Source organism: Bordetella tumbae (assembly GCF_054780995.1).
This window is the reverse complement of the sequence record NZ_BAAGVG010000008.1, coordinates 1-57,258: the sequence shown is the minus strand read 5'-3', so window position 1 is coordinate 57,258 and position 57,258 is coordinate 1. Positions and strand designations below refer to the sequence as shown.

General features: G+C 58.7%; 52 protein-coding genes (1 of these 52 only partly in view). 30 read left to right on the top strand and 22 right to left on the bottom strand.

Translation table 11 applies throughout. The annotated features are described in order from the left end of the window. The 9 genes from ACYVI2_RS06205 to greB all read left to right on the top strand — a co-directional run. A protein-coding gene (locus ACYVI2_RS06205) for a cysteine hydrolase family protein (RefSeq protein WP_415820351.1) crosses the window boundary here: on the top strand, positions 1-659 show its 3' portion. It extends 199 nt beyond the left edge of the window; only the last 659 of its 858 coding nucleotides appear in the window; the start codon falls outside the window, past its left edge; it ends in the stop codon at positions 657-659. 30 nt (positions 660-689) lie between these two features. After that, positions 690-1,889 (top strand): nicotinate phosphoribosyltransferase, encoded by a 1,200-nt coding sequence (gene pncB / locus ACYVI2_RS06200; protein WP_415820352.1) that lies wholly within the window; start codon positions 690-692, stop codon positions 1,887-1,889. A gap of 28 nt (positions 1,890-1,917) precedes the next feature. Continuing rightward, complete coding sequence (locus tag ACYVI2_RS06195) at positions 1,918-3,639, top strand: NAD+ synthase (protein WP_415820353.1); 1,722 nt, start codon at positions 1,918-1,920, stop codon at positions 3,637-3,639. A gap of 91 nt (positions 3,640-3,730) precedes the next feature. Further along, positions 3,731-4,753 (top strand): NUDIX domain-containing protein, encoded by a 1,023-nt coding sequence (locus ACYVI2_RS06190; RefSeq protein WP_415820354.1) that lies wholly within the window; start codon positions 3,731-3,733, stop codon positions 4,751-4,753. A gap of 105 nt (positions 4,754-4,858) precedes the next feature. After that, the gene (locus ACYVI2_RS06185; RefSeq protein WP_415820355.1) at positions 4,859-5,392 is read left to right on the top strand and encodes a cysteine hydrolase family protein; all 534 of its coding nucleotides are present in this window, start codon (positions 4,859-4,861) and stop codon (positions 5,390-5,392) included. Positions 5,393-5,416: 24 nt separating this feature from the next. Further along, positions 5,417-5,809, top strand: coding sequence for a PH domain-containing protein (locus ACYVI2_RS06180; protein ID WP_415820356.1), 393 nt, complete (start codon positions 5,417-5,419; stop codon positions 5,807-5,809). Positions 5,810-5,873: 64 nt separating this feature from the next. Then, the gene (locus tag ACYVI2_RS06175; protein WP_415820357.1) at positions 5,874-6,620 is read left to right on the top strand and encodes a metallophosphoesterase family protein; all 747 of its coding nucleotides are present in this window, start codon (positions 5,874-5,876) and stop codon (positions 6,618-6,620) included. 58 nt (positions 6,621-6,678) lie between these two features. Then, positions 6,679-7,524 (top strand): 3',5'-nucleoside bisphosphate phosphatase, encoded by an 846-nt coding sequence (locus ACYVI2_RS06170; protein WP_415820358.1) that lies wholly within the window; start codon positions 6,679-6,681, stop codon positions 7,522-7,524. Between the two features lie 6 nt (positions 7,525-7,530). Continuing rightward, the gene (gene greB, locus ACYVI2_RS06165; protein WP_415820359.1) at positions 7,531-8,082 is read left to right on the top strand and encodes a transcription elongation factor GreB; all 552 of its coding nucleotides are present in this window, start codon (positions 7,531-7,533) and stop codon (positions 8,080-8,082) included. Between the two features lie 35 nt (positions 8,083-8,117). On the opposite strand, the gene ACYVI2_RS06160 is transcribed toward greB, so the two are convergent. The 4 genes from ACYVI2_RS06160 to ACYVI2_RS06145 form a co-directional block, all read right to left on the bottom strand. Further along, positions 8,118-8,531, bottom strand: coding sequence for a barstar family protein (locus ACYVI2_RS06160; RefSeq protein ID WP_415820360.1), 414 nt, complete (start codon positions 8,529-8,531; stop codon positions 8,118-8,120). 140 nt (positions 8,532-8,671) lie between these two features. Next, complete coding sequence (locus ACYVI2_RS06155) at positions 8,672-9,700, bottom strand: DctP family TRAP transporter solute-binding subunit (protein WP_415820361.1); 1,029 nt, start codon at positions 9,698-9,700, stop codon at positions 8,672-8,674. A gap of 62 nt (positions 9,701-9,762) precedes the next feature. Beyond that, a complete protein-coding gene (locus ACYVI2_RS06150; protein ID WP_460490277.1) occupies positions 9,763-11,061 on the bottom strand; it encodes a TRAP transporter large permease in 1,299 nt (432 codons plus the stop codon). Continuing rightward, the gene (locus ACYVI2_RS06145) at positions 11,058-11,597 is read right to left on the bottom strand and encodes a TRAP transporter small permease (protein ID WP_415820363.1); all 540 of its coding nucleotides are present in this window, start codon (positions 11,595-11,597) and stop codon (positions 11,058-11,060) included. Before ACYVI2_RS06145 ends, ACYVI2_RS06150 begins: the two co-directional genes overlap by 4 nt. Before the next feature lie 417 nt (positions 11,598-12,014). Here ACYVI2_RS06145 and purL point away from each other — a divergent pair, with 417 nt between their 5' ends. Next, the gene (gene purL, locus ACYVI2_RS06140) at positions 12,015-16,088 is read left to right on the top strand and encodes a phosphoribosylformylglycinamidine synthase (protein WP_415820364.1); all 4,074 of its coding nucleotides are present in this window, start codon (positions 12,015-12,017) and stop codon (positions 16,086-16,088) included. Positions 16,089-16,547: 459 nt separating this feature from the next. On the opposite strand, the gene ACYVI2_RS06135 is transcribed toward purL, so the two are convergent. Continuing rightward, positions 16,548-17,744 carry an ABC transporter substrate-binding protein gene (locus ACYVI2_RS06135; protein WP_415820365.1) on the bottom strand — a complete coding sequence of 399 codons (1,197 nt, stop codon included), beginning with the start codon at positions 17,742-17,744 and terminating at the stop codon, positions 16,548-16,550. Between the two features lie 257 nt (positions 17,745-18,001). Here ACYVI2_RS06135 and ACYVI2_RS06130 point away from each other — a divergent pair, with 257 nt between their 5' ends. From ACYVI2_RS06130 to ACYVI2_RS06100, 7 genes are all read left to right on the top strand, one after another. Next, positions 18,002-19,342, top strand: coding sequence for an aromatic ring-hydroxylating dioxygenase subunit alpha (locus tag ACYVI2_RS06130; RefSeq protein WP_415820366.1), 1,341 nt, complete (start codon positions 18,002-18,004; stop codon positions 19,340-19,342). Beyond that, the gene (locus ACYVI2_RS06125; RefSeq protein ID WP_415820367.1) at positions 19,329-19,865 is read left to right on the top strand and encodes an aromatic-ring-hydroxylating dioxygenase subunit beta; all 537 of its coding nucleotides are present in this window, start codon (positions 19,329-19,331) and stop codon (positions 19,863-19,865) included. The genes ACYVI2_RS06130 and ACYVI2_RS06125 overlap by 14 nt, the downstream gene beginning before the upstream one ends. Continuing rightward, positions 19,862-20,464 carry a cysteine hydrolase family protein gene (locus ACYVI2_RS06120; RefSeq protein ID WP_415820368.1) on the top strand — a complete coding sequence of 201 codons (603 nt, stop codon included), beginning with the start codon at positions 19,862-19,864 and terminating at the stop codon, positions 20,462-20,464. Before ACYVI2_RS06125 ends, ACYVI2_RS06120 begins: the two co-directional genes overlap by 4 nt. Positions 20,465-20,466: 2 nt before the next feature. Further along, positions 20,467-21,330, top strand: coding sequence for an SDR family oxidoreductase (locus tag ACYVI2_RS06115; RefSeq protein ID WP_415820369.1), 864 nt, complete (start codon positions 20,467-20,469; stop codon positions 21,328-21,330). A gap of 84 nt (positions 21,331-21,414) precedes the next feature. Beyond that, a complete protein-coding gene (locus ACYVI2_RS06110) occupies positions 21,415-22,593 on the top strand; it encodes an AraC family transcriptional regulator (RefSeq protein ID WP_415820370.1) in 1,179 nt (392 codons plus the stop codon). Between the two features lie 147 nt (positions 22,594-22,740). Next, positions 22,741-24,336: a phytoene desaturase family protein gene (locus tag ACYVI2_RS06105; RefSeq protein WP_415820371.1), complete on the top strand. Its 1,596-nt coding sequence runs from the start codon at positions 22,741-22,743 to the stop codon at positions 24,334-24,336. Between the two features lie 84 nt (positions 24,337-24,420). After that, positions 24,421-25,203 (top strand): cyclase family protein, encoded by a 783-nt coding sequence (locus ACYVI2_RS06100; protein WP_415820372.1) that lies wholly within the window; start codon positions 24,421-24,423, stop codon positions 25,201-25,203. A 69-nt stretch (positions 25,204-25,272) separates the two neighbouring features. Here ACYVI2_RS06100 and ACYVI2_RS06095 read toward each other — a convergent pair whose 3' ends face one another. Continuing rightward, a complete protein-coding gene (locus ACYVI2_RS06095) occupies positions 25,273-26,205 on the bottom strand; it encodes a LysR family transcriptional regulator (RefSeq protein WP_415820373.1) in 933 nt (310 codons plus the stop codon). A gap of 114 nt (positions 26,206-26,319) precedes the next feature. On the opposite strand from ACYVI2_RS06095, the gene ACYVI2_RS06090 reads away from it, so the two are divergent. From ACYVI2_RS06090 to ACYVI2_RS06080, 3 genes are all read left to right on the top strand, one after another. Further along, entirely contained in the window at positions 26,320-27,348 is a 1,029-nt protein-coding gene (locus ACYVI2_RS06090; RefSeq protein WP_415820374.1) for a hydroxymethylglutaryl-CoA lyase, read from the top strand. A 46-nt stretch (positions 27,349-27,394) separates the two neighbouring features. Beyond that, positions 27,395-28,705: a CaiB/BaiF CoA transferase family protein gene (locus ACYVI2_RS06085; protein WP_415820376.1), complete on the top strand. Its 1,311-nt coding sequence runs from the start codon at positions 27,395-27,397 to the stop codon at positions 28,703-28,705. A gap of 105 nt (positions 28,706-28,810) precedes the next feature. Continuing rightward, entirely contained in the window at positions 28,811-29,869 is a 1,059-nt protein-coding gene (locus tag ACYVI2_RS06080) for a Bug family tripartite tricarboxylate transporter substrate binding protein (RefSeq protein WP_415820378.1), read from the top strand. A gap of 54 nt (positions 29,870-29,923) precedes the next feature. Here ACYVI2_RS06080 and ACYVI2_RS06075 read toward each other — a convergent pair whose 3' ends face one another. The 5 genes from ACYVI2_RS06075 to ACYVI2_RS06055 form a co-directional block, all read right to left on the bottom strand. Continuing rightward, on the bottom strand, positions 29,924-30,775 hold the full coding sequence (locus ACYVI2_RS06075) for an alpha/beta fold hydrolase (RefSeq protein ID WP_415820379.1): 852 nt from the start codon (positions 30,773-30,775) through the stop codon (positions 29,924-29,926). Next, positions 30,772-31,158, bottom strand: a complete 387-nt coding sequence (locus tag ACYVI2_RS06070; RefSeq protein WP_415820380.1) for a hypothetical protein — start codon at positions 31,156-31,158, stop codon at positions 30,772-30,774. Before ACYVI2_RS06070 ends, ACYVI2_RS06075 begins: the two co-directional genes overlap by 4 nt. Positions 31,159-31,202: 44 nt before the next feature. Further along, positions 31,203-31,373, bottom strand: coding sequence for a hypothetical protein (locus ACYVI2_RS06065; protein WP_415820381.1), 171 nt, complete (start codon positions 31,371-31,373; stop codon positions 31,203-31,205). A gap of 13 nt (positions 31,374-31,386) precedes the next feature. Beyond that, positions 31,387-32,601: an ABC transporter substrate-binding protein gene (locus ACYVI2_RS06060; protein WP_415820393.1), complete on the bottom strand. Its 1,215-nt coding sequence runs from the start codon at positions 32,599-32,601 to the stop codon at positions 31,387-31,389. 87 nt (positions 32,602-32,688) lie between these two features. Continuing rightward, positions 32,689-33,582 carry an NAD(P)-dependent oxidoreductase gene (locus ACYVI2_RS06055; RefSeq protein WP_415820382.1) on the bottom strand — a complete coding sequence of 298 codons (894 nt, stop codon included), beginning with the start codon at positions 33,580-33,582 and terminating at the stop codon, positions 32,689-32,691. Positions 33,583-33,847: 265 nt separating this feature from the next. Between ACYVI2_RS06055 and ACYVI2_RS06050 the strand changes: the two genes are divergently transcribed. From ACYVI2_RS06050 to ACYVI2_RS06040, 3 genes are read left to right on the top strand one after another with little or no spacing between them, the layout of a single operon-like run. Continuing rightward, positions 33,848-34,837, top strand: coding sequence for a Bug family tripartite tricarboxylate transporter substrate binding protein (locus ACYVI2_RS06050; RefSeq protein ID WP_415820383.1), 990 nt, complete (start codon positions 33,848-33,850; stop codon positions 34,835-34,837). 16 nt (positions 34,838-34,853) lie between these two features. After that, the gene (locus ACYVI2_RS06045) at positions 34,854-36,284 is read left to right on the top strand and encodes an NAD-dependent succinate-semialdehyde dehydrogenase (protein WP_415820384.1); all 1,431 of its coding nucleotides are present in this window, start codon (positions 34,854-34,856) and stop codon (positions 36,282-36,284) included. Next, complete coding sequence (locus ACYVI2_RS06040; protein WP_415820385.1) at positions 36,281-37,171, top strand: NAD(P)-dependent oxidoreductase; 891 nt, start codon at positions 36,281-36,283, stop codon at positions 37,169-37,171. The genes ACYVI2_RS06045 and ACYVI2_RS06040 overlap by 4 nt, the downstream gene beginning before the upstream one ends. On the opposite strand, the gene ACYVI2_RS06035 is transcribed toward ACYVI2_RS06040, so the two are convergent. Beyond that, positions 37,168-38,067, bottom strand: a complete 900-nt coding sequence (locus tag ACYVI2_RS06035) for a LysR family transcriptional regulator (RefSeq protein ID WP_460490279.1) — start codon at positions 38,065-38,067, stop codon at positions 37,168-37,170. The two genes, ACYVI2_RS06040 and ACYVI2_RS06035, sit on opposite strands and share 4 nt — an antisense overlap. 185 nt (positions 38,068-38,252) lie before the next feature. Here ACYVI2_RS06035 and ACYVI2_RS06030 point away from each other — a divergent pair, with 185 nt between their 5' ends. Both ACYVI2_RS06030 and ACYVI2_RS06025 read left to right on the top strand, forming a co-directional pair. Continuing rightward, positions 38,253-39,719, top strand: a complete 1,467-nt coding sequence (locus ACYVI2_RS06030; RefSeq protein WP_415820386.1) for a M20 family metallopeptidase — start codon at positions 38,253-38,255, stop codon at positions 39,717-39,719. Between the two features lie 24 nt (positions 39,720-39,743). Further along, positions 39,744-40,301 carry a DUF1415 domain-containing protein gene (locus ACYVI2_RS06025; RefSeq protein WP_415820387.1) on the top strand — a complete coding sequence of 186 codons (558 nt, stop codon included), beginning with the start codon at positions 39,744-39,746 and terminating at the stop codon, positions 40,299-40,301. Positions 40,302-40,675: 374 nt separating this feature from the next. On the opposite strand, the gene ACYVI2_RS06020 is transcribed toward ACYVI2_RS06025, so the two are convergent. The 6 genes from ACYVI2_RS06020 to ACYVI2_RS05995 form a co-directional block, all read right to left on the bottom strand. Beyond that, positions 40,676-41,644 carry a bile acid:sodium symporter family protein gene (locus tag ACYVI2_RS06020; protein ID WP_415822472.1) on the bottom strand — a complete coding sequence of 323 codons (969 nt, stop codon included), beginning with the start codon at positions 41,642-41,644 and terminating at the stop codon, positions 40,676-40,678. A 107-nt stretch (positions 41,645-41,751) separates the two neighbouring features. Beyond that, entirely contained in the window at positions 41,752-42,738 is a 987-nt protein-coding gene (locus ACYVI2_RS06015; protein WP_415822471.1) for a tripartite tricarboxylate transporter substrate binding protein, read from the bottom strand. A 249-nt stretch (positions 42,739-42,987) separates the two neighbouring features. After that, positions 42,988-44,136 (bottom strand): mandelate racemase/muconate lactonizing enzyme family protein, encoded by a 1,149-nt coding sequence (locus tag ACYVI2_RS06010; protein WP_415822470.1) that lies wholly within the window; start codon positions 44,134-44,136, stop codon positions 42,988-42,990. A 131-nt stretch (positions 44,137-44,267) separates the two neighbouring features. Then, a complete protein-coding gene (locus ACYVI2_RS06005; RefSeq protein ID WP_415822468.1) occupies positions 44,268-45,170 on the bottom strand; it encodes an NAD(P)-dependent oxidoreductase in 903 nt (300 codons plus the stop codon). A gap of 141 nt (positions 45,171-45,311) precedes the next feature. Beyond that, positions 45,312-46,772: an NAD-dependent succinate-semialdehyde dehydrogenase gene (locus tag ACYVI2_RS06000; protein WP_415822467.1), complete on the bottom strand. Its 1,461-nt coding sequence runs from the start codon at positions 46,770-46,772 to the stop codon at positions 45,312-45,314. A 27-nt stretch (positions 46,773-46,799) separates the two neighbouring features. Then, entirely contained in the window at positions 46,800-47,780 is a 981-nt protein-coding gene (locus tag ACYVI2_RS05995) for a 2-hydroxyacid dehydrogenase (RefSeq protein WP_415822465.1), read from the bottom strand. 84 nt (positions 47,781-47,864) lie between these two features. On the opposite strand from ACYVI2_RS05995, the gene ACYVI2_RS05990 reads away from it, so the two are divergent. Then, the gene (locus tag ACYVI2_RS05990) at positions 47,865-48,653 is read left to right on the top strand and encodes a FadR/GntR family transcriptional regulator (protein ID WP_415822464.1); all 789 of its coding nucleotides are present in this window, start codon (positions 47,865-47,867) and stop codon (positions 48,651-48,653) included. A 20-nt stretch (positions 48,654-48,673) separates the two neighbouring features. Here ACYVI2_RS05990 and pdxA read toward each other — a convergent pair whose 3' ends face one another. From pdxA to ACYVI2_RS05970, 4 genes are all read right to left on the bottom strand, one after another. Further along, a complete protein-coding gene (gene pdxA / locus ACYVI2_RS05985) occupies positions 48,674-49,654 on the bottom strand; it encodes a 4-hydroxythreonine-4-phosphate dehydrogenase PdxA (RefSeq protein WP_415822463.1) in 981 nt (326 codons plus the stop codon). A 160-nt stretch (positions 49,655-49,814) separates the two neighbouring features. Then, positions 49,815-51,491, bottom strand: coding sequence for a PhoH family protein (locus ACYVI2_RS05980; RefSeq protein WP_415822462.1), 1,677 nt, complete (start codon positions 51,489-51,491; stop codon positions 49,815-49,817). A 57-nt stretch (positions 51,492-51,548) separates the two neighbouring features. Next, positions 51,549-52,013: a peroxiredoxin gene (locus tag ACYVI2_RS05975; protein ID WP_415822461.1), complete on the bottom strand. Its 465-nt coding sequence runs from the start codon at positions 52,011-52,013 to the stop codon at positions 51,549-51,551. After that, entirely contained in the window at positions 52,010-52,468 is a 459-nt protein-coding gene (locus ACYVI2_RS05970; protein ID WP_415822460.1) for an Mth938-like domain-containing protein, read from the bottom strand. Before ACYVI2_RS05970 ends, ACYVI2_RS05975 begins: the two co-directional genes overlap by 4 nt. Before the next feature lie 181 nt (positions 52,469-52,649). Here ACYVI2_RS05970 and alaC point away from each other — a divergent pair, with 181 nt between their 5' ends. From alaC to ACYVI2_RS05950, 4 genes are all read left to right on the top strand, one after another. Beyond that, the gene (gene alaC, locus ACYVI2_RS05965) at positions 52,650-53,837 is read left to right on the top strand and encodes an alanine transaminase (protein WP_415822459.1); all 1,188 of its coding nucleotides are present in this window, start codon (positions 52,650-52,652) and stop codon (positions 53,835-53,837) included. Between the two features lie 115 nt (positions 53,838-53,952). Next, complete coding sequence (locus ACYVI2_RS05960) at positions 53,953-55,257, top strand: homoserine dehydrogenase (protein WP_415822473.1); 1,305 nt, start codon at positions 53,953-53,955, stop codon at positions 55,255-55,257. Further along, positions 55,254-56,663 (top strand): threonine synthase, encoded by a 1,410-nt coding sequence (gene thrC / locus ACYVI2_RS05955; protein WP_415822458.1) that lies wholly within the window; start codon positions 55,254-55,256, stop codon positions 56,661-56,663. Before ACYVI2_RS05960 ends, thrC begins: the two co-directional genes overlap by 4 nt. A 145-nt stretch (positions 56,664-56,808) precedes the next feature. Beyond that, positions 56,809-57,030 (top strand): YgdI/YgdR family lipoprotein, encoded by a 222-nt coding sequence (locus ACYVI2_RS05950; RefSeq protein WP_094821814.1) that lies wholly within the window; start codon positions 56,809-56,811, stop codon positions 57,028-57,030. Positions 57,031-57,258 lie beyond the last annotated feature (228 nt).

The following is a 57,258-nucleotide window of genomic DNA, read 5'->3' as shown; positions in this document are numbered from 1 at the left end:
ACTCTCACCCTCATGTCGCGATCGAGCGCACGACATTCTGGAAAGACCGCGACGGACAGCCAGTTGCACCCTTTACCCTGATCTCGGCGGATCGGGTCGCGGCAGGGGATTTCGTGCCGGCCAGTCAAGCGGATCTGGTGTTGCGGCAATTGCGCGCATTGGAGCATGCCGGCCGTTATCAGTTGGTGGTGTGGCCGGTGCATTGCGTGACGGGCACGTGGGGGCACAACATTCACGCCGATGTCGCCAATGCGTTGGCGAGGTGGGAATTGCAGTCTCACAGCACGCCGCGCAAGGTACTGAAGGGTGAATACCCGTGGAGCGAGCATTACGGCGCATTCGAGGCCGAGGTTCCTCTGGATGACGTGCCATCGACGCAATTCAATACCCCACTGGCTCAGCGAGTCACCGAGGAGGTCGATCTGCTCTTGGTGGCAGGCCTGGCGTCCAGCCACTGCGTGGCGGCGAGCGTCGATCAGTTATTGGGCGCGTTGCCGAGGTTGTCGCTCAAGGCAGGTTTTCAAGTCGCGCTGCTGACGGATTGCATGAGCCCTGTCGGCGGATTTGAGGCCCAGGCCGAGCAGTTTTTGCAGCGCGCGAGCGCGGCCGGCGTCCAGCTGCTGACGGCTCAACAGGTAATGGATGCGTGCATACGCTGATCGTCCAACAGTTCATTAGAGAGAATCACGATGTCCCAACACTTTCGTCCCGTCATTCAATCATTGTTGGAAACCGATCTGTACAAGTTCTCGATGCTGCAGGCATTGCTGCACAAGTACCCGACCAACACGGCGCAGTACCGGTTCGTGTGCCGCAATCAGCCGGCTTTTCCGCTGGCCGAGTTGGCCGATGATGTGAATCAGCAGCTGGACTATTTGTGCACCTTGCGCTTTTCTCCCGACGAATTGAAATACCTGGCCACGCGCAGTTATTTCAAACCCGACTTTATCGAATACCTGCGCATGTTCCAGCTGCACCGCCCGTTTATCGAGGCGCGTGCCGAGGGAGACCAACTCTCGATCATCGCCCGTGGGCCGCAGGTGCATGTCATGTTGTTCGAGATTTACGTGCTGGCGATCGTGAACGAATTGTACTTTCGCCGATTGGAAATCGAGGACCTGTCGGAAGGGCGCGCGCGGCTGCGCGACAAGGTGACGCAACTGCGGGACGCTTTGACGGATCTGAAGCTGCGGCATCCTTTTGAGTTTTTTGATTTTGGCCTGCGGCGCCGTTTCAGCGGTGCCTGGCAAGAAGAGGTCGTAGCGACCTTGGCTGCCGAATTGCCAGCCTATTTCCGTGGCACATCCAACGTGTATTTGGCCAAGAAATTCGATCTGGTGCCGATCGGCACGATGGCGCACGAGTATTTGCAGACGTTTCAGGCGGTCGGTGTGCAATTGCGTTTGTCGCAAAAGGCTGCGCTGGAGGCCTGGGTGCAGGAATATCGTGGCGACCTGGGTATTGCGCTGACGGACGTGATCGGCATGGATGCGTTCCTGGCGGATTTCGACCTGTATTTCGCCAAGCTGTTCGATGGCCTGCGTCATGATTCGGGCGACCCTGTAGTATGGGGGGAAAAGGCTTTGGCACACTACAAATCGCTGCGTATTGATGCCCATGCCAAACGCCTGACGTTTTCCGATGGGCTGGATGTGCCAAAGATGTTGTCGCTGTACGCGCATTTTGGCGATCGTTGCCAATTGGGCTTTGGGATTGGCACGAACCTGACGAATGACGTGGGGGCGACGCCTTTGAATATCGTCATGAAGTTGGTGAGTTGCAATGACCAGCCTGTGGCCAAATTAGCGGACTCGCCGGGGAAAACCTTGTGCGATGACGAGACCTTCCTCGCGTATCTGCGTCAGGTATTTAATCGCACGGCGGATTGAGCGGAATTCTTTATATAAAGGTCGAACTATGCAAAACCAATTTTCGATCACGGTAGGCCAGATCAATCCCACGGTCGGAGACATGGATGGCAACATCGCCATGATGTTGGCGGTCGCACAGCAGGCGCAAGGCGCCGGCGCGGATATGGTGGTGTTCCCGGAGCTCGCGTTGACGGGGTACACCCCTGGCGATCTGTTGGACGATCCGCTTTTTGAGCGTCGTCGCGCGGCTGCGCAGGCAACGCTCTATGAGACGAGCCGTCAAACACCGGATGTGTATTGGGTGGTCGGTCTGCCGATAAGGCGAGAGGGTACGTCTGGAAAGCCTTTTTACAACGGCCTGCAGGTGCTGTTGAACGGCGAAGTCGTACATACGCAATACAAACAATTATTGCCCACCTATGGGGTGTTCGATGAGCAGCGGCACTTTGCACCGGGACCGGATACCGCAAAAATACTGCGTCTCAGAGGGGCGACGATCGGCTTTCTGATTTGCGAGGATGCCTGGAATGATGAGGCTCAGGATTATTCAGTGAATCCCTTTCAGCGTTTGGCGGATGCAGCGCCGGATCTGGTGATTTCTATTAATGCCAGCCCCAGCAGCAAGGGAAAACGCCAAGTGCGGCATCAATTGTTTTCGAAAGCTTGCGCGCGTCACCAACTGCCTGTGTTGTATGTCGCCCAGGTAGGCGGACATGATCAACTGGTGTTCGACGGAGCCTCGTTTGCGGTGGATGCGGCGGGGACGGTGGTATTCGAGGCCGAACGGTTCGAGGTCGATTCGCCTACACTGCATTTCGATCTTGGCAGCCAGAAATTCTTCGACGCGCAAGGGAAAGTATTGCAGCCGGTACCGCGTGATGGACTGCCCGTATTGGAGTTCTATCGTCAGCAGATCGTGCTGGGCCTGCGCGACTATGCGCGTCGTTGCGGGTTCGGCAAAGTCTTGGTGGGCTCCTCTGGCGGCATAGATTCCGCGTTGACGATAGCGTTGGCTGTGGAGGCGCTCGGGCCAGAAAATGTGATCGCCATCACCATGCCGTCAGTCTATTCGAGCGAGGGCAGCGTGTCCGACTCGGTAGTGTTGTGCCGTAATCTGGGGGTGACGCTGCACGAGATTCCCATACGGGACATCGTGTCGCAGTTTTCGGCCTCGATGCAAGGCAGTACGGTGGGCGAAGCGCCGAGCGGTCTGGCGCTGGAGAACCTGCAGGCACGCGTTCGCGGCACGTTGTTGATGACGTATTCCAATCAATATGGTCCGTTGTTGCTCACGACCGGCAACAAGTCGGAGCTATCCGTCGGGTATTGCACACTGTATGGCGACACTAACGGCGGTTTGGGACTGATCGGCGATCTCTACAAGACCGAAGTCTTTGCCCTGTCGGGGCATATCAACAAGACAGCAGGCCGGGAGCTGATTCCGCAGAGCATCATCGAAAAAGCACCATCGGCGGAGTTGGCACCCGATCAAAAGGATACGGATTCGCTGCCGCCGTATGAAGTGCTGGATGAGATGCTGAAGGTCCTGATCGAGGGCTCCTTGCTCGACGCCGACGATCTGGCCGTCGCGCAGAATACCGTTGATGCATTGGTTCAGACCGAGACGGGGCGGCAGACGCTGGACAAGGTACAGCGGCTCATCGCGCGCAGTGAATACAAACGCCGCCAGGCTCCGCCTATCATTCGAGTGCGCGCCCGTGCGTTTGGGACGGGCAGGCAGGTGCCTATCACGGCGCGGCAGTATTGAGAGGCTTCGGCGTCGACTTCTGCTCCTCCCACTTTCTGAATTGGGGTGGGGAGGAGGGCCAGGCATTGTCTAGAAAATCAGGAATATTGTGATGTCTTCGACTTATCGTTATCCCGTCACCGTTGTCATCGGCCGCTGGCAGTTGCCGCACTTGGCGCATAAAGCGCTGATCCAGCACGCGTTTGACGCCGGCGAACGCGTGATGATCGTGATTGGCTCTTCATTTCGTTCGCGCAATGATAAAAACCCATTTCGTGAATTCGAACGCCGCGCCATGCTGGAAAGCATGTTGACGCAGGCGCAACGCGCACGTGTGGAGTTCGTATTCGTGCGGGACTATTACGATGACCGGCGTTGGGCGGATGTCTTGCGAGAGGAGGTACGAGCGCGTGCCTCAGGTCAACGAGTCGCTCTGGTCGGGTTCAAAAAGGATGCTTCGGGCTACTACCTCGATCTGTTTCCCGATTGGGCCTATGAGGATGCAGGCAGCATCCAACCGCTGGATGCGACACGTTTGCGCGATGTGTATTTTGGCGAAGGCTCGCTGTCCTCCAGCATTCAGGTGCTGGAACCCTATGTCGATCCCGGCGCGCTGGACTATTTGCGATCATGGGCGGCGTTGCCGGAATACGAGGTGCGGCGTGCCGAGCACCAGGCGATCAAGCGCTACAAGGCAAAGTACACGGGGCCGTATTTTCTGACGGCCGATAGCGTGCTGCAGGTGAATGATCACGTATTGCTGATCAAGCGCGGCGGTGAAATGGGCCATGGGCAGTGGGCGTTGCCGGGCGGTTTTGTCGACCCGGGAGAACAGTTCTATGACGCCGCGGTGCGCGAATTGAACGAAGAGACCCGCTTTGCCGCACTACCCGGCGTGATTAGGGCCGCTCTGAAAAGGAGTGCCGTTTTTGATCACCCGGACCGCAGTCCTCGCGGTCGTCTCATCACACAGGCTTTTCACTTTCGTTTCAGTCGGGATGAACTGCCGCAGGTACAAGGCGCCGACGACGCCAAGGAGGCCGTGTGGTGGCCCATCGAGCGCCTGTCCGAAATCGAAGCTGATCTATTCGAGGATCACGCTGTGATTCTGGACCATTTTTTTGGTTTTCGATGACCGTGCACTATAGCGTGCAATAGAAAGAACTATGATTGATCCAGTTTCAACAAAAGTCGAAACTTCTCCTTGACCAGCGGTCAGCTCCAGAATCAGGATCAGGCAATGAAGAATGCACTTCTGATTATCGACGTCCAACGTGGTTTGTTCGATCCTGAACCACGTCCCCATGAGGCTGACGTTGTGCTTGAGCGCATCAATTTCCTCACAATGCGAGCGAGGGACAAAGGTGTTCCCGTGATTTGGATACAGCACGAGGATGCTGGAGAGTTAGCGTTTCTATCTCCAGGCTGGCAATTGGCGTCGTCGTTATTGGAATTGCCGACCGACCTGAAGGTCGGAAAAAAGACCGCCGATTCGTTTTTGAACACAGATCTTGGCGGTTTGCTCTCACAACTAGGTACAGAATCAATCGTAGTCGCTGGCTACGCGTCGGAGTTTTGCGTCGATACGACGGTTCGGCGTGCGGCGGCCTTGGGATTCCCTGTTCTGATCGCTGCTGATGCACATACTACGCATGACAAGCCGCACGCGTCAGGCGAGGCTATACGGCGACATCACAATGCGACGTTGTCAGCCATTTCCAGTTTCGGTCCGCAGATTCGTGCGGTTCCATGTTCTGAAGTTGAATTCGAATAGAAGGTTGAGTAAGCGAGGTTTTCTATGAAGAAGTATCCCTCGAAAGTTGACCTGTGGCTGATAGCTTTGTTGGCGGTGGTGACTGCGCTGCTTGCCTGGGGCACGTGGCATTCCGGGCATGTACTCGCTTTTGTGGTGATGATCCTTTGGCTCGCCATTCTCGCCCTGACGATTTTTCCGTGTTACTACGTTTTGACCGACAGTCATTTGTTGGTCCGTTGCGGCATGCGGAAGTGGAAAATCTCCTATACCGATATCAAATCCGTCAGGCGCTCGCGGAGTTTTCTGGCTGGACCAGCGCTGTCGCTACAACGAGTGGAAATCCAGGTCGGGCCGTTCGACGCGATACTCCTATCACCATTGGACCGGGACAAGTTCATTGAAGATGTACAGTGGCGTGTGTTTAGACTGTCGTAGATTTTGGGTGGCGTGTCGCGCCCATATATGAATATCTATCTCGAATCACCCAATCAACCTCAAAATGAAGATTGCAGTCCTTTCTGACATCCACGGCAATATTTCCGCCTTGCAAGCTGTCCTGGAGGATATTGCACAGCAAGGAGTGGACTGTACGGTCAATCTGGGAGACATTCTTTCAGGACCGCTGCATCCTGTTGAGACGGCTGATCTGCTGATGTCACTCGACCTGCCCACCGTCCGAGGCAATCATGAGCGGCAGCTGCTGACTCATCCGGTGGAGTCAATGGGAGCTTCTGATCGGTTTACCTATGAACGTTTGGGCAAGGAACATTTAGACTGGATCAGGAGTTTGCCGCTCGATATGCAGTTGGGTGGGGATATATTGTTAGTGCACGGTTCGCCCGGCAATGATTTGCAGTACCTCATGGAGACTGTGGACGAGACAGGATTGCGGCCAGCCAGCGCAGACGAAATAACAAGCCGTCTCGATGGGGTAAACCAATCGATTATTTTTTGCGGCCACACTCATATTCCTCGATCGGTACGTCTGCCCGATGGGCGGAGGGTAATCAACCCCGGTAGCGTTGGCCTACAGGCTTACGATGATAGCCATCCGGTGCCACACGTCGTGCAGACTGGATCGCCCCAGGCGCGATATGCCATCGTTGAGCGTCAAGGTGCTGATTGGTCCGTCGACCTACGTAAAGTGCCGTACGACTATCAGACTGCCGCGGATCTGGCGCGGCGTAACGGCCGGCCGGATTGGGCCGTGGCTTTGCAAACGGGCACCCTGTCAGAATTAGGTTGAACTCTGCGGCAAGAAAGCCGGCATTGCCAGCCAGCGAGAGGGCCGTACAATAGACTTCATGTACACCACTACCCTGAACATCGATCTGCACTGCCATTCCACTGTGTCCGACGGGATTTTGCCGCCGGCCGAGGTGGCTCGCCGTGCGCACGCCAATGGCGTGGATGTCTGGGCGTTGACGGATCATGACGAGGTGGGCGGTATAGCGCAGGCCGGCGAGGCTGCACGCGAACTCGGGATGCAGTTCATCACGGGTAGCGAGGTCTCGGTCACTTGGGCTGGGCAAACGGTCCATATTGTCGGCCTGGGATTTGACCCCGAAAACCCCGCGTTGCTGGAGGGCCTGCGTAATACCCGGTCTGGCCGTTCCGAGCGGGCGCGCCGCATGGGGCAGCGTTTGGCGGACATGGGTATGCCCGGTGCCTACGAGGGGGCCATTCCCTTGGCTGGTAATCCAGACCTGGTCAGCCGCACCCACTTTGCCCGTTATTTGGTGCAAGCCGGGTATTGTCCGGATGTACAAACCGTTTTCAACAAATACCTGGGCGACGATTGCCCGGGGCATGTTCCGATGCAATGGGCGACATTGCCGGATGCCGTGAGCTGGATCACTGGCGCAGGCGGACGGGCTGTTATTGCTCATCCCGGCCGCTATAAATACTCGTTGTTGCAGTTCAATGCGCTGTTCGACGAGTTTTTGCAGCTGGGCGGCGTCGGGATCGAGGTGGTGACGGGGAGTCACACCGCTGACGAGGCGCGTCATTATGCTGGCGTTGCTCGACGCTTTGGATTTCTGGCCTCGCGGGGATCGGATTTTCATAGTGCGACAGAGAGCAAGGCGGATCTCGGTTCGTTGCCCCCATTACCCGATGATTTAAAGCCAGTCTGGCACGACTGGTTCTAGACAAGAATGAACAAGGCTTTTGTTAAAGAGTCGGATCGCGACGACGACGATGATTTGCCCGAGGCGCAGGCGCTGCCGGCAGGGACGCGCAATTACATGACGCCGGCGGGCTATGCCCGTTTGCGTGATGAGTTGGCTCACTTGATGAATGTCGAGCGCCCCTCGGTCGTGCAGGTCGTGTCGTGGGCCGCCTCGAATGGCGATCGTTCCGAGAACGGCGATTATCTATACGGCAAGAAACGCCTGCGCGAGATTGATCGCCGTATGCGTTTTTTGACTAAACGCTTGGACATCGCCGAGGTAGTCGATCCTGCTGCACAACCGAATCGCGACCAAGTTTTTTTCGGTGCAACCGTGACTTATTCGGACAAGGCGGGCGAGGATCACGTCGTCACGATTGTCGGCGTCGACGAGGCAGAGCCCCTGGCCGGGAAGATCAGCTGGATTTCCCCCGTGGCACGCGCACTGATCAAGGCGCGCGAAGGCGATACGGTTGTCTTGCGCACGCCCGGTGGCGTGGAAGAGCTGGATATTCTCGAAGTGCAGTATCCCGAATGACTTCGATCGGTATGTCAATTCTCGTGCCGCTAGATTCAGTCCGATGAGGCCGCATCTTGCCCACGCAGGGTGATGTTGGGATGGTCAGCGATGATCTGCAGCACGATATCGAAATAGGTGGCACCCGTGTCGTTTTCCAGCGCTGCCAGTTTTTTACGGATGAGTGTCAAGTTGAATTGGTCTGGATGCTTTAGTTTTTCGAGGTAATACTCACGCGTAGCTGCAATACCGAGATCTGCACGGTTTTTTTCCATATTTCGCCAGATCAATACCACCGATTCTTCACCGCGCGCCGCGCCGTAGGCGCCGTATAGCATGTCGTCCAGCGCATCCAGACTTGGCCCAAGCTGCCAGTCTTCGTCTGCCATGAACACGCGATTGATCTCTGTGTAAAACGACGGAATATCGTGAATATTGTTTCCGTCGAGGGTCAGGGTTTTGGTCGGCATGGTTGTGCGGCACGTAAGGGCGGGTTCTGGATAGAGTACAAAAAAACGGACGCCGATTCGGCGTCCGTCGTGGAGGCGGGCTCTGTTGGCCGTGCCTTCCAGTTGGCGGCCGTGGCCGCCATATCCCCTTGGGTTGCTGCTTATTTCTTGCGGGCGGCGATGGCTTTTTCGGCCATGTTGACCAGATCTTCGCCGACACGTGGTTTCCATTTGTCGTAGACCGGCTTGGTCACGGCGACAAATGCTTTGTGCTGTTCTTCGGTCAGCGACGTGACAGTCACGCCATGGCCTTCGATTTCCTTGAGTAACGATGGGTCTTCAGGGGTCACGCCTTTACGGGCGATCGCGATTTCTTTCTTGCCGGCTTCGATGGCTGCTTCGCGGACGATCTTGCGATCGGCTTCAGACCAGGATTCCCAGACTTCGCGATTGACGACAAACACCAGCGGGTCGGCAACGTAATTCCACAACGTCAGGTATTTCTGAGCGACATCGTAAAGCTTTGCGCCGGTATAAATCGATAGGGGATTCTCCTGACCATCCACCGCGCCGCTGGCCAGCGCGGGCTGCGCATCGGCCCAGCTCATTTGGGTTGGGTTCGCGCCCAGCGCGGTGAAGGTGTCGATGTAAAGCGGCGAGCCGACGACACGCAGTTTCAGGCCTTTGAGATCCTCGGGCTTGGAGATGGCGTGGCGCGAATTGCTCAACTGACGATAGCCGTTTTCACCCCAGGCGAGCGGAACGACGCCGGATTTTTCAATGACTTTGAACAGCTCGGCGCCGACATCGCCTTGTACCAGCGCGTCAATGGCGGCGTAGTCAGGCATCAGGAAGGGCAGGGAAAACAGGTTGAGCTGTTTGACCTGCGGCGACCAGTTGATGGTCGAGCCGACGGCCATGTCGATGACGCCTTGGCGGATGGCGGTGAATTCACGGGTCTGATCGCCCTGGACCAATGAGGTGCCGGGATAGACTTTGATGTTGATGCGGCCGTTGGTGCGCTCGCGCACGAGGTCCGACCAGATCACCGCGCCCTGGCCCCAAGGGAAGCTGGTGCCTACGACGATAGAGAGTTTGTATTCCGACTTGTAGTTCTGGGCGTGCGCTGGGGTCAACGCGAATGCGGCTGCCGCGCACAAGGCAGCGCCGATCAGGTTGCGTAGCTTCATGGGGTTATCTCCTCGTGTTTGTGAAATTTATGCGTTATTAATGCAACGGCTGGGTGTGATGATCAATACCCCAGTTTGTGCGGCAGCCACAGCGCCAGTTGCGGAAACACCAATACCGCGACCAGTACCAGGAACATCGCCGCCAACAGCCACAGTACCCACGGGATCGTAGATTCCATGGGTACGCGGGCAATGCGGCAAGATACCATCAGATTTACGGCCAGCGGTGGGGTGAATTGGCCCAGCGCCACTTTCAAGGTCAGGATGACGCCAAACCAGACGGGGTCCCAGCCATAGGCATCGGCGATGGGCATCAGCAGCGGTACGAAAATCAAAAAGATCGAGATCCCGTCCAGGAACATGCCCATCGTCATCAACAGCAGGATCAACAAGGACAGTACGCCCCATTCACCCAGGCCCGAATTGACGATGGCATGGGTGATCGGGTCGATGATGCTCAGGGTGGACAGCGCCCAGGCAAAGATACCGGCCAGGGCGACCACCATCATGATGACGGCCGAGAGCTCGGCAGCCTCGCGCAAGATGATGAACAAGTCGCGGACCTTGATCGTGCGATGGATGAACATGCCGACGAACAGGCCATAGAACACAGCGACGACGGCAGCCTCGGTCGGCGTGAACCAGCCCATCCGCATCCCGCCCAGAATCAGGACGGGCGCTGCCAGGCCCCAGCTGGCCTCGCGCAGGCTGGCCCACAAGGGCGGGCGGGGGAGGTGGGCTTCCTGGATGCCGAGTTTGTGTTTGCGGGACAGCCATACCGCGGGCACGATCAAGGCAATACCGGCCAAAATGCCGGGCACCATGCCGGCGGCGAACAGCGCGGGCACGGACGCGCCTGGTACCAGCACCGAATAGATGATGAATGCGATAGACGGTGGAATCAGGATATCCGTGGCGGCGCCAGCTGCGACGACCGAGGCCGAAAACGGCGCGGGATAACCCGCGCGCGACATGGCGGTGATCATGACGGCGCCGACGGCTGCCGCGCAGGCCGGGCCCGAGCCCGAAATACCGCCCAGGAACATGGCAACGGCAATGGCGATCAGCGGCAGCATGCCGGGGCCGCGTCCCACGATGGCGATGGCCAGATCGACGAGCCGGCGAGCTACGCCAGACCGGTCGAAAATCGAGCCGACCAACACAAACATGGGAATGGCCAACAAGGGATATTTGGCCAAGCCAGCGTAAAAATTCTGGGGGACGGCCAGCAGGCCAAACCACGCGACATCATGATTGGATATCGCAATGGCCAGCGTGCCTGCAACGCCCAGCGACACGCACACTGGGACGCCGATGACCATCAGGATGGCGAAGACGATAAAAAGCAGGGCGGCGATCATTGCGTTTTGCCCTGCAAGAGGCGGCGCAGTGTACCCAGCGTGCGCAGCGCAATCGCCGCCGCCATCGCCGGCAGCCAGATCGAATACCACCAGGTCGGCACGCCGATGGCGGGCGAGGTCTCCTCGTACATGTACTCGTCCAGCACCAAGCGGACAGACAATACCGTCAGCAAGATAAAGAACAACAAGACCACGGTATGCGAAATGATAGCCAGGCGCCGTTGGCGGGCGGGGGGGCCGCTATCGGCGACCGCCTCAATACGGATATGGTGGTTGCGGACAAAGGCGCTGCTGCCACCCGCCATGGTCAGCACAATCAACAGGAACACCGAAATTTCTTCAGTCCAGGCAAAGGACTGATCAGTGAAGTAGCGCACCAGCACATTGATAAAGGTGATCAGCGCGAGGATGGCCAGGACGCCGACGGCGAGCCAGTCTTCGATGGCTAGCGGGACCTTGACGTCGGGATCGGGAGTGGCGGAGATGATGGGTTCGGCAGGAGTAGCCGAGTCGACGGGAACGTCTGGGTGGGACATGGGCAGCAGCAGCTTGGAATAAGGCGGTGATCAGAAAACTGAGAAAGCGGGTAACCGGGGCAAGCGGGCAGAAAGCCAGAACGAGCAGGCCAAGCGGGCCAGGATCGCAGCATCCTACCGTTGACGGCGGCTCGCGTTAGTGCGTGTTTTCCCGTGGGTGAAGGGCTTTTGCAACATGTTGCGGTACGGAAATTGCGCGGGATTTGGGGTCAAAACGGGGCGTTTGGCTGGTCCAATTTCCAGGGAAGAGCGTCGTTTGCTGCATAGCGGCATCATGCGGCAGCGTGATTTTGAATTATTTTGTAACTCCACCCGGGGAGGGTTTCTGCCCGACTTTAGGGGGATTCGCTCGGGAAATCCCTGAAAAGGTAAAATGCTCGTTTTGCTTCTTTCCACTTTCCAAACGGCGCCCGCATCGTGTCTCTCGTCCAGCATTTGCCCGGTTCTTCTGTCCTTTCCGCCTTTCGCCGCGAGCGTCTCCTGGCACAGCTGCAAGAGGCGGGCCTGCCTGTCGCAGACGTTTCCGCCCGCTACGAACATTTCATCAATACGGATACGGCCCTGGATGACGCTCAACAGCTGCAATTGACGCAGTTGCTGGACTACGGCACGCCCGTGGCGGGCGAGGCGCCGGCCAAGAGCCTGACACTGCTGGTGATCCCCCGCCTGGGTACGATTTCCCCGTGGGCCAGCAAGGCCACCGACATCGCTCACAACTGTGGCCTGGCTGCAGTGCGGCGTATCGAGCGCGGCGTGCGTTATTTCCTGGTGCCCGAGCGCGGTTTGCTGGGCGCGAAAACGCTGGATGATGCGATGTTGGCCCGTGCGGCTGATTGCCTGCATGACCGCATGACGGAAACGGTGGTGGGCGCGGATTTCGACGGACAGGCGCTGTTTCAGGCCCTGGCGGGCAAACCCATGCGTACGGTCGCCGTACAGGCGCAGGGGCGTGATGCATTGGTTGAGGCCAATACGACACTGGGCTTGGCGCTATCCGAGGACGAGATCGATTACCTGGCACAGTCGTTCACCAGCCTGGGGCGGGATCCCACGGATGTCGAGCTGATGATGTTCGCCCAGGCCAACAGCGAACACTGCCGCCACAAGATTTTCAACGCCCAGTGGGTGATTGACGGCCAGCCGCAATCGGAAACGCTGTTCGGCATGATTCGTGCCACCCACAAGGCCCAGCCCCAGGGCACGGTCATTGCGTATTCGGATAACGCGGCCGTCATGGAAGGCGGTGCTGCGCAACGTTTCCAAGCCGGTGTGCCGTCGTCTGACGGGCAGGGCGGCGAGGCTGCCCGCTATGTGCGGCGCGATGCCACCGTGCACACCCTGATGAAGGTCGAGACGCACAATCACCCCACGGCGATTGCGCCGTTCCCAGGGGCGGCGACGGGTGCGGGTGGCGAGATCCGCGACGAGGGCGCGACTGGCCGTGGATCCAAGCCCAAAGCAGGCCTGACAGGCTTTACCGTGTCGCATTTGCGTTTTCCGGATGCCATGCAGCCGTGGGAAGCCGACCATCATGGCTTGCCCGACCGTATCGCATCGCCGCTGTCCATCATGATTGATGGCCCCATCGGCGGCGCTGCGTTCAACAACGAATTCGGCCGGCCGAACCTGCTGGGCTATTTCCGCACGTACGAGCAAACCGCAGGCGATACGCGCTGGGGCTATCACAAGCCCATCATGATCGCGGGCGGGCTGGGCAGTATCGATGCCGAGCTGACCAAGAAAGAAATCATTCCTCCTGGCGCTTTGCTGATCCAGTTGGGCGGCCCGGGCTTCCGCATCGGGATGGGCGGTGGTGCGGCCTCCAGTATCAGCATGGGCAGCAACTCCGCCGAGCTGGACTTTGATTCGGTGCAGCGTGGCAACCCGGAAATCGAGCGTCGCGCGCAAGAGGTCATCGATCGTTGCTGGCAGCAGGGTACGAATAATCCGATTCTGGCGATCCATGACGTGGGTGCGGGCGGTTTGTCGAACGCGTTCCCCGAGCTGGTCAATGATGCCGGCCGCGGTGCGGTGTTCGATTTGAAGCGTGTGCCACTGGAAGAGTCCGGTCTGTCGCCGGCGGAGATCTGGAGCAACGAGTCGCAAGAACGCTACGTGCTGTCGATCTTGCCGCAGGACCTGGAGCGTTTCGATGCGATTGCGCGTCGTGAGCGTTGCCCGTATGCGGTGGTGGGCGTGGCGACCGAAGAGCGTCAATTGCGCGTGGTCGATGGCGAAGGCCTGCCGGGTGTTGATACGGCTGCGGCCGGTGAGAGCGCGGTGGGTGTGGCCGCAGGCGATGCCAATGCGCGGCCAGTCGATGTGCCGATCGATGTGATTCTGGGCAAGCCTCCGCGCATGACGCGCGATGTGCAGCGCTTGCCTGGTGTGTCGGAGCCCCTGGACCTGGTGGGTATCGATTTGACCGAGGCCGCTTATCGCGTGCTGCGCCATCCGACGGTGGCCAACAAATCGTTCTTGATCACCATTGGCGACCGTACCGTGGGTGGGTTGTCCAGCCGTGACCAGATGGTGGGGCCGTGGCAGATCCCGGTGGCGGATTGCGCGGTTACGTTGGCGGATTACGAAGGCTTCCGTGGCGAGGCCATGGCGATGGGCGAACGCACGCCGCTGGCGGTGCTGAATGCGCCCGCATCGGGCCGTATGGCTGTTGCCGAGGCGCTGACCAACTTGGCCGCCGCCGATGTGGCGCGTCTGGAGGACATCAAGCTGTCGGCTAACTGGATGGCTGCCTGCGGTGTCGACGGTCAGGACGCTGCCTTGTACGACACGGTGTCTGCGGTCAGCGAGCTGTGCCAGGCAACAGGCCTGTCGATTCCGGTCGGCAAGGATTCCCTGTCCATGAAGACCTCATGGAATCAGGATGGTGAAAATCGCCAGGTCGTGGCGCCTGTGTCGCTGATCGTGACGGCGTTTGCGCCGGTGAGTGATGTGCGTGCCAGCCTGACGCCGCAGTTGCGTGCCGAGGTGGGCGACAGCGTGCTGATCGTGATTGATCTGGGTCGTGGCCGCCATCGCATGGGCGGCTCTATCCTGGCGCAGGCCTACAGCCAGGTTGGCGAAAGCGTGCCGGATATCGACGAGCCGCAGGATTTGCGCGCGTTCTTTGTGACGATTCGCACGTTGGCCGAGGCCGGGGTGTTGTTGGCGTATCACGACCGTTCCGACGGTGGCCTGTTTGCTACGCTGTGCGAAATGGCATTTGCCGGTCGCACCGGGATTTCGGTCAACCTGGATATGTTGACTTTTGATGCAAACTCGGCGGATTGGGGCGACTACAAGATCCGTCCCGAGCAGGTCGCGGTGCAACGTGATGAACTGACGCTCAAGGCGCTCTTTACCGAGGAAGCCGGCGCGGTGCTTCAAGTCCCCGCATCCGAGCGCGATGCGGTGATGCAGGTTCTGCGCGGCGCGGGTTTGTCGGCGCATTCGCATGTGATTGGCGGGCTGAACGATACCGATACGGTCGAGTTTTATCGTGACGGTAAAAAGATCTGGAGCGAGCCGCGTGCCGATCTGGGTCGTGCCTGGAGCGAGGTCAGCTACCAGATCATGTCGCGCCGGGATAATCCAGCTTGCGCACAGGCAGAGCTGGATACGTGGAACGATGTCAAGGATCCGGGTCTGTCGCCGCGCGTGGCATTCGACCCGCAAGAGGACGTCGCTGCGCCGTTCATCGCGACGGGCAAGCGTCCTCGTGTTGCGATTCTGCGTGAGCAGGGTTGCAATAGCCAGGTCGAAATGGCCTGGGCGTTTGATACGGCGGGCTTTGATGCGGTCGACGTGCACATGACCGATTTGCTATCGGGCCGTATTGATTTGAGCACGATGCAGGGTCTGGTGGCTGTTGGCGGTTTTAGCTATGGCGATGTGTTGGGCGCGGGTGAGGGTTGGGCGCGCACGATTCGCTTTAATAGCCGTTTGTCGGATCAGTTCGCGGCGTATTTCGGGCGTTCGGATACCTTTGGTCTGGGTGTGTGCAATGGTTGCCAGATGATGGCGGCATTGGCGCCGATGATTCCTGGTGCGGAGTTCTGGCCGCGATTCACGCGTAACCAATCGGAGAAGTACGAGGCGCGTTTGTCGCTGGTGGAGTTGGCTGCTTCGCCGTCGATTTTCTTCCAGGGAATGGAAGGAACGCGAGTGCCTGTGGCGGTGGCGCATGGCGAAGGCTATGCGGACTACAGTAAGCAAGGCGACGCGGGCAAGGTGCTGGTCGCTGCGCGGTTTATCGACAACCATGGCAAGGCGACGGAGGCTTATCCGTTTAACCCGAACGGCAGTCCAGATGGGCAGACGTCGGTGACGACGGCGGATGGGCGCTTTACTGTGATCATGCCGCACCCTGAGCGTGTGACGCGTAATGTGATGATGTCTTGGGCGCCTGAGCAATGGGGGGATGCGGATAGTGGTGGTGCTTATAGCCCTTGGATGCGGATGTTCCGTAATGCTCGGGTTTGGGTAGGATGAGCTTTACTGCTTGATGTGAAGGAAAGAGCCTGGCTTTTTAGCTGGGCTTTTTTTTGCCAGGATGACCTAAAACAGAAATGCCCTCTTTAGGGCCGCAATTCGACGGTGCAGAGTCGGTTGTTGGGCCGGTAAAGGCGGTCACGTTGGTGTTCTATTGGACGTCGAGGCTGGGCAGTGGCCGCGTGAGGGCTTCGTGGGATCGGTCGGACGCCTTCGCGTCCGACACCGCTTCGTCAACCTCGTCGCTGCGCTCCTTCGGTTTCCCTCGCTCGATCCCAAGGCGCCCTCACGCGGCCACTGCCCAGCCTCGACTCGCAGCGTCTCACAATGCACGGGTGTCCGAGTTTTGTGGACGGATTAGGCTCGATTTTCGCTTCTTGAGGTTGGTATTGATCAAGGGGGGCGAATGGTCTCGGCAATGTTCGTCCGGCTTTTGTATGTCTATATCCGAAGCGTGCTTCACGGCATCTTGCATTCGGCGGCGAAGGCGTCTGCGTGCTGGGTCAGCGTGGTGCCGACGAGTTTGTTTTGCAGTTTGCCATCCGCGGTGCGCTGGACTTGGCGCATGTAGATGTCCTGGATCGGATACTGGTTGGTGTTGAATTTGAAGCTGCCGCGGATGGATTGGAAGTCTGCGGCTTTGAGGGCTTGCCTGAAAGCGGCTTTGTCTTCCATTTTGCCGCCGACTTTGCGTACGGCGCTGTCGATGAGCATGGCGGTGTCGTAGGCTTGGGCGGCGTACATGGTGGGTGAGCGGCCATAGGATTTTTCAAAGTCGGCTACGAATTTTTTGTTGGCCGGATTATCCAGGTCGGCTGCCCATTGTGAGGCGTTGTACAGGCCTTCCATGGCGTCGCCGACGGCGCGGATGGTGTCGACGTCGGCGGAGAAACCCGGGGTGAGAATGGCCATTTGTTTGTCCATGCCGGCCGCGCCCATCTGTTTGATGAAGTTCACGCCCAGGCCGCCGGGCAAGAACAGGAATACGGCGTCGGGCTTGGTGGCGCGCAGTTGCGCCAGTTCGGCGGAAAAGTCGAGCTGACTGAGTTTGGTGTAGACCTCGTCGGCGATGGTGCCTTTGTACAGGCGTTTGAAGCCATCGAGTGATTCGCGTCCACCGGGGTAATTGGGGGCGATGAGGGCGACGCTTTTGTAGCCTTTTTCGGTGGCGAATTTGCCCATGGCGGCGGGGATGTCCTCGTTCTGCCAGGCGACGGCATAAAAGCGCGGATCGCATTTTGCGCCGGCGTAGTCTTTGGGGCCGGTGTTCACCGATAGATAGACCGTGTCGCTGCGCAGGATTTCGGGGAGTACGGGTAACAGGACGTTCGAGAATACGATGCCGGTCACCACATCGACTTTGTCGCGTTTGAGAAAGCGCTCGACCGCGCGGCGTGCGGTCTGTGGGTCTTGGTGATCGTCTTCGATTTCCAGTTCGACAGGCACGCCGCCGAGTTTGCCGCCTGCATGCTCTACGGCGAGGTTGAAGCCGTCGCGTATTTCATTGCCTAATGCGCTGCCGGGGCCGGACAACGTGGTCAGCAGGCCGATTTTGACGGCGTCTTCTGCTTGGGCGGGACAGAATGCCAGGCTGGCGATCAGGGCGGCAGCGGTCGCTGTGGCGCGCACGCGTGGAAAGGAGGCAGCTTTGCTCATGGTGTCGGGTCCAGGTTTGTGGCACTGCAATACGCTGGCGGAAGTCGCCAAGCCTCGTCCAGATTGTGCGCAAACCCGTGGCGGCGGACTATCCGATTTTGGCGGGTGTGAGCTCAGTCTTATCCGTATCGTGCAGCGAGGCGCATTTTTGCCAAACGTGGATACCGGATTGCGAACTCTGGCTATTTTGTCGATCGGGATGTCTCTAGATTGTCAGGTATCTGGTGTTAGGTCTCTGGACCTTTTGGGAGATTGCGATGACGCTTTCCAATGAAGCACTGGCCGAGTTGGTCCGGCCGGATAGCGTAAACAAGCGGGTATATACGGACCCGGACATCTTTAACCTGGAAATGAAGCGTATCTACGGCAAGGCCTGGATATATGTCGGGCACGAAAGCCAGGTGCCCAATACCGGTGACTATCACACGACGCGCATTGGCGATCAGGATGTCATCATGGTGCGCAGTACGGGCGGCGCCGTGCACGTGCTGTACAACCGATGTCCGCACAAGGGCGCAAAACTGCTGGCCGATGGGGATGGTAATACCGGCAAGTTCTTTCGTTGCCCGTACCACGCTTGGACGTACAAGCTGGATGGCAAGTCATTGGCGGTGCCGCTAAAGAATGCCATGGAGGGCACTTGCTACGATCCTGCGCATCCCGATTTTTCGATGAGAAAAGTCGCGCGGGTCGAGAGCTATCGTGGCTTTGTGTTTGCGAGTCAGTCGGCCGAGGGGCCGGATCTGCGCAGTTTTCTCGGGGGCGTGATCTCGTCGATCGACAATCTGTGCGACCGCTCGCCGGTGGGCGAGGTCGAGGTGGCAGGCGGCGTGTTCCGCGTACTGCAGCCCTCAAACTGGAAGGTGTTTTACGAGAATCTGCACGACACCATGCATGCGCGGGTGACGCACGAGTCCTCGTTTCAGGCGGCGCGCGACGAGGCTGCGGTGTTGGGCGAGATGCCGTTTGAGCTGTTGATCATGGACGGCAATGGCGAACCCTATGAGTTCTGGGAAAAGCTGGAGCTGCGTGCCTATGACAACGGTCATGGCTATATGGAGGGTATTTTCGATCCGGCCGCAGCGACGCGTGATCCTGTGTCGCGGGCGCATTTCGAATCATTGTCGTCGGTGCATGGCGAGACGCGTGCGCGTGAAATCCTGGGGATGAACCGACATAACACCATCATCTATGGCAGCGGCTCGCCGCATACCGTGTTTCAGCAGTTTCGGGTGATACGCCCGGTCGCGGTCAACCGTACGATGGTAGAAATCCAGACCTTTCGCTTGAAAGGTGCGCCGGATGGCGTGTTTGACCGAGCGCTGACCTATGCGAACGTGATCAATTCCCCCTCATCCAACGTCATGCCCGATGATGTCGAGGTCTACAAACGCTGCCAGGAGGGCAACCTGAACGACGGTGGCGATTGGGTCAGCCTGCATCGCTACATGGGTACCGACAAGGTGCTGCCGGATGGCATGGTGTCTACCAATGGCACCAGCGAGTTGCCCATGCGCAATCAGTTCAAGGCATGGCGCCAGTACATGCTGGAGACGGGATCGGAACATATCCAAGGAGCGGGCCGTGCTGTTGCTTGATCGTAATTTTGATGTGTCGGTAACGCCCGTGTCGTCCGCCGCGTTGAGCGCCGACGAAATACGCGGTGTGGAGCAGTTCTTGTTTCAGGAAGTCCAGTATCTGGATGACCGTGATTTTGAGGCGTGGCTTGCGTTGTGGGATGAGGATGGCCGGTACTGGGTTCCCCGGTTTGAACACCAGGCGAATCCCTTTGAACAGGTGTCGCTGTTCTGGGAAGACAAAATGCTGCGCGAGGTGCGGGTCAAGCGCTTGAGCAACGCCCGAAACTGGTCGCAGCAGCCGCCTACGCGATGTTCGCATCTGGTGGGCAACGTGGCGGTCAAGGGCTGGGACTCGGCAGGGCATTTGATTGTGCGTTCCAGCGTGCACCATACCGAGTGGCGCGGTGAGCAGCGGCACCTGGCAGGGGCCGTGCATCACAAGTTGGCGCGCGATGGAGAGGGAGGATGGCGCATCCGTCTCAAACGTGTCGATCTGGTGAATTGCGATAGCGTGTTCGCGAACCTCGAGGTCTTTATATGAGCCGAGTCCCGACGGCGTTGCTGGCTCTGCACTATCAGAACGAGGTATTGCATCCCGACGGGCTGATTCGTGTGGGGATTGCTGATGACGAGGTGCGCACGGCGTTGATCGAACGGGCGTCGGCGTTGTTGGCTGAGGCGCGGCGCCGCGATTGGTTGATAGTGCATGTGCGTATCGCCTTTCGGCCTGACTATGCAGATATGCCGCGCAATATGCCCATTTTTTTGCGCACCGAAGCTCTCGGCGCGGTAAAGGACGGGGAGTGGGGCGCCGAGTTTTATCCGTCACTGGTGCCGCTCAACAGCCTGCGTGAGTTTGCCTTGAGGCACACTAGCATCAGTGCGTTTCGTGGCACGGCGTTGGATCAACTGCTGAGGTCGCATGGCATTGTGCGTGTGATGGCGGCGGGAGTGGCCACGCATTCAGTGGTCGAGGGCACCGTACGCGAGGCGGCGGAGTCGGGCTACGAGGTCACCGTTGTCGCCGATGCCTGTGCCGCAGCACAGCGTGCGACGCACGAGGCTGCATTGGCGTCGATGGCGCTGATGGCGCAGGTGATTACGGTTCAAGAGCTGATCGCGTCAGCGGAAAAGGAGTGATCATGGAGCAGCAGCACATCGCGTCTGCACAAACACCTGGCAACATCCCCGCCCGCTTGGCTGGAAAAGTGGCACTGGTGACCGGCGGTACGCAAGGACTCGGGGCCGACGTGGCCCGCGAACTCGCCGCTGCGGGCGCAGAGAGAGTCTTTGTCGTGGGACGTGGCAAACAGGCAGGAGAAGAGGTGGCTGCCTCGCTGGGCGGGGCTGGCGTGGCGATAGAGGCCGATATCACGGACGACACGGCATTGGCGCGATGCGTGCGGATTGCAACCGACTATGCCGGCCGCATCGATATCCTGGTCAACTGCGCTGCCGCGTATGACGATGCGGGACTGGCGTCGACGCGTGACCAGTGGCTCAGTACCTTGAACGTGAACCTGATCTCGGCCGCCGTACTGACACAGATGGTCACACCACATATGCCGCGTGGTGGCGTCGTGATCAACATGGGCAGCATCGGCGGGAAATTCGGCGCGGCAGGGCGAGCCATATACCCCGCCTCGAAAGCTGCGCTGCTGCAGATTACCAAAAATTTCGCGGTTACCTTGGCGCCGGCGGGAATCCGGGTGTTGTCGGTCTCTCCCGCCTGGACCTGGTCGCCGATGTTGGCCCAGATGAGCCAGGGGTCTATTGAACGGGCTGATCAGGTCGGAGCAGCCCTGCATCCCTTGGGCCGTGTTGGCCGAGGCGAGGAAATCGGCAAAGCGGTGGTTTTCGCGGTCAGCGACGACGCCTCGTGGATGACGGGAACGGACCTGGCCGTCGATGGGGGATTCAGTTGCCTGGGGCCCGATCAGGGGATGTCCGCCAGACGTTGGTTCGAGACGGCGCCGCAAACAGGGACTAGGGATTTGCACGAATAGTTTAGGGCTAAACGAAGCGTTATCGTCGGATGTTTGATGGCACGTACCACGTGACTCATGACTTTATGCATCCGGGGGGAACGCATGATGGACGTCAGATGGAATCTGGATTTATCTAAGATTTATCGTGCCCCGATATTCCAGACGCGTTCGGCCCGAGATGCGCAGTACCAGCTCAGCCGGCAATTGGTCGATCATGGTTTGCGGTGGTTTCCGGGCGAGGTATCGGCCTCGTTGTATCGCCGTGAACTCAATCGCATCAGCCTGATGATTCTGCAGTATGGCACTGAGGTCGAGGTCTCGCCCTTGGCGTTCGAGGACTTTACGCTGGTGCAAATGCCGCTCAAGGGCGCGGTGCAGATCGAGTCCGCGGGTACCTGTATCCGGGTCGTTCCTGGCGAGGTCGCGGTGGTCCCGCGTGGATGCCCGGTGCGTTTGCTATGGGAGCCCGGATGTGAGCAGCTCATTCTGCGTTTGCCGGATAGCCTTTTAGCCGATGGTGGTGAAACCCCTGACGGTGCGGCGTCATTGCCGAGCACCTGTACGCCCTCCGATTATTGGCCTCGAGGGCTGGTGAGAGAGGCCCTCAGCTCGCGCAGCGGTATGGCAACTCCTCGCACGGGCGGCTCAAAGCTGAACTGGACTGACCCCGTCTACAAGATCCGAGCGGATCTGATTGATCCCTGGATCGGGATGTTGCAGCAGGCGGTGGCGTTGTTGCCGGCGGGGAATACGCACGTGCTGCATCCTGCATGGCTGAACCAGTTCGAGCAAACGCTGGCAGGGTTTGTCTACGCCCATCAGCCGACAGTGTTGAACGCTGCCGAGCGGTTCAATGATGGTGGGCCAGACGAGATGGTATCGGGATATCGCGCTGGACAATGTCCGCAACTGGATCGGCTGGAGGACTACATTCGCAGCCGGCTGTTTGCGCCGCTTTCTCTGGCAGATCTGGCGCGCGCTGCGGGCGTCACCACGCGGACGCTGAACGTAGTGTGTCATCGGCATCGTGGTGTCGCGCCGATGACGCTGGTGCGCAATCTGCGGCTGGATGCGGCCCGCCAGCGTCTGCTATCAGGCCTGCCAGTCAGCATCACCGAGGTGGCCATGGAGTATGGATTTGGGCATCTGGGCCGATTCTCTGCCTATTACCGTGAACGTTTTGGAGAACTGCCCAAGCAAACGGGGCGTGCGCTGAAAGAAGCACAATGTGCCCAGGCCCCACGCCTGGGCACACAGCGCCATGCTGCCATGCCTTCGTGAGGGCAAAACTGGATAACTCATTGCGTTTTGCGGATAGTTTGTGTGGATTGAGGACGCCATGATTGAGGGCATCAGGCCTGCCGTCATCGCCGACGGTAATGCCTCTTTCAGCCTTGGCACACAGGCCGGGTATTTTCGGAATCTCTGATGGCGCAATCCTCTGATCCCGTATTCGACGTCATCGTCGTAGGCAGCGGCATGAATTCCCTGGTGTGCACGGCGCTGCTCGCGCGCCGCGGCCGCAAAGTACTGATGCTGGAGCGCGAGGCGCAATTAGGCGGTTGCATCCGGACCGATGAGTTGACCTTGCCAGGCTTTCACCATGACACGCTGTCGACCGCCCAGCCTCTGTTCATGGTGGGGCCGGCGTACGCTGCGCTGGGAAAGGCACTGCACGAGGCCGGCCTGGAATACTGCAACACATCGCAGCCGACGGCGGTATTGTTGCCGGATGGCCGGCATCTGACGTTGTCGACATCGCACGAGCAAAATCGGGCGGCATTCGAGCAAGCGCATGCCGGTGACGGGCAGGCATATGCAGCGGCGCTGGCCAATGTGCAAGCAAACGCACCGCTGGTCTTTGGCTTGCTCGGCAATGAATTGTGGCGCTGGCAGACGCTGCGCACCGTGGCGGGGACAGCGTGGAAGCAGGGGCCACGTCATCTGGTCGGATTTATGGGCAGATCCCTGACCCCAGCGTCGTCATGGCTGCGCCAGGACTTCAAATCTGATTTGACGGCGGCATTGTTGGCGCCATGGGTGCTGCATTGCGGCCTGAGCCCGGATGCACCTTTGTCCTCATTGATGGCGCAGGTCGTGGCGATGACACTGGAGGGAGTCGGTTTGCCTATCGTAAAAGGCGGCAATGCCAATACGGTGCGTGCGTTCGAACGGCTGATCCGTGACGCGGGTGGCGCGATTGAAACACAGGCCGATGTCGTCAAGGTGCGTGTGGAACAGGGCAGAGCCGCCGGGGTGGTGCTGGCCGATGGCCGCGTTTACCGTGCTGCAAACGTGGTGTGCAACGTGACACCGACCCAGTTGTATGGTCGCCTGTTGGATGAGTCCGAGGTGCCCGACGCGGTGCGGGCCGAGGCACAGGCCTGGCGTTATGGCAAAGGCAATATGCAGATTCATCTGGCGTTGGACGAGGCGCCACAGTGGAACGTCGAGGCTTTACGAGACGTCGGCTATGTCCACATCACCAGCGGCGTCGATGCGGTGTCCAGGGCGGTGAACGAGGCCGAACGAGGTCTGCTGCCCGCTGCGCCGACCATCTGTGTGGCACAGCCAACCGTGCTGGACCCCACGCGGGCACCACCCGGCAAACATATTTTGTGGGTTCAGCTGCCGGAATGTCCTCGTCACCCCGTGGGCGATGCATTGGGCGCATTGCCGATTCCCGAGCCGGGGAACTGGAGCGTTGCATTGCGCGAGGCTTATGCCGATCGCATCATCGACACGTTGGCGCAGCATATTCCGAATCTGCGCCGCAGTCTGTTGGGGCGTGCCGTGCTGTCGCCGGCAGACTTGGCGGCGATGAATATCAACCTGGTTGGCGGCGATCCCTATGGCGGGGATTGTGGCCTGGATCAATCCTTCTTTTGGCGTCCCTCTCGCGTGAATCGCAATCACTCGACATCAGTCCGGGGGCTATGGCACATTGGTGCGTCGACGCATCCGGGGCCAGGACTGGGAGGCACATCCGGTTTTCACGTGGCGAGCGCGCTGGGGGCAACGTGACGCCGGTTTCCAACCGCTCGTGCGTGCGCTGATGATGTGGGCCCACGAGCAGACGAATCGCAGATATTTGGATAGGAGTTCAACATGACCGTTTCAATGACGCAGTTCGCCCAAGAGGTCGCGAGTGGGGCGTTGCGTATCGTCGATCTGACGCACACGCTGTCGCCCGAGTTTCCTGCCCTGCAACTGCCTGCGCAGTTTGCCCAGGTCAGCGCCTTCAAGATCGAACGCATCTCTCAGTATGACGAGGCTGGCCCGGGTTGGTATTGGAATAACTTCACCTGTGGCGAACATACGGGTACCCATCTGGATGCGCCGGTGCATTGGGTCACGGGAAAAGACTATCCCTCGAATACGGTCGAGACGATGGATCCCCAGCGCTTTGTCGGGCAGGCCTGCGTGATCGACGCCAGTGCCCAGGCCGGGCAGAACGAAGACTTTGTGTTGACGGTCGAGTTTCTGCAGCAGTGGGAAAGTCAGCACGGTCGGATAGGCGAAGACGAATGGGTGTTACTGCGTACGGATTGGCACAAACGCATGCCTGATGCTGCGGCCTTTTTGAACGTGCGCGAAGACGGCGCCCACACGCCCGGCCCGTCACAGGAAGCCGTCCAATGGCTGATCGAGGCGCGCAATGTGCGAGGATTCGGCGTAGAGACCATCAATACCGATGCCGGCCAATCCTATGCCTGGCCGGTACCGTTTCCGTGCCATACATTGATGCATGGCGCGAACAAATTAGGCTTGCAGTGTTTGACCAACCTGAATCAACTGCCCGTGCGGGGAGCGTTGATCGTGGCTGCGCCGTTGAAAATCCAGAACGGGTCTGGATCGCCGTTGCGGGTGTTTGCGGTAATACCGGCTTGATGATCGGAACAGGTGCCGCCGAGTCGGCCCTGATCATTCAATAGCGTCCATATTGCCCATCGTTCTGGTCTAGCGACGTGATGGAGCCGGCTTATTCAATGGCGTTTTGGCGGCTTGCTCCAGATGCGTCAACAACAAGCGGGCCGCGCCAGATAGCGAGGCTTCGTCGCGTGTGACCAATGCAAAGCGCCGATAGGCCCAATCATCCGTCAGATCGATGATGCGCAATCCGTTCGTTTTGGCATAAGGCTCGGCAATCTCCCGTGGGGATACGCTGATAGCGAGGTTGGCGCGCACCACCCGAAAGGCCGAGTCCAGATTCGAGACGGTGACACGGTGCCGCATGACTTTTCCTGCGCGGGAGGCCGCCTGTTGCAGCATGAGCAGGACAGCACTGGCCGGCGGCATGTTGACGTGTTCGTAGTCGAGCGTCTCGGCAAAACTGATGGTGTGATGCGCCGCGATCGGATGGGACGGATGGGCGACGATGGCCAGACGGTCGCTGCGATAAGGGCGGGTCTGCAGTTCATCAAATTCCGCGGCGTCCCAACAGATACCCAGCGAGGCTACGCCATCGCGTATCCCGCGTATCAAATCTCGGGTCACGCGTTCTTCGAGCTCGATTTTGATGTCGCGGTGTTGCGGGTCCTGCAGAAACACGGCGATGTCTTCGGCGAGCGACTCCGCCAACGCCGAGGCCGACGCCAAAATGCGGACATTGCCGCGTATACCGGACGCATACGCCGACATATCCCGATCGATCCGTTCCGCACTGGCCAACATATCACGGGCGTGTTCGAGCAAGGTCTGGCCGGCCACGGTCGGTTCGACGCCATGGCGCCGCCGTGTCAGGAGCCGTACTCCCACTGTTTCTTCGAGTTGGGCCAGCCGTTTACTGATGGCCGAGCCGACAATGTTGGATTGCTCGCCCGCGCGGGCAATGTTGCGCGTTTCGCAGACGCGTACGAATAGGCGCAGGGTCGTGATGTCCAGGTCGCGCATGGTGGGGCCTTTTAAGATATTCTTATTTGGAATTTTTAGGGTTCCAAATTAACACTTTTTTAATTCTAAGGAATATCTAAACTGAAGGGCATTCCCTTACGGTGTTACGCCCTCATGACTAAACAGCAACTAGGCTCACAAGCAGGACCGCCGTCGCTTTCTCACGTCGGCTCCACGTCTGCATGGCCCACCCATGCGATCGTGCGGGAGGTCGGGTTACGAGACGGGCTCCAGAGCATTTCCCGAGTCCTGCCTACGGCGCGAAAACAGCAGTGGATACGCGCGGCGTATGAGGCGGGTCAACGGGAAATAGAGGTAGGTTCTTTTGTCCCAGCACGCCTGTTGCCGCAGTTGGCGGATACTGCCGAACTGGTGCAGTTTGCCAAGACCTTGCCGGGGTTGTTCGTATCAGTGCTGGTGCCGAATCTGATCGGCGCTCAGCGAGCGATGGACGAGCAGGCCGACATGATGTTGGTACCCTTGTCAGCCAGCCACGCACACAGCGTGGCAAACCTGCGCAAAACGCCGAAAGAGGCTATCGCCGAGGTTGCACGTATGCGTGCCGAGCGGGATGCCAGAGGATCCCGTACGCGTCTGGAGGTAGGCATAGGCACGGCATTCGGCTGTACCTTGCAGGGCAGGGTGGAGGCGGACGATGTGCTGGCGCTCCTGCGGGACGCATTGGATGCGGGAGCAGATCAGGTCAGTCTGGCCGATACGGTAGGCCATGCCGATCCTGCCTCAGTGCTGGCGTTGTTTAGCGCCGCTCGCAATGTGGCGGGAGACCGCCTGTGCTGCGGTCATTTTCACGATACGCGCGGGCTGGCTCTGGCGAATGTGATTGCCGCCTTGCAAACGGGCATTGAACGCTATGACGCCAGTCTGGCCGGTATTGGCGGTTGCCCGCATGCGCCGGGCGCCAGCGGCAACGCCGCGACCGAGGACCTCGTCTACATGTTGCAGGCCATGCACATCCAGACAGGCATAGATTTGCCGCGTTTGCTTGAATTGCGCGAGCAGGTGGCGGACTGGCTGGCCGGAGAATCGCTGCACGGCACATTGTGGCGGGCGGGGATTCCTGCGCATCAGGCGCCGGCGTTTCCTTCATCAATTCGGGCAGGAGCCTCGTCGGCGTTGATTTGATACGCCGTTGCGATCAGAACGAGCCAGCAATTTCTCGGAAATAGACATGCAGCAACCTAGCGGTACTTCATCTTTTGACACGACAGCGTCGTCTGGTACGACGGCACCACCTCATGCCGCATCTGGTGCCCACGCAGTGAGAGCGCCTTCGGATAGCCGCCAGGCTGCGGCGCGTGCATTGCCGCTGCAAGGGTTGCGGGTCGTCGAGTTTACTCACATGGTCATGGGGCCCACGTGCGGCATGGTGCTGGCCGACCTGGGTGCCGAGGTCATCAAAGTCGAGCCCGTGGGGGGCGATCGTACGCGTCATCTATTGGGTGCTGGCGCAGGGTTTTTCCCGCTATTCAATCGCAACAAGAAAAGCATCGAGCTCGATCTGCACGACCCCGAAGGCGCCGAGGCGGCGCGCCGTTTGGCAGCCAGCGCCGATGTCGTGGCCGAGAACTTCAAACCGGGCACGATGGCCAAGTATGGCCTGGACTACGCGTCCTTGAATCGTGTGAATCCCCGCATCATCTACGTGAGCCACAAGGGCTTTTTGCCGGGCCCGTACGAATTGCGCACTGCCTTGGACGAAGTAGTGCAGATGATGGGCGGGCTGGCCTATATGACCGGCCGGCCCGGCGATCCGTTGCGCGCAGGCACCAGTGTCAACGACATCATGGGCGGAATGTTCGGCGCGATCGGGGCGATGGCCGCACTGATCCAGCGCGGTATTACCGGGCGCGGCCAAGAGGTGCAATCGGCCCTGTTCGAAAATAATGTGTTCCTCGTAGGCCAGCACATGCTGCAGTATGCGATCACGGGCAAGGCGGCGTCACCCATGCCGGAGCGTATCTCCGCCTGGGCGCTCTATGACGTCTTTACTGTGAAAGACGATGAGCAGATCTTCCTGGCGGCAGTCAGTGACGCGCAATGGCGCACGTTTTGCGATGCGTTTGGTTTTGATGATTTGAAGTCTGCGTCGCATTTTGCGACCAATAATGATCGAGTCATCGCACGTCCCACCTTGTTGCCTGAACTGCGTGAGCGCTTGAAAAACTATAGTGCCAGCGAGCTGTCCGCAGTTTTTGAAGCACAGGGTCTACCGTATGCTCCCATCGTAAAACCCGAAGAACTCTACGATGATCCGCATTTGCGTGCGACCGGTGGGTTGGCGGAAATCCGCCTGCCGGACGGTGAACGGGCGGGCGAAATCACCCGTACGACACTGTTCCCGATGACACTGGATGGCCAGCGTCTGGGCGTGCGACTGGACCCACCCAGACAGGGAGAACACACGGCCGAGTTGTTGACAGATCTCGGTTACGACAAACAGAAAATCGCCGAGCTCAAAGCGCGAAAGGCAGTGGGATAAGCTTTTGCTCTGTGAATAGGCACATAGGACAGGGCCCTGCTAGCCATAGGGTGGCAAGATCCTTCGATAGAGAGGACTGCAGGGTTGAAAAACGACGGAGGTGACATGAAAAAATCAAAAGACATACTGAGTAGAATCGGCGATAACGGCATCAAACTCGCGAACAACATCTGTTCTACGCAGCAAACCGGGTGGTCACGCCGCCACGTATTGATGCATATGGGTGCGGGCTTGGCCGCCTTGGCGGCGCCCGGACTGCTGCGCGCCCAAGGCGATCGGCCAATCAAATTCATTTTGCCGGTGGGTGTCGGCTCGGGCGTCGATACGATCACGCGCAGTGCCTCCGAGGCGCTATCGCGCGCGTTCGGGCATACCGTGGTGGTGGAAAATCAACCTGGAGCCGGCGGTATCGTAGGCACCTCGGCGTTGGTGCGGTCCCCAGCAGACGGTTATACGCTCAGCGTGGTATCGAACAACCACGTGATTTTCCCCAGCGTATACAAGTCGCTGCCGTTCGATCCGCTGGCCGACATTACTCCGATCTCAGTGGTGGGCACATCACCCCTGGTGCTGGTCACGAATCCCGCTCGGATCAAGGCCCAGACCGCGCCGGAGTTGATTGCTCTGTTGAAAGCGCATCCGGATGATTACAACTATGCCTCGTCCGGTAATGGCACGATCCTGCAATTGGCTGTCGAAATGTTCCTGCTGCAAAGCGGGACTCGGGCCCGCCATATTCCGTACAAAGGGGTAGGCCCCATGGTGACTGACCTGTTGAGCGGCCAAGTGGATCTGGGTGTGCTGTCCGTGGCGTCGATTCGTTCGCACCTCGAGAGTGGCGCGCTACGGGCCATTGGATACTGTGGCACCGAGCGCAGCGCAGCACTGCCGAATATTCCCACCCTGCGCGAACAGGGAATGTCCAATTACAACGTCGAGGGCTGGATTGCCGTCGTCGGGCCGGCAAAGTTGTCCGCGGAAAATGTGCAACGCGTGTACAAGGCTTTTACTGAGGCGTTCAATACCCCAGAGGTCAAGGCCGCCATGGCCACTCAGGGCAACGTCATTACCCTGATGCCGCCCGATCGCACGAAAGCTTTCTTCAACAGTGAAATGCAGAAATATGCGGAGATCGTGACGAAGGCGGGAATTGAGAAGATGTAAGCATTCCGTGATGCGCAGCATCGCGCATCACGGCGTCCCGCCGCGCCAATCAGGTCAGGCTATTTCGTCGAGGACCGGCAACAGGTAGCTCAAGAATCGCTCTGGATCCTCGCTCATGGGGAAATGGCCCATGCCTTTCATGATTTGCCACTTTGAGCCTGGTATGGATTTTCCCAACAGGGCGGTATCCTCGGGTGTGCATGAGTAGTCGTACTCGCCCGTCAGCAGCCATAACGGGCACTCCTGCGTATTGATCCGAGTCAGATCCTTTCGAATGTCGCCATCGGCAGTGTAGAAATGCAGGTCGCCTTTGAAAACACCGGGCCCGCTTTGCATGTAGTGCCAAAGCGTTTCCCATCGATGTTCTTCGGGACTGGCGGGACCGACGAGGCCGGAAACGATGCCGGCACATACCTCACCGCCGTGGACATCGGGGCGATGCAGCCAGTCCAGATCGTAGTAGGGATCGACGTGAGCCCCGGATTGCAGGCCAATCAGGCCCCGGAAGTATTTCGCGTGGTGTAGCGCAAGGTGCAGGACAATCCTTCCGCCGATCGAGCACCCCATGACCACCGGCCGATCCAGCGACAGCGCGTTCGTGACGGCGAGAATAATGTCTGCATATTCCTTGGACCCGAGTTGGTAGCGTTCTTCGTGCCAGCCAGCGGGAGGCGAAGATTTCCCATGCCAGGGGAGATCGAAGCAGATCACTTTAAACCTCCGTGTGACCTGGGCCTCGTTCATGAGGGCACGATATTGGCGCGTGTCCGAGCCTGCCGTATGGAGGCAGAGCAGGGGGATGCCTTCTCCCGCCTCTTCAAAATAAATCCTATGCGGCTTGCCGTTGAGCGTGATTCGGAGATATCGGCCAACGATGGGTTCGATTTCAACGCCAGAGGTGCTCATTTTGTTGCTCCCGGGAGCCGGACGGTGGACAGCAGTTCCTTGAAATAAAGCAGATTCGACATAAACGGGTAGATGTTTCCCTGAATCGACATTCTGCGCGCTTTGGACAGCGCCATGACGTCGTGAAACCCGGGCGGGGGAGTGGGTGACCAGAATGTCTGCCACGTATCCTCATCTGCTCGAATGCAAAAGTCCCACTCTCCCATGATGAAAGGCCCCGCCTGGACCGCAGCTACCTCGCCTTCCACGATCTGAATGCGAAAACTGTCGTCGCCCGACATCAGCAAGAAACGGGTGTTCAGCCGTTTTGCATGCTGTACGAAATAGAGCTTCTTGTTAAATCGTTCTGGCAAATGAGCCAGTGAATCCTGGATATCGATCACCGTTGTTCTCCTCATGGATTCCGTTCGAGAATCTCTGTATTGCGCTACCTGTGGTGTACTAGAGCGGGATTCTGGTGCAGACAGTAAATCTCGCTGCCGTCGCCGCCCATGACCGGATATTGTTTGGCGACGAGCGGATCGTGGCCGGGAATGATGTGCGTATCCGCGGCTCGGCGCGAGACGGTGGCGTATCGGATTGCATAGACTTCGTACATGGGATGCCGGTTCTCAGTTTTTGAGTAAAGGGCATTTGCTTTCAGAGAGCGGCATAAAGGCCTGTTCGCCGCCCACCGTTTTTACGATGTTGTAGTAGTCCCAGGGCTCTTTAGAGTCGGCAGGGGATTTGACTGAAACCAGATATAGATCATGCAGCAGCTTGCCGTCTTTTCTGAGCCGGGCATTTCTGGCAAAGGCATCGTGGATCGGCATGTTCTGCAGGGTTTTCATGACGTCTGTCACGTTATCGCTGCCTGATTTTTCGACGGCCCTCAAATAGTTGAGAACGGCTGAGTACTGGCCTGCTTGTAGCGCCGTCGGCATTTTGCCGAATTCTTTATAGAATTTACGAGAAAATGTCCTGGATTCGTCGTCGAGATTCCAATAGAAGGTCTCGGCGAAGTTCATGTTCTTGGCGGCGTCGAGCCCCACACCGTGAACGTCGGTGATGCTCATCAGCATGGCGACGATTTTCTGCGATTCTGTCAGCCCGAATTCGTTGGCCTGTTTGATTTCGTTCTGCAGATCCGCGCCGGCGCTCGCCAGCGCGACGCCCTGGGCGCCGCTGGATTGGGCGGAAAGCAGGTAAGACGCAAAATCAGACCCTGGAAAAGGGTATCTGGACGAGCCTAGTACCTTGCCGCCGGCCTCTTTGATAAAGCGGGAACCATCATTTTCCAGCGAGTGGCCGAATGCATAATCGGCGGTAATGAAATACCAGCTCTTTGTTCCCGACTCGACCAGCGGCATCGTGCCTACCTTTGCCAGGGCATAGGTGTCGTATACCCACTGCACATTGGTGGGTTTGCATTCTTCGCTGGTTATCCGGGTTGCCCCGGCGCCGGTCACCATCGTCATGCGTTGTTTGTTTTCCGCGATATTCATCACAGCCAACGCCACGGCGCTGTTGCCGAGCTCGGTGATGACATCCACCTTGTCTTGATCCAGCCATTCCCGGGCCTTTGCCGAGCCGATATCGACCTTGTTCATGTGGTCGGCGACCACAAGTTCGATCGGTTTCCCGAGAACCTGTCCGCCGAATTCGGCGATAGCCAACTTGGTGGCGAGCATCGAGCCGGGGCCCACATTGCCCGAGTAGGCGCCCGAGAGATCCGTGAGGACGGCGATTTTCACGGTATCGTCCGAAATCGCCGCAGACGCCGCGGCGGACGTAGCCCCTAATACGACGAGCAGGCTGGCTAAAGGAAGTCGTTTGTTGGCAGGCATGTGTAGTCTCCTCCGTGTCGGCGCGAGGCCCGGGTTCGGCTCGCGCCACAAAAGTTTTGTGCTTATTGTTTTGGTGTTTGGTGGTGCTTAACTCAGTCGCGGTTTGGCGCAGTTGTTTACTTCGGCCCAGAAATCAGTGAGGCATGAAGTGTCTTGGCCCGCTTTTCCAGCGGCCAGCGCCATGCGGAAGATGTTCTTGGTGGTGTCGCATACCGGCAGGGCTATCTGGCTCGATGCTCCGGCGTTGGAGGCCAAGGAAATGTCTTTGTAGCCTAGCGCGAGATCAAAGCCGGGCGAGAGGTCGCCTTTCAATACTTTCTCGGGCCATTTCTGTTTCAACTGGCCGTTGCTGGCCGTGGTGCTGGTCAGCACATTGAACGTATTGTTCAGATCCAGTCCCAACGATTGGGCCAGGACCAAGGCCTCGGAGTTGATCTGGCAATAGCACAAGACCATCATGTTATTGATCAGTTTGGTGCGGGTGCCCGTTCCCGCGCCGCCGCAGTGATAGACGGTGGTGCCCATCTTGTACAGCACGGGTTCGACCTGCGGGAGATGCTCACCGTCAATGCCAAGCATGAAGAGGGATTCTCCTGTGTCCGCATGCATGGCCAATCTGCCGACCGGCGCGTCGCCGAATGCGATTCCTTTTGCGGTGAACGCCTGCGAAAGCATGTCCACCGTATCCACGTCGACAGTGCTCATATCGATGTATATCGCGCCATGGGGGATGTTATTGATGATCCCTTCTGCGCCCAGCGCGACCTCTTTTACTTGCTTGGGGCCTGGCAGCATCGTAAACACGATGTCAGATTGTTTGCATAAGTCGGCCACATTGCGGGCACGCTGGGCGCCTTGCGCTTCCAGCTTTTTGGCGGCGTCTTCATTCAGGTCAAAGACACAGACTTTTTCGCCTTTGTTGACCAATGAACGCGCCAATGAAAATCCCATTCTGCCTAAGCCGACGAACCCTATATTCATGTTGCCTCCTGTTGAGGCGCAAAGTGTATCGACGTTCTACGGGGCCTTGAGGGGACATTTTTTCTCTTTGATAGTCCTTTAAGGAATATCAATCGTCGTGCGGAATCGTTCGTCGAGAGAGCGGGCTGCTGATAGTCTAAAAAGGCATATTTGGCAGAGGAAATGTGAGCGCAGGCGTCGCCGCTTGATTGATAGACTGCAGCGAAATTGCACCGGAAAAATGGTGTGTCTCGCCAATAAATCAACAATTAGTCAGGAGACTTTTGTGGTCATCAATCGCCGTTCCATACTCGGCCTCGCCGCTGCTTGCGCGGGTACTGCCGCGCTCAGCGTGTCGTCTGTCGCTCATGCTGCCGCGTATCCGGAGAAACCCGTTACGCTCTATATCGGTTTTTCTGCCGGCGGCCCCACCGATATGGTCGGTCGCCTGTTGGCGGACAAGCTCAGCCAAAAGCTGGGGCAGACATTTGTCGTCGAAAACAAGGTCGGAGCCAGTGGCGTCGTCGCAGCCAATCTTTTAAAGAAGGCCAAGCCGGACGGCTATACATTGATGCTCGGCAGTAGCAGCACACTGTCTATCGTCCCGTACGTCCAGAAGGGTATTCAGTATGACGTGTTGAAAGACTTCACGTCCATCGCCTTGGTCGCCAGTTATCCGTATTACCTGGCGGTACCGGCAGACTCGAAATTCAAGACCTTTGACGATCTGATCGCCTATGGCCGCGACAAGAATAATCAATTGACTTACGCCTCCGCAGGCACGGGGGCCGTCAATCATCTGGCGGGCGAGTGGCTGAAAGATGAAACGAAGATCAACGCGTTGCACGCTCCGTACAAGGGAGATTCGGCGGCGATTCCCGATTTGATTGCAGGACGCATCGACTACGCATTGCTGGCGGGGATCGTCGCGCTGCCGCAGGCCGAAGCAGGAAAGCTTCGGATTCTGGCGTCGGCGAGCTCATCACCCGACAAAGGCGCACCTGATATTGAAATCATCGGACAGAAAAAAGTCCCGGGATTTGAGGCTGAGCCATGGAATGGCTTGATGGGCCCGGCCGGTTTGTCGAAAGAAGTCGTGACCACGTTGAATACCGCAGTCAACGAAGTCCTGTCTGATCCAGAGGTGAAAGCTCAGCTTCTAAAACTGGACCAGTATCCTTTTTCGAGCACGCCGGATGAGTTCAGAGAGCGCATCAAGGACCAGTCCGCCCGTTGGGAAGGCATCATTAAAAAAGCGAACATAGTGATTGAGTAATCTCGGAGCCTATAGCATGCAGTATTCACAATATATTGGCGGCAAGTTTCGTGACGGCACTGACAATGCAGAGTTGACCGTTGTATCACCGGGAACCGGGCAGGAGCTTGGGCGGTATCGTGGTGCGTCTCAAGATGACGTGGAACAAGCCATCGCCTGCGCGCAGAGTGCGTTTGATGCATGGCGCAAAACCGGGGTAACGCGGCGCTCGGAATTGCTGCGCAATGTGGCAAACGAGATGCGTCGTGATCGAGACAATCTGGCTCGCCAGATCTCGGCGGAGCTGGGGAAACCGCTGTCCGAGGCGCAGAAGGAAGTGGACGTCGCGGCCGAAATGTTTGAATGGTCGGCGGAAGAGGCGCGCCGTTTGTACGGCAGGCTGATTCCCGCCAGGGCGCCCGGCATACAACAGTTGGTGCAATTAGAGCCCTATGGCGTCGTGGGCGCGTTTTCGGGATGGAACGCGCCGGCCATCACGCCTGCTCGCAAGATCAGCGCCGCGCTTGCCGCGGGCTGCACTATTGTGTTGAAACCTTCTGAGGAGACAATCGGGGTTGCGCTGTTGATCGCGCAGGCCATTGAGCGAGCAGGGTTGCCCGCTGGTACGGTGAACATGGTGTTTGGCGATCCTGCTTTTATTGCCGATCAGCTTTGCACATCGCCATTGGTCTCCATGATTACGTTCACGGGCGGCACCGACGTGGGCAAACAGCTCGGCGCAAAAGCCGCATTGCACATGAAAAAAGCGACGCTGGAGCTTGGTGGGCATGCGCCCGTGGTGATTTGGAAGGACGTGGATGTCGAGAAGGTCGCCAAGGCCTGCGTAGCGACGAAATTCCGCAATGCGGGTCAAGTATGTACGTCACCCACGAGGTTTCTGATCCAAAGGGAAATCTACGACGAATTCTGCGAACAGTTTGTCAGGCACGCGAACAGTCTGCAGGTAAAGGATCCGTTTGATCCTGACTCAACGATGGGGCCGTTGAAAAACAAGCGGCGGCGGGATGCGATTGATCGATTGGTCAATAACGCGGTGGAGTCTGGCGCCAAACTGCTGGCAGGCGGTAAAGCCATCGACGGACCCGGCTATTTCTACCAGCCGACGGTACTGGCTATTCATGACAGAAAGGCGGACGTCTGCAGAATCGAGCCCTTTGGGCCCGTGGCATTGCTGATCCCGGTAGACACTGCTGACGACGCGATTGCCGAAGCGAATGCGTTGCCGTTTGGTTTGGCGGCATACGCATTTACTGGCGACATGAAGCTGGCTCATCGATTCGCCAATGACATTCAAAGCGGAGTCGTCTGCATCAACGAGCTGCAGGCGTCTCTGCCCGAAACACCATTTGGCGGCTACAAGGACAGCGGCTTGGGCTCCGAAGGAGGGATCGAGGGCCTGAGGGAATTCCTGCGTGTGAAGTGCGTGCGCCAAGGAGGGCTGGCATGAAGGCTACCCTGGGGTTTATTGGCTTGGGCGCCATGGGCGCCGGGATGTGTATGAACCTCGCCCAGAAGTCAGGGTGTGAGGTGTTGGCCACTGACCTGGACATGCAAAATGTCTACGCCTTGTCCTCGTTTGGTGTCATCGCCAGCAGCATGGCCGAAATAGCCAGCAGAGCGGATACGGTCTTTCTATCGCTGCCTTCGATTAATGAAGTGGAGCAGGTGTGCCTCGGAGAGCAGGGGTTGTTGGCGAACCCTGGCTCTTTGAAGACAATTGTCGATATGAGCACGAGCGAGGTCGAGCGTGTTCGTGGGCTGGCTTCTGCACTGCAGGAGCGTGGCGTCAGCCTGATTGATGCGCCGGTTGCCAGAAGCCGCGCCGCCGCAAAAAGCGGAACGCTATTGATCACCGTGGGTGCACGGCAAGATCAATTCGACCAGTTGAAGCCCTATCTCGACTGCATGGGCAGCGATGTTTTGCTGTGTGGCCCGACAGGTGCCGGACAGGTGGTCAAGGCCATGAACAATATGGTCCTGATCAATACGGTGCATGCATTGGCTGCCGCCTTCGCAATATCGGAACGATCGGGCGTTTCAAAGGACCTGCTGAGTCAGGTCCTGGGGCTGGGCTCGGCGGCTTCGTTTGCCTTGAAACTCACTGGTGCGGACTATCTGGCGAAAGACACGTTCCCGGAGAAAATGTTCTCGGCATCCTATGCGCTCAAAGACTTGAAACTGGCGCTGGCGCTATCTGCTTCTGTGGACGTCGATAATGAACTGACGGCAGTGACGGCCAGAAAGTTGCAGCAGGCGATCGATGCCGGCTACGCAGACAACTACTACCCGGTCATGTATAAGACGATGTCGTTGAATTCCAAAAGCAGCCTTTAACAATCAGGCAGCAAAGACTGGGTCGTCGCCGCCTGTGCGAGGATCCAGTCTCTGAACAGGGCTATTTTCCTGGATTCGCGCCGGACTTTGGGTCGTAGCAGATAAAAAGAAAGACCCGTTCTGACGGGTTGATTGAAGGGCGCGAGCAGTTTTCCTTCCTGGAGGTCTTCGAGTATCAAGGCCGTCTGGCCTATGGCGATTCCCAGACCGTCCATGGCCGCTTGCCAGGTCAGCACTGAGCTGCTGAAGTTCATTTGCGGCGTGTCGGAAATTTCCGGCGCGTACGCGCATGCCTGGGCCCACATGGCCCATTCGCCTTTGGGCCGATAATGAGAAACCAGTAATCTTGTGCGCAATAGGGCTTGGGGATAGAGCGCTTCTGGCGCATGCTTTTGCAAAAAATCGCGGCTGCATACCGGCTCGATAATATCGTCGAACAAGCAGTCGGCTACGGTGTCTGCCTGGTCTCCCGTTCCCAGCTGAATACTGAAATCGATGTGATCTTTTTCAAAATCGGTATTGTGTACAGAGTTGGTGATCAGTACAGACAGGTCCGGGTGCTGTTTGTGAAAATCTTCGAGCCTGGGGATCAGCCATTTGGCGGCAAAGGTCGTGTAGGTACGTACGCGGATTTTGTTGTCATTGCCATGTTCCAACAGACTGTCGGTCGCACCAGATATCTGTTCAAAGGCCGGAATAATACGCTCGGCGTATCCCTGTCCAATATGAGTCAGGCTAATGCCACGTTGTTCACGGCGAAATAGCTTCACGCCCAGATATTTCTCAAGCACATCCAATTGCTTGCTAATGGCCGATTGGCCAACATGAAGCTCTTTTGCCGCTTTGGTCAAGCTCTTGGTGCGCGCTACGACGTAGAACGCACGGAGAGGATTCATGGGGGGAAATTTTTTCGACATAAAAGGAGTACTGGCTGTTAGGCTCGGATTGTCGTTATTGCATTGCAAGCGCTTGTCGGCAGTAACCCGGGGCTATTCACCATAGCATTCTCGCGACCCTCCTGCATCTTTCGCGGGACAGGCATAAAATCCAGATTTACCCTTTTTCGTACAGGATCTGCGCCATGAACGCTCGCATTCCCGACGACGCTTTGCCGCCTACCCTAGACCCCGACGCCCTGCAGGCGTTTGTGGACCGCCAATGGGACGATGAAATCATCCCGGCCCTGACCGACTACATCGCCGTGCCCGCCAAAAGCCCGGCATTTGACGCGGATTGGGAAAAAAATGCTTACATTGAGCGTGTGGTACGCGATGCGGCGCAGTGGGTCGAGTCGCGCAAGGTCGCCGGCCTGAAGCTGGAGGTCGTGCGCTTGCCTGGACGTACGCCTGTGATCTTTTTCGATGCGCCGGCGACGCGTGCTGATAATGGCGACACGGTACTGTTGTATGGCCACCTGGACAAACAGCCTGAGTTTTCGGGCTGGCGTTCGGATTTGGGCCCCTGGACGCCTAAATACGAGGACGGCAAATTGTATGGCCGTGGCGGGGCCGATGATGGTTATGCGATCTATGCGTCGATCACGGCCATCATGGCGCTCGATGCGCAGGGCATTCCACGTCCTCGCTGTGTGGGCATCGTAGAAACCTGTGAGGAATCGGGCAGCTACGATTTGCTGCCTTATGTCGATGCGCTGCGTGATCGCCTGGGGAATGTGGCGTTGGTGGTCTGCCTGGATTCCGGGGCCGGCAACTATGATCAATTGTGGATGACCACGTCGTTGCGCGGGATGGTGGCCGGCACGCTGGAGGTCCAGGTCCTGGACGAAGGCGTGCACTCCGGCGATTCGAGTGGTGTCGTGCCGTCGAGTTTCCGTATCTTGCGTCATTTGCTGGACCGCCTGGAGGACAGCGGCACGGGGCGTCTGTTACCACAGAGCCTGCACTGCGAGATCCCGACGGCTCGCCGTGAGCAGGTCAAGGAAACCGCCCGTATCCTGGGCGACGAAGTCTGGCGCCGTTTCCCCTGGAGCTGTGGCGCCGACGGCAGTTTCGTATTGCCGATGACGACCGAGCCCGAAGAAGCCTTGCTGAACCGCACCTGGCGTCCGACGTTGTCTGTGACCGGTGCGGAGGGGCTGCCGCCGCTGATGAGCGCCGGGAACGTATTGCGTCCGCGCACGTCGTTCAAACTGTCGCTGCGGTTGCCGCCGCTGGTGGATGCAGTTGCGGCGTCGGATGAAATCAAGCAGTTGCTTGAGGCGGACTCGCCCTATAACGCGAAGGTCATTTTCGACGCGCAGCATGGTGCTACGGGCTGGAATGCCCCTGAGTCAGAGGCCTGGCTCACCCAGGCATTGGACGCGGCATCGCGCCAGTATTACGAGGCGCCTTGCGGTTACATCGGGCAGGGTGGCACGATTCCGCTGATGAGTCTGTTGCAAGAGGGATTCCCCAAGGCGCAGTTCATGGTCTGTGGGGTGTTGGGACCGCGTTCCAATGCACACGGCCCAAACGAGTTTCTACATGTGCCATACGGTAAACGCCTGACGGCGTCGGTGGCGCAAATCATGGCAGCGTTGCCGGTTTGATGTCTGGCAGTTGAGTACATTCTTATGATTCATATCGACGGCGCTTATCAGCGCATCATCGACGAGACTCGTCTCTGGGTGGAACGGGCTGTGATCGGCCTGAACCTGTGTCCCTTTGCCAAAGCTGTGCAGGTGAAAAACCAAGTTCGCTATGCGGTCAGTGACGCTACTGATGCGGAGGGCGTGCTGACTGACTTGGAAAACGAACTGCTGTTGTTGTCTGAGACTGATCCGGAGCAGACTGACACGACGTTGTTGATCGTGCCGGATGCGTTGAACGATTTTTATGAGTTCAACGATTTTGAGGATTATTCGGATCGGCTGCTCAAGCGTATGCGGTTGGTGGGTGATCTGCAGGTGGCGACGTTTCATCCGGATTTTCAGTTTGCGGAGACTGAGCTGGATGATGTTGAGAACTGTACTAATCGGTCGCCTTATCCGGTTTTGCATATCTTGCGGGAAGACAGCATAGATCGTGCTGTGGAGGCGTTTGAGGATGCGGCGGAGATTTATGAGAAGAATATTGCTACGTTGAGGAGGCTGGGCTGGGAGGGGTGGCGGAAGTTGATGGCTGCGGAGTAGGGGTTCTGTTGGTCGTCGAGCCGAGGCAATCGGCCCGGCCGGGCTTCACAAAGTCGGTCCGGCGCGCGGGCGCCGGACACCGTGTTCGCTCGTCTCGTCCGCGCGTTCGCGCTTCCTTCGACTTCCGCTCCACTCGACTTTGAGGCGCCCGGCCGGGCCGATTGCCTCGGCTCGACTAGCAGCAATTAGAATTCTCTGCATCGCTGGCATGGCTTTCTTGCTTGGCGTTTTTTTGCAGCCGCGTTGGCAAAGAAGAAAATCTTGCGGGGCTGCTTTCGGCGCGCGCCCTGCGCGCGCACCTCAAGCGATCTGTCCGGGCATGCGGAAGGGGTGGCGTGGTGCCTGAGTGGAAGATCTGCTTGGTTGCAAGCCCATCAATGCGGCCGCTTGGCAAACCTGGAGGCCAACATCGCGCAAACCATCAGTTGAATCTGATGAAATAACATCAACGGCAGCACAATAGCTCCTACGGCTTGCCCTGCAAAAATCACTTGCGCCATGGGAATTCCGCTAGCCAGGCTTTTCTTTGAGCCACCGAACAACAGCGTGATGCGGTCTTCGATATTGAATTTGAAGATTTTGCCCAGAATCACACATCCCAGCAGCGCCAAGGCCAGCAATACGGCGCAGGAAAACACCAGGCCCACCAAGGCAGGCACGGGCGTGTTATGCCAGAGTCCTTCGTTGACCGCTTCTGAAAAGGCCGTATATACCACCAGCAAAATCGACCCTTGGTCCACGAACTTCAGTACTGCCTTGCGTTTGTAGACCCATGCACCGATCCAGCGGCGCATGATTTGACCCAGGATGAACGGCAGCAATAGCTGCAGCATGATCTGGCCCACGGCATCAAAAGAAATCGGCGCGCTGGCGCTGGCCACCACTACCGTGCCCGCCAATAGCGGCGTCAAGAAAATACCCAGCAGGCTCGATGCCGATGCGCTGCAGACGGCTGCGGGTACATTGCCCCGCGCCATGGACGTGAACGCGATCGCGGACTGTACCGTCGCCGGCAAGCAGCACAGGAACAGGATGCCGGTGTAGAGCTCTGGCGTGACTAATGGCTGCAGCAGCGGTTTGAGCGCCACCCCCAGGATGGGGAACATGATGAACGTCGCCGAGAATACGGTCAGATGCAGGCGCCAATGCATGACGCCGGCAATGATGGCTTCGCGTGACAGACGCGCGCCATGCAGGAAAAACAGCAGTGCAATGCCTAGATTGGTGATCCAGTCAAAGGCAACCAAACCCTGCCCATGGGCGGGAAACAGGCTGGCGAGAATGACAGTGGTAACAAGAAGAAGGGTAAAACGGTCGGGCAGGAATCGGGTGTAGCGGGACATGGGAGTAGCTGCGAAACGATCGCCGACGTGGCGGTCAAAGGCGGTTATTGTAGACCGCCACGTCTGGTGCGATATTCAGCTATTTGTAGGGTGAATGTCTGGGCGGATTATTCGATTTTGATTCCCGCGCGATCAATGACACCGGTCCATTTCTTGACCTCGTCGTTGACCAGTGTCTTGAATTCCGCGGGCGTGCTCGCGACAATTTCAACGCCTTGCTTGCCGAATCGGTCGACGACATCTTTTTCATGCAACATCTTCACCATGTCGGCGTTGATTTTCTGCACGATGTCGGTGGGGGTGCCGGCCGGTGCCTGCATGCCGAACCAGACATTGACTTCATACCCAGGAACGCCTGCTTCGACAACCGTGGGAATGTTGGGCAGCAATGCTGGGCGCTTGGCACCGGTCGCCGCCAGCGCGGTCAATTTGCCTGCCGTGATGTTGGGATAAACGTTCGGCAGGTTATCAAATAATACGTCGATGTCTCCGGCCAGTAATGCCGTCACGGCTGGTGCGCTGCCTTTATACGGAATGTGCGACATCTTGGTGCCGGTCAGTTCCAGAAAGAGCTCCATGGAGAGATGGTTCGATGAACCTGAGCCGGTCGATCCATAATTGAGTTTGCCGGGATTGGCCTTGGCGTATGCGATGAGCGATTTGACGTCTTTGAAGGGGGAGTCGGCGCGTACCGTCAGGATGTTCTGTGTGCTGCCCGCCCAGATGATGGGTTCAAAATCCTTGAGCGCGTTGTACTTCATCTTGTCTCGATACAGTCCGGGCAGGGCCGAGAACGGCAACGGCGTGATCAATAGCGTATAGCCATCGGGTTTGGATTCCGCGACGAACGTATTGCCAATCAAGGTGTTTCCGCCGGGTTTATTTTCGACGATGACAGACTGTTTCCAGGTCTTGGTCAGATACTCGCTCGCAGTCCGGGCAAGCGTGTCGTTGAATCCACCTGGCGTATAGGGGACGACAATGCGTACGGGTTGGTTGGGATAAGGGGATGCGGCTTTGGCCGCCGGCGCGGCAGCCGCGGCGATAACCAGGCTCAGGCTGCCCAGCACTACACTCAGTTTTCCAATCGTCATGATGTGTTATCTGACCGCCTTTGGGACTGGCATAGCGGTGTGAGGAAGGCAGGGCGGGATAAGGGGTGCAGCGTCAGATCCAGCCTGTATTTGCCTTCGCATCTAACTGCTATGCAGCGCTTCGGCGATCTGTCTCCGTTGATGTTGTTGTGGATCGATCGTCATTCAGCACAGTCAGTCGTGCGGACTGGCATGGCTGTGTCTTGGTGCTGCAATGGACGGGCGATATGCCCGTCCGGTGTTGCTGATTCAGAACTTCACTACGTAGCCGGGGCCATCAACCATGGGGAACTTGTCGAACAGGGATTCATCGACTTCTACGCCCAGGCCCGGACCCGTAGGCGGCTCGACGCAGCCGTCTTTGCCGATGGTGAACGTTGGCCCGAACATGTCCCGGAACGGATTGAAGTGAGAGACGCAGGCCTCGAAATATCCCGCGTTTTCGGTCGCCGCGAGAAAGTGCAAGGTCGCGGCATGGTTCAACCCTGTTGCCGAACTATGCGCGTTGATGGGGATACGGAAGGCCGATGCCATCGCGGCGATCCGCACCGATTCGGTAATACCGCCCGTCTTGGACAGGTCCGGTTGCCACACTTGTACCGCACCTGCCTCCAGCATCTGGGCGAACTCGAACCGCATGAAATGGTTTTCTCCTGCTGCCAACGGGACCAGCGGCGTGATCTTGGCGGCTTCGCGATAAGACGCAAAATCGTTGCAGGCAAAGGGTTCTTCCAGCCAGCCTGCTTGAATGTCGGCCAAGGCCGGTAATACGCGGCGCGCCTGGGCAATGGTGTAGGCGGTGTTCGCGTCGGTCAGGATATCGATCTCGTCTCCAACCATTTTCCTGACGTGCACACAACGGGCTATGTCGTCTTTCACGGTATCGCCGATGCGCAGTTTGACCGCACGATAGCCCTGTTCGATGTATGACAGCGCTTCTTCTGCCAGCGTTTCCGGGGCTTGATAGCCCAATGCGATCCCGCCGGCATACGCGGGCAAGCGTTTACGCGAGCCGCCGAGCAGTTCGTACAGAGGCATGTTGGCCGCCTTGCCGCGAATGTCCCACAGGGCCATGTCGATACCGGACAGTGCCAGTGCCGCGCCTGCACCCAGGCCGTGGCTCGAGAACTGCATGCGGTGTATGCGTTGCCATGCACCGACGACGTCGGTGGCCGGCATGCCGACCAGCAAGGGCGACAAGGTGTTGTGGATGTGGCTGACGATCGCGCTGGGGCTGCGTCCCGGATGCGATTCGCCGTATCCCGTGATGCCTTCGGACGTTTCGACGCGCACGATGATGGCGTCGCGTTTCAAGGTGCTGCCTACGCCCATCGTCACCGTTTTGCCTTCTGGCAAGCGATAGGAAATGGGGATGGCAGTAATGCGGGTAATTTTCATATTGTCTCCTCGTTGATGTCGTTTTGATTGTTGACGGCATGATCGAGGTATCCCTGGCTGGAGGCTTGATAGTGCCTTGAGCCAGGGGTACGTCAATCAGACCTGTCGGGTACTGCGGTTGAACGTCGCGACTATTTCGCCGTGCCTGCCGGCGAGGTCGCCAGATAGCTGACGAGCGTCGGCACGGGGGATTGGCTCAGGCCCGTCTCCGCGGCCTGCTCGTACAGCTGCTTCACACCGCTGGCCAGGGCATTATGCGAATCCTGTTCTTCAGCCATGGTGCAGTAGTAGCCCATGTCCTTCAGCGCGTTGGAAATAGAGAACACGAAACCCGATGAGTCTTCCGACTCGATGTACGGGCGCAGTCGATTGAGCACCACGCCGCCACCGCCGCCAGCGGCCAGGATGTCGCAGAACACTTTCGGATCGGTTCCAGCCTGACGCGCGCACGCGGCGGCCTCGGCCAAGACGGCGGAGAAGCCGAGCGACACGTAGTTGTGCAGCAATTTCATCTGATGGCCGCTGCCCACGCCGCCCGCGTAGGCGATGTTTTCGGCGTAGCTCTGCAGCACGGGCAGGCATTTTTCAAAGACGTTTTTATCGCCGCCTACGATCAAGTTCAGCCGGCCCTCTGCTGCTTCCTTGGGCGTGCGCGTCATCGGGGCATCCAGGAAGGCGCAGCCCGCCTCCTGGACCGCTTGCGCGATTTTGCGTGTGGAAGACGGGATCGCAGTCGAGCAATCGATCACCGTGCTGCCCGGACGCAGGCCCTTTAGCGCGCCGTCTGCGTCAAACAACACGGCCTCTACCTGGGGCGAGCCCGTCACGCAAATGATCAGGATATCGGCCTCGGCGGCCAGTGCTGACGCCTTCGGGAGTGTCTTGGCGCCGGCCGCGAGCAGTTTGTCCAGCGGCTGATTGCCCGGATGGTCGAGGATCGTCAGCGGGAAACCGTTGCGCAGCAGGCTGGCGGCGATGCCCGATCCCATCAGGCCGGCGCCTATCAGGCCGATATGCGGTTTAGTGGATGTCATTCATTGCTCCGGGAACCTCCGGCTTGGATGCCGGGGAGGAACGAGGCGCAGCCATCAGGCTGCGTACCTCGTCGGGTTTGAGTGGTATGCGGGTGGTATCCGCAGGGTGAGTCGAGTTTTGCTCAGGTGTCGGAGCAGTGCTCAGGCCTTGCCCAGGCCGCCCGCGCAGATGTATTTGATTTCGACATAATCATCGACGCCGTATTTGGAGCCTTCGCGCCCGACGCCGGATTCCTTGATGCCGCCAAACGGGGCCAGCTCGGTCGAGATGATGCCTTCGTTCAAACCCACGATGCCGGTTTCGAGGGCCTCGGAGACGCGCCATGCGCGGCTATAGTCCGACGTATAGAAATAAGAGGCCAAACCAAACGGCGTGTCGTTGGCGAGGTCGATGACTTCTTGTTCCGTGCTGAATCGGATGAGCGGCGCAACCGGACCAAAGGTTTCTTCCTGCATGAGCTTGGCATCTCGCGAGACGTTCAACAGAATCGATGGCTCATAAAACAGGCCGCCCAACGCATGAGCGCGGCCGCCGGTCATTGCGGTGGCGCCGCCCGCGATGGCGTCGTCCACGTGTTCTTGCACCTTTTCGATAGCGGCCTGATCGATCAGCGGGCCCAGGTCGATGTTGTCTTGCAGGCCGTCACCGACTTTCAGCGCCAGCACGGCCTGTTTCAGGCGTTCGGCGAAGGCATCGTAAATGCCGTCCTGCACGAAAATACGGTTGGCGCAGACGCAGGTCTGGCCAGCGTTACGGAATTTGGAGGCCATGGCGCCGGCCACGGCCAAGTCCAGATCGGCGTCATCGAACACGATGAATGGCGCATTGCCGCCCAGTTCCATCGAGACCTTTTTGACGGTGCCGGCGCATTGCTCCATCAGCAGTTTTCCGACGCTGGTCGATCCGGTAAAGGATAGTTTGCGCACCAATGGGTTGCCGGTGAGTTCACCACCGACGGTGCCCGAGTTGCCCGTCACGACGTTCAGCACGCCTGCGGGAATGCCTGCTTCTTCTGCCAATTCGGCCAGGGCCAAGGCGGAATAGGGCGTTGCCGTGGCTGGTTTGATGACGATAGTGCAACCGGCGGCCAGCGCCGCACCGGCTTTGCGCGTGATCATCGCATTGGGGAAGTTCCACGGCGTAATGGCAGCGACGACCCCGACAGGCTGTTTGATCACGACGATACGGCGATCGGATGAGGCGGCAGGAATGATGTCGCCATAAATGCGCTTGGCTTCTTCTGCGAACCATTCCAGGAACGACGAACCATAGGCAATCTCGCCACGCGATTCTTTCAGCGGTTTGCCTTGTTCCAGGGTCAGCAGCTTGGCCAGGTCTTCCTGGTTCGCCATGCACAGGTCGAACCAGCGGCGGATCAGCTGTGAACGTTGCTTGGCAGCCATGGATCGCCACGCGGGCAGTGCCTTGTTTGCCGCCTCGACTGCTTGGCGTACGTCTTGCTGCGTCAGCGAGGGGACGGTGCCGAGGACGGATCCATCGGCGGGGTTGGTAACGTCAATGGTCTTGCCGCCGGAGGCGTCGATCCATTTTCCTCCGACGTAGCATTGTTGGCGAAATAGAGAGGGTCGTTGCAAATTCATCGGAAAACCTCATGAAAAAAGGGTATCTCAGCGTGGGCTGAGCAAGTTGTCGGGGATCGTGCCTTGGTACAGGGCATCCAAGCCATTGATCAGCAGCCATCCCATGGCGTCACGGGTTTCGTGAGTGGCGCTGCCGATATGCGGGGACAGAAACACGTTGTCCAATTCACGGTATCGCGGATCGATATTCGGTTCGTTGGCGAAGACGTCCAGACCTGCAGCAAAAAGCTTGCCTGAGGACAAGGCCTGGATCAGGGCGTCGTCGTCCACCAGTTCGCCGCGTGAAATGTTGATCACGACGGCGTTTTGGGGCAGTTGTGCGAGGCGCTCGGCATTGATGACGCCTTTCAGTTCAGGCGAGCCCGGTGCGGCAACGATCAATACGTCGGCATTGCGCAGCCCGTCATCGAAGTCCGCATGGTAGATCGCGCCCTGTGCCAGATCGTCGGCTAGCGGGCGGCGATTGTGGTAGTGGATTTCCATGCCAAAGGCGCGCGCCCGGGTGGCGATTTCCCTGCCGATGCGGCCCATGCCGAAAATCAGCACTCGCCTGCCTTTCAAACCCAGGCCTAATAGTTGGGTGGGGCTCCATCCGGGCCAGCTGTCGGTACGGACCATGCGGTCTGCTTCATATCCGCGGCGGCAGGCATTGAGCATCAACATCATGGCGATCTCTGCGCAAGCGTCGCTCAACACGTCGGGCGTATGCAAGACGCCAATTCCCAGTGCCTGCGCCGTGGCCATGTCGATGTGGTTGTACCCGACGGACAGCGTGGCGACGTAGCGTAGGGTAGGGGCCAGCTGGCGCAGCACCTCGGCGTTGATTTGCTCGGTGGCGCTGGCAAACAGGATCTCGGCGCCTTGTGCCGATTGCGCGATCTGCTCGGGCTGCAGAATGCTGTCGTCCGCATTGACGTGCAACTGATAGCGCTCATGCAAAGCGGCTTCGACCGCTTTAGGAAAACGGCGGCACAGATATGCCTTGGGTTTGATCGTAGTGACTGCCATTGCCTGCAATGCCTCCTTCGTCTATTTTTTGGTACTATCAATTTGTACGACAAATTTGTCAAGAGGGAATCCGTTACCCCAGCCATGCCAGAAAAAAAACCGACTCATGAAAGAACGCTATCCGATCAACTGACGGATATGCTGGCGCAGGAAATCCGGCGTGGCGCGTATCCCGTCAATGCTCGGCTGCCTACGGAAAAATTCATGATGGAGCAGTATGGCGTGAGCCGCACCGTGATCCGGGAGGCGATCTCGCGCCTGAAGTCCGCGGGCTTGGTGGACACGCGTCAGGGCAGCGGCACGGTCGTGCTGGATCCAGCGTCCAGCGATGTGTTTCGGCTGGGTACGCCGGACGAAGATCCCGCTCGTGGGGTGCTGCGCATCATCGAGCTGCGTCGCGGTCTGGAGGCAGAAATGGCTGCATTAGCCGCCGAGCGGCGCACGGCGCAGGACATGGCGCGCATCAATCAGGCATTGGCGGAAATCGATCACGCTGTCGCCAAAAACGGCGATGGGGTGGAAGAGGATCTGGCGTTTCATATTGCGATCGCGCAAGCGACCGGCAACCCGCATTATCCGGAACTGTTGGGGATGCTGACCCGCGCGCTGAAAGACGCTATTCGCGTGACGCGTGGCAACGAAGCGCGCCAGGAACAATTGGCTAATCAGGTGCGTAACGAACACGAGGCAATACGTGCCGCCATCGAGCGGCGCGATATCGAGGCGGCCAGGACCGCGGCCTTTCATCACATGCTCAGCACAGCGACTCGCATACAGAACGTCGACGCGGAATACTGGCAGGGATCGAATCGCGCCGCAGCGGGCAGATTGGCGCGTACCCGATTGGCATCCGAGATCAGGAAAAGTAAGTAGGCCGAGTGAGCAGGCAACAGCTACGGCGTCATGGCTAACGCCAGGTCAAACGCCGCGACGAGGGAGGCATGATCCGCGATGCCTTTGCCGGCAATATCAAAGGCCGTGCCGTGGTCGACGCTGGTGCGTACGAAAGGCAATCCCACCGTTACATTGACGCCCTGATCCACGCCCAGATACTTCACCGGAATCAATCCCTGGTCATGATATTGCGCGACGACAATATCAAATTCGCCACGCCGCGCACGCATGAATATCGTGTCGCCGGGCCACGGACCGGAAACCTCCAATCCTTCGGCACGGGCTTGGCTGATCGCCGGCGCGATCACATCCAGGTCCTCGCGACCGAATTTCCCGTCTTCACCTGCATGAGGATTCAACCCGGCGACCGCGATGCGGGGGCGCGCAATGCCCATTTGCCGGCAAGCCAGATCGGCCAGGCGAATGGCGCGAATCTCCGCTTGCGGTGTGACGGCTTTTGGGACGTCCGCCAACGCCATATGGATGGTCACGAGTAGCACCCGCAGCTCATCATTGGCCAGCATCATGGCGAAATCGGTGGTGTTTGATCGCTCCGCCAATATTTCTGTATGACCAGGCTGGTCAATTCCTGCCAGATGCATGGAATGCTTGCTCAATGGCGCGGTGACGATGGCACGGATCAGGCCTGCCTGCGCATCATCGATGGCCGCGCACAGATAGTCGTAGGCGGCCTGCCCAGCGGCCGCGCTGGTTTTTCCGATGGGTAAGTCCGCCGGCAGGGGAGCGCTACAGGGAATGACTTCGATACGTCCCGGCGTCCCGCTGGCCAGGCTGGCGTTTGCAATGTCCACGACTTCCATCCTGGCGCCGAGCAGGCCGGCCGCATGGCGCAACGTCCCTGCGTCGCCGTAGACGACCACCGGTGCGCGTAAACCTTGTGCGCAGGCTTTCACAATGATTTCCGGGCCGATGCCGGCGGCATCGCCCATGGTAATGCCGACAGGAAGCAATTCAGACATGATAGGCAGACGATAATTTGAAGGTGATGCTAGCAGGCATCCGCAGCCCACTCCGTGCATAGTACGCCTGCTTGGCAGCGCGTGTGACAGGCATGAAATGGAACAGCCCCCTCCGACGTAGAGGGGGCTGTTTCACGATGCGCGCCAGACGCCCTGATCGTTACAGCACGTCGCCCGCGTAATCCGCCAGACGCGAACGCTCGCCACGTTGCAGCGTGACGTGCCCCGCGTGCGGCCAACCCTTGAACCGGTCCACCACAAACGTCAGGCCCGAGCTGCCTTCGGTCAGATAGGGCGTATCGATCTGCGCCACGTTACCCAGGCAGACGACCTTGGTGCCGGGGCCGGCCCGGGTGACCAGGGTCTTCATCTGTTTGGGCGTCAGGTTCTGGGCCTCGTCGATGATCAGATATTTGTTCAGGAACGTGCGGCCGCGCATGAAATTCAGCGATTTGACCTTGATCCGCGAACGGATCAGATCCATCGTCGCGGCACGGCCCCAGTCGGCGCCGCCCTCGCTGTCGTTCATGTTGAGCACGTCGAGGTTGTCTTCCAATGCGCCCATCCAGGGCAGCATTTTTTCTTCCTCGGTACCTGGCAAAAAGCCGATGTCCTCGCCGACCGGAACCGTCACGCGGGTCATGATGATTTCGGTATAACGCTTGGTTTCCAGGACCTGGGTGATCCCGGCGGCCAGCGCCAACAGCGTTTTACCGGTGCCTGCCTGACCCAGCAGCGACACAAAGTCACAGTCGGGATTCATGAGCAGGTTCATGGCGAAATTCTGTTCGCGATTGCGTGCGGTGATGCCCCAGACGTTGTTTTTGCCGTGGGTATAGTCGCGCAGGGTGGCCAGGACCGCGGTCTTGCCGCTGACCTCGCGCACTTGCGCATACAGCGGCATCTGGCCTTCGAAATACACGAACTGGTTGACCATGAACTGCGAACACAGCGGGCCATGGATACGGTAAAACGTGGTGCCGCCTTGTTGCCAGGACTCGACGTCCTTGCCATGGCGATTCCAGAAATCCTCGGGCAATTGCATCACGCCCGAGTACATCAGATCCGAGTCTTCGAGGACGTGGTCGTTGTAGTAGTCCTCGGCGGCCATGCCCAGGGCACGGGCCTTCAGGCGCATGTTGATGTCCTTGGACACCAGCACCACCTCGCGTTGCGGGAATTTTTCCTGCAGTGCGCGCACGACGCCCAGGATCTGGTTGTCTGCCTTGCCCATCGGCAGGTCCGAGGGCAGGGTGCTGTGGATCGCCGTGGTCTGGAACATCAACCGGCCGGTGGCGTCCTTGTTGCCCAGCGCGCTGAGCTCCAGTCCTTCGTCCAGTTGCTCGGCATCATTGACCAGCGCGTCCAGCGAACGGCTGACTTGACGCGCGTTACGCGCGACCTCGGACATGCCTTTCTTTTGATGATCGAGCTCTTCGAGCGTCATCATGGGCAGGAAAATGTCGTGTTCCTCGAAACGGAACAGCGAGCTCGGGTCGTGCAGCAGGACGTTGGTGTCCAGCACGAACAGCTTGCGCCCCTCGGACTGGGCTCGTGCCTTGGGCTTGCGGGCCGGGGCAGTGGGCTTGGCAGCACGGGGAGCGCGCGTTTTGGCCGCCACAGGCGCAGGGGCAATACTGGGCACCGTCGCCGGTGCGCTGGCCTGCGATTTGAGGCCGTCTAATTCGGGTTGTACGGGGAGGGTGTTGACCGCCTCGGGGCGTGCCGAGGGTGCCGTTCCCGCAGCTTTGCTGGGGCGGGCTTTGGGTCGGGCGGTTTCGCCCGAGGGGAATGTCAGGATAGCTGCGGGTCGGGAGGGCAACTTGGGTAGCGGCATATAGGGGGTTCTCCTGGTGGGCCGGCTCTAGCGCCTGACGATGATGCTCAGACAGACTTAACCAATACTGCGGGCAGCTTGCAGGACTTCGTTGGCGTGGTTGGGCACCTTGACCCCGCGCCATTCCTGGACCAGCCGCCCGTAAGCGTCGATCAAAAACGTACTGCGTTCGATACCACGTACTTGTTTACCGTACATGTTCTTCTGCTTGATGACACCGTATAGGTTGCAGACGGTCTCATCGGTGTCCGCGATGAGAGGAAAGGGCAGTTCGTACTTTCCCTGGAAATTCTGGTGCGATTTCAGCGAGTCGCGCGAGACGCCGATCACGACGGTACTGGCGTCGAGGAATTCGGCATGCAGGTCGCGGAAATTCTGGCTCTCGGTCGTGCAGCCCGGGGTGTTGTCCTTGGGGTAGAAATACAGCACGACGGCGCGGCCCTGGCATTGTTCCAGGCTGATCGGGCCGATGGTGCTTTCAGCGGTAAAAAGAGGGGCAGATTTGCCGATGAGCGTGGTCATGTGGGGAGATCTCCTTGGGTTGGCAGCAGGGCGACGACCACGCGTCGGCCCTCTGCCATCAGGATGTTGTATGTGCGTGCGGCCGCCTGGGTGTCCATGACTTCGACACCAATGCCGGCCGCCAATAGCGGGCGCAGGACGTCTTGGCCCAGCATGCGTTGCCGGCCTCCTGTCCCGACGAGCAGGACCTCGGGTCCGATGCCCTTGGCGAGCGTGCCGGTTTCCGGCTCGTCCAGAAAGGCCAGCGGGTCGCGCTTGGCCTCGGAGAGTCCGGCAGCCTGTTGCAAAAGGGGCGCGGTGATGTCCGCAGCGGCCTGAACAGGCCATTCAGAGACCGTGCCCTCGGGGCCGAAGGCGACGGCGTGGGAAAATCGTACCTGGTTGACTTCAATGTACCCATCACCGTAGGCGGTGACGGTATTCAGGGCCGATGCAGGGTCGGTGTGCAGCTTCAATAAAAACTCCAACTTGATGCTTCCGATAATAGCGCATCAGCATGTCCATTTGTTGCCGGGTATCTACGAGTAGAGGGACAGAACGTGTCAATTTGCCGACGGGGCCTGCATGCGCTAGATTACTAAGTTTTGCTGCGCTGCAAATCCGCGTCATCCCGCCCCCTATCAAGGAATGGTTTCCATGAGGAAGTTCTCCCGCATCGAGCGTCTGCCCCCGTATGTGTTCAACATTACTGGCGAGCTCAAGATGGCCGCCCGTCGGCGGGGCGAGGACATCATCGATATGTCCATGGGCAATCCTGATGGCGCCACGCCCAAACACATCGTCGACAAAATGGTCGAGGCCACACTGCGGCCCACCACCCATGGGTATTCTGTGTCCAAGGGCATTCCGCGTCTGCGCAAAGCCATCTGTGACTGGTATCAGCGCCGCTATGACGTCGAATTCGACCCGGATAGCGAGGCCATCGTCACCATCGGCTCGAAAGAAGGCCTGGCGCACCTGATGCTGGCGACGCTGGACCGCGGCGATACCGTTCTGGTGCCCAATCCCAGTTATCCCATCCATATTTATGGCGCGGTAATCGCCGGCGCCAATATCCGTTCGGTGCGCATGACGCCAGGCGTGGATTTCTTCGAAGAACTCCAGCGCGCGGTTCGCGAGTCGATTCCAAAGCCCAAGATGATGATTCTCGGGTTTCCCAGCAATCCGACCGCGCAATGTGTCGACCTGTCGTTTTTCGAACGCGTGGTGGCGCTGGCCAAGGAGCACGACATCCTGGTCGTGCACGACCTGGCCTATGCGGATATCTGCTTTGATGGCTATGTCGCGCCGTCCATCATGCAGGTCCCGGGCGCGCGCGATGTCGCGGTCGAGTTCTTTACCATGAGCAAAAGCTACAACATGGCGGGCTGGCGCATCGGCTACATGGTGGGCAATCGTGACTTGGTCAACGCGCTGGCTCGGATCAAGAGCTATCACGACTACGGCACGTTCACGCCGATTCAGGTGGCCTCTATTGCCGCCCTGGACGGCCCGCAGGACTGTGTCACCGAGGTCGTCGAGCAATACCGCAATCGCCGCGACGTGTTGGCGCGCGGCCTGCACGAGGCCGGCTGGAACGTAGAGATTCCCAAGGCATCCATGTACATCTGGGCGCAGATCCCCGAGCCATACCGGGCCATGGGTTCCCTGGAATTCTCCAAGCGCGTGCTGTCTGACGCCAAGGTCGCCGTATCGCCGGGCATCGGTTTTGGCGAATATGGCGATGAGTATGTGCGCTTTGCCCTGATTGAAAACGAACAACGCACGCGTCAGGCTGTGCGTGGTATCAAAGAAATGTTCCGCAAGGACGGCTTGTTGAAATGAACCTGGTTGTTGCCGATCCCGGCATCACAGACCAGCCACCGCATTCTGGAAATTGGAAATGACAAACGCTGCAAGTACCCAGCCCGCCTCCGGGGCAGTTCATCCGGGCGCCGACCTGAAACCCATCAAGATTGGCCTGTTGGGCTTAGGTGTCGTGGGCGGTGGCACCTGGAGCGTGCTTACCCGCAACGCCGAAGAAATCGCCCGCCGCGCCGGACGCCGCATCGAGATCAGCCGTATTGCCGTACGTGACGTGGCCAAGGCGCGCGGCCGTATCGGCGAGGCCATCCCGGTGGATACCGACGTGCAGGCCTTGGTGCGAGACCCCAATGTCGACATCGTGGTCGAGCTCATCGGCGGCGACACACTCGCGCGCGAACTGGTGCTCGAAGCCATCGCAAACGGCAAGCATGTCGTTACCGCCAACAAGGCCTTGCTGGCCAAGCATGGCAACGAGATTTTTGCCGCTGCATCCGCCCAAGGCGTGATGGTGGCGTTCGAGGCCGCTGTCGCCGGTGGTATCCCCATCATCAAGGCCATTCGCGAAGGGCTGACGGCCAATCGCATCGAATGGGTGGCGGGCATCATCAACGGCACCACGAATTTCATCCTGTCCGAAATGCGCTCGCGTGGCCTGCCTTTTGCCGATGTGCTGGCCGAAGCGCAACGCCTGGGCTATGCCGAGGCCGATCCGACCTTCGACGTCGAGGGCGTCGATGCGGCCCACAAACTCACTTTGTTGGCCTCGCTGGCGTTTGGCGTACCGGTGCAATTCGACAAAGCACACATTGAAGGCATCTCGCAGCTCGCCCAAGAAGACATCGCCCACGCCGAGCGCCTGGGTTATCGCATCAAGCTGCTGGGCATCACCAAGCGCCGTGCCGATGGCATCGAGCTGCGCGTGCATCCGGCATTGGTGCCCGCCGAGCGCCTGCTGGCCAATGTCGAGGGTGCGATGAACGCCGTGCTGGTCCGTGGCGACGCCGTCGGCCCGACGCTGTACTACGGCCAGGGCGCGGGTGAGGAGCCCACCGCCTCTGCGGTGGTCGCCGATCTCGTTGACGTGACGCGTCTGCATACCGCCGATCCGGGCAACCGCGTTCCGCACCTGGCATTCCAACCCGACGCGCTGTCCGATCTGGCCATTCTGCCTATCGATCAGATCAGCACCTCGTATTACCTGCGTTTACGTGTCGACGATCAGCCGGGCGTGCTGGCCGATATCGCACGTGTCCTGGCAGATCTCGAGATCTCCATCGGCTCGATGATCCAGCAACCCTCGCACATCGGTGGCGCCGACATCATTTTCCTGACGCATCAAGCCACCGAAGGCAACGTCGATAAAGCCATCCACAGTATCGAACAACTGCCGTTTGTACGTTCCAGCGTCACGCGTCTGCGCGTGGAGACCTTGCAATGAAATACATCTCTACCCGTGGCGGCATGGCGCCGCAAGCGTTTACCGATATCCTGCTGGAGGGCCTCGCGCCCGATGGCGGGTTGGCCGTTCCTGAAACGCTGCCGCAGATCTCTGCCGACACGCTCGAATCCTGGCGCGGCCTGTCCTACGCCGATCTGGCCTTCGAGGTGCTATCGACGTTCGCGACCGATATTCCCGCCGACGACCTGCGTCGCCTGACGCGTGCCGCGTATCGCGAAGGCGTCTTCAGCAGCGCAGACATCGTGCCTTTGCGGCCGCTGGATGGCGGTCTGCAACTGCTGGGTTTGTCCGAAGGCCCCACGCTGGCATTCAAAGACATGGCCATGCAGTTCCTCGGCCAAGTCTTTGAATACGTCCTGACGCAACGCGGCGCGACATTGAATATCCTGGGTGCGACCTCCGGCGATACCGGCTCGGCTGCAGAATATGCCTTGCGCGGAAAACGCGGCGTATCGGTATTCATGCTGTCGCCCCATGGCCGCATGAGCGCGTTTCAACGCGCGCAAATGTACTCGCTGCAAGACGAAAACATTCACAACATCGCTGTGCGTGGTGTGTTCGACGAGGCGCAGGACATCGTCAAGGCACTGGCCGGCGATCTGCAATTCAAGAACCAATATCGCCTGGGCGCGGTGAACTCCATCAACTGGGCGCGTATCGCTGCACAGGTCGTGTACTACTTCCACGGCTGGTTGCGTGCCACGACAGGCCGAGGCCAACAAGTCTCCTTCGCCGTGCCCTCGGGTAATTTCGGCAACATCCTGTCGGGCCATATCGCGCGCAGCATGGGCTTGCCCGTACGCCGTCTGGTGTTGGCCACCAATGAAAACAACGTGCTCGAAGAATTCTTCCGCACGGGCATCTACCGTCCTCGCGGCGCAGAGCACACCTACGCCACTTCCAGCCCCTCCATGGACATCTCGCGCGCATCGAACTTCGAGCGCTTTGTGTTCGATCTGGTGGGCCGCGATCCGCAACGCGTAAAAGCACTGTGGGCCGATCTCGCACGCGATGGCCATTTCGATCTGTCCTCGCTCAAACCCGCATTCGAATCGCAGTATGGTTTCGTCGCAGGCACGAGCACGCACGACGATCGCCTGTCCGTGATTCGCGCCACGCATGCAGCAACCGGCGTATTGATTGATCCCCATACGGCCGACGGCGTGAAAGTCGCCCGCGAGCATGTGGAACCGGGCGTGCCGATGCTGGTCCTTGAAACTGCCTTGCCCGCAAAATTCTCCGAAACCATCGAAGCAGCTCTGGGAAAAAGGGTCGATCCCCCGGCGGCCCTGGCCGATCTGGAGTCCTTGCCCCAGCGAGTCGAGGTCATGGATTGCGACGCACAGTTGGTGCGACGCTACATTGAGGCGCACGCCAAGGTGTAAGAGGCGTTGCAGGCTGTTTTATGACGCCGCGTGTCAGGGGCGGTGTCATTACAGACTTATGCATTTTGGCCACATCCGGTCACGGAATGGGCGGGGTTACGGCCTAAAGTGAAGCTTCGTTCAAGATTGACGGAGTTACCGCTTTATGAAATTCAAGACCCTGATGCTCGCTTCGACCATTACCGGAATCGCTGTTCTGGCTGGATGCTCAACGCCCTCAGTGATCCAAAAGCGCGATGGCAGTCAGGTTATGACTTCTGACAAGCCTGAATATAACGAGGACACTGGTTTTTACGAGTACGATAAAAACGGCCAGAGAGTGCAAGTTAACAAGGACGATGTGAAGACCATCGAAGAAGTTAAGTAGTCTTGGCTTTGTGTATTAAAGAAAGACCCGAGCGAGTCGTTGCTTGGGTCTTTTTGTATGCGTTTATGCGATTCGAATCTGCCAGTCAGTTAGATGCATAGGTCTTCTCTGTGAAGACGTCCCTGTCGGGCGCCTGGAAGCCACACCGGGCCTATCGCCGCGACTCGGCCCATGACCTGTCCTGGTCTAATGTAAGTGGACACGTAGATAGGGTCATTGACCCTAGCC

What these genes read in the sequence shown, in the direction of transcription:
- pncB (WP_415820352.1), top strand. Translation starts at nt 690, where the DNA reads ATGTCCCAACACTTTCGTCCCGTCATTCAATCATTGTTGGAAACCGAT.
- ACYVI2_RS06195 (WP_415820353.1), top strand. Translation starts at nt 1,918, where the DNA reads ATGCAAAACCAATTTTCGATCACGGTAGGCCAGATCAATCCCACGGTC.
- ACYVI2_RS06190 (WP_415820354.1), top strand. Translation starts at nt 3,731, where the DNA reads ATGTCTTCGACTTATCGTTATCCCGTCACCGTTGTCATCGGCCGCTGG.
- ACYVI2_RS06185 (WP_415820355.1), top strand. Translation starts at nt 4,859, where the DNA reads ATGAAGAATGCACTTCTGATTATCGACGTCCAACGTGGTTTGTTCGAT.
- ACYVI2_RS06180 (WP_415820356.1), top strand. Translation starts at nt 5,417, where the DNA reads ATGAAGAAGTATCCCTCGAAAGTTGACCTGTGGCTGATAGCTTTGTTG.
- ACYVI2_RS06175 (WP_415820357.1), top strand. Translation starts at nt 5,874, where the DNA reads ATGAAGATTGCAGTCCTTTCTGACATCCACGGCAATATTTCCGCCTTG.
- ACYVI2_RS06170 (WP_415820358.1), top strand. Translation starts at nt 6,679, where the DNA reads ATGTACACCACTACCCTGAACATCGATCTGCACTGCCATTCCACTGTG.
- greB (WP_415820359.1), top strand. Translation starts at nt 7,531, where the DNA reads ATGAACAAGGCTTTTGTTAAAGAGTCGGATCGCGACGACGACGATGAT.
- ACYVI2_RS06160 (WP_415820360.1), bottom strand. Translation starts at nt 8,531, where the DNA reads ATGCCGACCAAAACCCTGACCCTCGACGGAAACAATATTCACGATATT.
- ACYVI2_RS06155 (WP_415820361.1), bottom strand. Translation starts at nt 9,700, where the DNA reads ATGAAGCTACGCAACCTGATCGGCGCTGCCTTGTGCGCGGCAGCCGCA.
- ACYVI2_RS06150 (WP_460490277.1), bottom strand. Translation starts at nt 11,061, where the DNA reads ATGATCGCCGCCCTGCTTTTTATCGTCTTCGCCATCCTGATGGTCATC.
- ACYVI2_RS06145 (WP_415820363.1), bottom strand. Translation starts at nt 11,597, where the DNA reads ATGTCCCACCCAGACGTTCCCGTCGACTCGGCTACTCCTGCCGAACCC.
- ACYVI2_RS06135 (WP_415820365.1), bottom strand. Translation starts at nt 17,744, where the DNA reads ATGAGCAAAGCTGCCTCCTTTCCACGCGTGCGCGCCACAGCGACCGCT.
- ACYVI2_RS06130 (WP_415820366.1), top strand. Translation starts at nt 18,002, where the DNA reads ATGACGCTTTCCAATGAAGCACTGGCCGAGTTGGTCCGGCCGGATAGC.
- ACYVI2_RS06120 (WP_415820368.1), top strand. Translation starts at nt 19,862, where the DNA reads ATGAGCCGAGTCCCGACGGCGTTGCTGGCTCTGCACTATCAGAACGAG.
- ACYVI2_RS06115 (WP_415820369.1), top strand. Translation starts at nt 20,467, where the DNA reads ATGGAGCAGCAGCACATCGCGTCTGCACAAACACCTGGCAACATCCCC.
- ACYVI2_RS06110 (WP_415820370.1), top strand. Translation starts at nt 21,415, where the DNA reads ATGATGGACGTCAGATGGAATCTGGATTTATCTAAGATTTATCGTGCC.
- ACYVI2_RS06105 (WP_415820371.1), top strand. Translation starts at nt 22,741, where the DNA reads ATGGCGCAATCCTCTGATCCCGTATTCGACGTCATCGTCGTAGGCAGC.
- ACYVI2_RS06100 (WP_415820372.1), top strand. Translation starts at nt 24,421, where the DNA reads ATGACCGTTTCAATGACGCAGTTCGCCCAAGAGGTCGCGAGTGGGGCG.
- ACYVI2_RS06095 (WP_415820373.1), bottom strand. Translation starts at nt 26,205, where the DNA reads ATGCGCGACCTGGACATCACGACCCTGCGCCTATTCGTACGCGTCTGC.
- ACYVI2_RS06090 (WP_415820374.1), top strand. Translation starts at nt 26,320, where the DNA reads ATGACTAAACAGCAACTAGGCTCACAAGCAGGACCGCCGTCGCTTTCT.
- ACYVI2_RS06085 (WP_415820376.1), top strand. Translation starts at nt 27,395, where the DNA reads ATGCAGCAACCTAGCGGTACTTCATCTTTTGACACGACAGCGTCGTCT.
- ACYVI2_RS06080 (WP_415820378.1), top strand. Translation starts at nt 28,811, where the DNA reads ATGAAAAAATCAAAAGACATACTGAGTAGAATCGGCGATAACGGCATC.
- ACYVI2_RS06075 (WP_415820379.1), bottom strand. Translation starts at nt 30,775, where the DNA reads ATGAGCACCTCTGGCGTTGAAATCGAACCCATCGTTGGCCGATATCTC.
- ACYVI2_RS06065 (WP_415820381.1), bottom strand. Translation starts at nt 31,373, where the DNA reads ATGTACGAAGTCTATGCAATCCGATACGCCACCGTCTCGCGCCGAGCC.
- ACYVI2_RS06060 (WP_415820393.1), bottom strand. Translation starts at nt 32,601, where the DNA reads ATGCCTGCCAACAAACGACTTCCTTTAGCCAGCCTGCTCGTCGTATTA.
- ACYVI2_RS06055 (WP_415820382.1), bottom strand. Translation starts at nt 33,582, where the DNA reads ATGAATATAGGGTTCGTCGGCTTAGGCAGAATGGGATTTTCATTGGCG.
- ACYVI2_RS06045 (WP_415820384.1), top strand. Translation starts at nt 34,854, where the DNA reads ATGCAGTATTCACAATATATTGGCGGCAAGTTTCGTGACGGCACTGAC.
- ACYVI2_RS06040 (WP_415820385.1), top strand. Translation starts at nt 36,281, where the DNA reads ATGAAGGCTACCCTGGGGTTTATTGGCTTGGGCGCCATGGGCGCCGGG.
- ACYVI2_RS06035 (WP_460490279.1), bottom strand. Translation starts at nt 38,067, where the DNA reads ATGAATCCTCTCCGTGCGTTCTACGTCGTAGCGCGCACCAAGAGCTTG.
- ACYVI2_RS06030 (WP_415820386.1), top strand. Translation starts at nt 38,253, where the DNA reads ATGAACGCTCGCATTCCCGACGACGCTTTGCCGCCTACCCTAGACCCC.
- ACYVI2_RS06025 (WP_415820387.1), top strand. Translation starts at nt 39,744, where the DNA reads ATGATTCATATCGACGGCGCTTATCAGCGCATCATCGACGAGACTCGT.
- ACYVI2_RS06020 (WP_415822472.1), bottom strand. Translation starts at nt 41,644, where the DNA reads ATGTCCCGCTACACCCGATTCCTGCCCGACCGTTTTACCCTTCTTCTT.
- ACYVI2_RS06015 (WP_415822471.1), bottom strand. Translation starts at nt 42,738, where the DNA reads ATGACGATTGGAAAACTGAGTGTAGTGCTGGGCAGCCTGAGCCTGGTT.
- ACYVI2_RS06010 (WP_415822470.1), bottom strand. Translation starts at nt 44,136, where the DNA reads ATGAAAATTACCCGCATTACTGCCATCCCCATTTCCTATCGCTTGCCA.
- ACYVI2_RS06005 (WP_415822468.1), bottom strand. Translation starts at nt 45,170, where the DNA reads ATGACATCCACTAAACCGCATATCGGCCTGATAGGCGCCGGCCTGATG.
- ACYVI2_RS06000 (WP_415822467.1), bottom strand. Translation starts at nt 46,772, where the DNA reads ATGAATTTGCAACGACCCTCTCTATTTCGCCAACAATGCTACGTCGGA.
- ACYVI2_RS05995 (WP_415822465.1), bottom strand. Translation starts at nt 47,780, where the DNA reads ATGGCAGTCACTACGATCAAACCCAAGGCATATCTGTGCCGCCGTTTT.
- ACYVI2_RS05990 (WP_415822464.1), top strand. Translation starts at nt 47,865, where the DNA reads ATGCCAGAAAAAAAACCGACTCATGAAAGAACGCTATCCGATCAACTG.
- pdxA (WP_415822463.1), bottom strand. Translation starts at nt 49,654, where the DNA reads ATGTCTGAATTGCTTCCTGTCGGCATTACCATGGGCGATGCCGCCGGC.
- ACYVI2_RS05980 (WP_415822462.1), bottom strand. Translation starts at nt 51,491, where the DNA reads ATGCCGCTACCCAAGTTGCCCTCCCGACCCGCAGCTATCCTGACATTC.
- ACYVI2_RS05975 (WP_415822461.1), bottom strand. Translation starts at nt 52,013, where the DNA reads ATGACCACGCTCATCGGCAAATCTGCCCCTCTTTTTACCGCTGAAAGC.
- alaC (WP_415822459.1), top strand. Translation starts at nt 52,650, where the DNA reads ATGAGGAAGTTCTCCCGCATCGAGCGTCTGCCCCCGTATGTGTTCAAC.
- thrC (WP_415822458.1), top strand. Translation starts at nt 55,254, where the DNA reads ATGAAATACATCTCTACCCGTGGCGGCATGGCGCCGCAAGCGTTTACC.
- ACYVI2_RS05950 (WP_094821814.1), top strand. Translation starts at nt 56,809, where the DNA reads ATGAAATTCAAGACCCTGATGCTCGCTTCGACCATTACCGGAATCGCT.